General features: G+C 67.1%; 55 protein-coding genes (1 of these 55 only partly in view). 24 read left to right on the top strand and 31 right to left on the bottom strand.

The features are described from left to right. Positions 1-669, bottom strand: partial view of an arginase family protein gene (locus NN4_RS04785; RefSeq protein WP_186818265.1) — the 5' portion only. The gene continues 216 nt to the left of window position 1, outside the view; only the first 669 of its 885 coding nucleotides appear in the window; its start codon is at positions 667-669; the stop codon falls past the left edge of the window. A 200-nt stretch (positions 670-869) separates the two neighbouring features. Here NN4_RS04785 and NN4_RS04780 point away from each other — a divergent pair, with 200 nt between their 5' ends. The 4 genes from NN4_RS04780 to NN4_RS04765 are packed head-to-tail and all read left to right on the top strand — an operon-like array spanning position 870 to position 5,450. Continuing rightward, positions 870-2,195, top strand: coding sequence for an extracellular solute-binding protein (locus NN4_RS04780; RefSeq protein WP_246180702.1), 1,326 nt, complete (start codon positions 870-872; stop codon positions 2,193-2,195). A 6-nt stretch (positions 2,196-2,201) separates the two neighbouring features. Then, positions 2,202-3,161, top strand: coding sequence for a carbohydrate ABC transporter permease (locus NN4_RS04775; protein ID WP_147128714.1), 960 nt, complete (start codon positions 2,202-2,204; stop codon positions 3,159-3,161). Beyond that, positions 3,152-4,021, top strand: a complete 870-nt coding sequence (locus NN4_RS04770; RefSeq protein ID WP_222594980.1) for a carbohydrate ABC transporter permease — start codon at positions 3,152-3,154, stop codon at positions 4,019-4,021. Before NN4_RS04775 ends, NN4_RS04770 begins: the two co-directional genes overlap by 10 nt. A 1-nt stretch (position 4,022) precedes the next feature. Further along, the gene (locus NN4_RS04765; protein ID WP_147128713.1) at positions 4,023-5,450 is read left to right on the top strand and encodes a beta-N-acetylhexosaminidase; all 1,428 of its coding nucleotides are present in this window, start codon (positions 4,023-4,025) and stop codon (positions 5,448-5,450) included. 290 nt (positions 5,451-5,740) lie between these two features. Here the strand turns inward: NN4_RS04765 and NN4_RS04760 are convergent, their stop codons facing one another. The 3 genes from NN4_RS04760 to NN4_RS04750 all read right to left on the bottom strand — a co-directional run bounded on the left by NN4_RS04760 (position 5,741) and on the right by NN4_RS04750 (position 8,185). Next, entirely contained in the window at positions 5,741-6,283 is a 543-nt protein-coding gene (locus NN4_RS04760) for a GrpB family protein (protein ID WP_186818264.1), read from the bottom strand. 164 nt (positions 6,284-6,447) lie between these two features. Further along, positions 6,448-7,107: a DUF4360 domain-containing protein gene (locus NN4_RS04755; RefSeq protein ID WP_147128711.1), complete on the bottom strand. Its 660-nt coding sequence runs from the start codon at positions 7,105-7,107 to the stop codon at positions 6,448-6,450. A 196-nt stretch (positions 7,108-7,303) separates the two neighbouring features. After that, entirely contained in the window at positions 7,304-8,185 is an 882-nt protein-coding gene (locus NN4_RS04750) for a phosphotransferase enzyme family protein (protein WP_147128710.1), read from the bottom strand. A 110-nt stretch (positions 8,186-8,295) separates the two neighbouring features. Between NN4_RS04750 and NN4_RS04745 the strand changes: the two genes are divergently transcribed. From NN4_RS04745 to NN4_RS04735, 3 genes are all read left to right on the top strand, one after another. Continuing rightward, positions 8,296-8,574, top strand: coding sequence for a hypothetical protein (locus NN4_RS04745; RefSeq protein ID WP_107657556.1), 279 nt, complete (start codon positions 8,296-8,298; stop codon positions 8,572-8,574). Continuing rightward, a complete protein-coding gene (locus NN4_RS04740) occupies positions 8,574-8,906 on the top strand; it encodes a ribbon-helix-helix protein, CopG family (protein WP_167768747.1) in 333 nt (110 codons plus the stop codon). The genes NN4_RS04745 and NN4_RS04740 overlap by 1 nt, the downstream gene beginning before the upstream one ends. Before the next feature lie 186 nt (positions 8,907-9,092). Continuing rightward, positions 9,093-10,022 (top strand): NAD-dependent epimerase/dehydratase family protein, encoded by a 930-nt coding sequence (locus NN4_RS04735; RefSeq protein ID WP_147128709.1) that lies wholly within the window; start codon positions 9,093-9,095, stop codon positions 10,020-10,022. A gap of 1 nt (position 10,023) precedes the next feature. Here the strand turns inward: NN4_RS04735 and NN4_RS04730 are convergent, their stop codons facing one another. Next, complete coding sequence (locus NN4_RS04730) at positions 10,024-10,863, bottom strand: EamA family transporter (protein ID WP_222594979.1); 840 nt, start codon at positions 10,861-10,863, stop codon at positions 10,024-10,026. Positions 10,864-11,087: 224 nt separating this feature from the next. Between NN4_RS04730 and NN4_RS04725 the strand changes: the two genes are divergently transcribed. Beyond that, entirely contained in the window at positions 11,088-13,388 is a 2,301-nt protein-coding gene (locus tag NN4_RS04725; protein ID WP_147128708.1) for a GH92 family glycosyl hydrolase, read from the top strand. A gap of 136 nt (positions 13,389-13,524) precedes the next feature. Further along, entirely contained in the window at positions 13,525-14,844 is a 1,320-nt protein-coding gene (locus tag NN4_RS04720) for a M14 family zinc carboxypeptidase (RefSeq protein ID WP_147128707.1), read from the top strand. Positions 14,845-14,909: 65 nt separating this feature from the next. Here NN4_RS04720 and NN4_RS04715 read toward each other — a convergent pair whose 3' ends face one another. The 6 genes from NN4_RS04715 to NN4_RS04690 all read right to left on the bottom strand — a co-directional run bounded on the left by NN4_RS04715 (position 14,910) and on the right by NN4_RS04690 (position 20,659). Continuing rightward, complete coding sequence (locus NN4_RS04715; RefSeq protein ID WP_147128706.1) at positions 14,910-15,752, bottom strand: hypothetical protein; 843 nt, start codon at positions 15,750-15,752, stop codon at positions 14,910-14,912. After that, positions 15,749-16,408 carry a hypothetical protein gene (locus NN4_RS04710; protein ID WP_147128705.1) on the bottom strand — a complete coding sequence of 220 codons (660 nt, stop codon included), beginning with the start codon at positions 16,406-16,408 and terminating at the stop codon, positions 15,749-15,751. The genes NN4_RS04715 and NN4_RS04710 overlap by 4 nt, the downstream gene beginning before the upstream one ends. Positions 16,409-16,610: 202 nt before the next feature. Further along, entirely contained in the window at positions 16,611-17,612 is a 1,002-nt protein-coding gene (locus tag NN4_RS04705; protein WP_147128704.1) for an ABC transporter substrate-binding protein, read from the bottom strand. Between the two features lie 70 nt (positions 17,613-17,682). Next, complete coding sequence (locus NN4_RS04700; protein ID WP_147128703.1) at positions 17,683-18,522, bottom strand: ABC transporter ATP-binding protein; 840 nt, start codon at positions 18,520-18,522, stop codon at positions 17,683-17,685. Beyond that, the gene (locus NN4_RS04695) at positions 18,519-19,649 is read right to left on the bottom strand and encodes a FecCD family ABC transporter permease (RefSeq protein ID WP_147128702.1); all 1,131 of its coding nucleotides are present in this window, start codon (positions 19,647-19,649) and stop codon (positions 18,519-18,521) included. The genes NN4_RS04700 and NN4_RS04695 overlap by 4 nt, the downstream gene beginning before the upstream one ends. After that, complete coding sequence (locus NN4_RS04690; protein ID WP_246180701.1) at positions 19,646-20,659, bottom strand: FecCD family ABC transporter permease; 1,014 nt, start codon at positions 20,657-20,659, stop codon at positions 19,646-19,648. Before NN4_RS04690 ends, NN4_RS04695 begins: the two co-directional genes overlap by 4 nt. A 485-nt stretch (positions 20,660-21,144) precedes the next feature. Here NN4_RS04690 and NN4_RS04680 point away from each other — a divergent pair, with 485 nt between their 5' ends. Beyond that, positions 21,145-21,591, top strand: a complete 447-nt coding sequence (locus tag NN4_RS04680; RefSeq protein WP_147128701.1) for a nuclear transport factor 2 family protein — start codon at positions 21,145-21,147, stop codon at positions 21,589-21,591. Between the two features lie 22 nt (positions 21,592-21,613). On the opposite strand, the gene NN4_RS04675 is transcribed toward NN4_RS04680, so the two are convergent. The 5 genes from NN4_RS04675 to NN4_RS04655 all read right to left on the bottom strand — a co-directional run bounded on the left by NN4_RS04675 (position 21,614) and on the right by NN4_RS04655 (position 25,856). Continuing rightward, positions 21,614-22,489 (bottom strand): lysophospholipid acyltransferase family protein, encoded by an 876-nt coding sequence (locus NN4_RS04675; protein ID WP_147128700.1) that lies wholly within the window; start codon positions 22,487-22,489, stop codon positions 21,614-21,616. 20 nt (positions 22,490-22,509) lie between these two features. Next, the gene (locus NN4_RS04670; protein WP_147128699.1) at positions 22,510-23,397 is read right to left on the bottom strand and encodes a hypothetical protein; all 888 of its coding nucleotides are present in this window, start codon (positions 23,395-23,397) and stop codon (positions 22,510-22,512) included. Then, the gene (locus tag NN4_RS04665; RefSeq protein WP_186818263.1) at positions 23,394-23,993 is read right to left on the bottom strand and encodes a hypothetical protein; all 600 of its coding nucleotides are present in this window, start codon (positions 23,991-23,993) and stop codon (positions 23,394-23,396) included. The genes NN4_RS04670 and NN4_RS04665 overlap by 4 nt, the downstream gene beginning before the upstream one ends. 208 nt (positions 23,994-24,201) lie before the next feature. Continuing rightward, a complete protein-coding gene (locus NN4_RS04660; RefSeq protein ID WP_186818262.1) occupies positions 24,202-24,390 on the bottom strand; it encodes a ferredoxin in 189 nt (62 codons plus the stop codon). Further along, the gene (locus tag NN4_RS04655) at positions 24,390-25,856 is read right to left on the bottom strand and encodes a cytochrome P450 (RefSeq protein ID WP_147128697.1); all 1,467 of its coding nucleotides are present in this window, start codon (positions 25,854-25,856) and stop codon (positions 24,390-24,392) included. Before NN4_RS04655 ends, NN4_RS04660 begins: the two co-directional genes overlap by 1 nt. A 307-nt stretch (positions 25,857-26,163) precedes the next feature. Here NN4_RS04655 and NN4_RS04650 point away from each other — a divergent pair, with 307 nt between their 5' ends. Then, positions 26,164-26,823, top strand: a complete 660-nt coding sequence (locus tag NN4_RS04650) for a TetR/AcrR family transcriptional regulator (RefSeq protein WP_147128696.1) — start codon at positions 26,164-26,166, stop codon at positions 26,821-26,823. A 167-nt stretch (positions 26,824-26,990) separates the two neighbouring features. After that, positions 26,991-28,106 (top strand): PheS-related mystery ligase SrmL, encoded by a 1,116-nt coding sequence (srmL, locus tag NN4_RS04645; protein ID WP_147128695.1) that lies wholly within the window; start codon positions 26,991-26,993, stop codon positions 28,104-28,106. Positions 28,107-28,348: 242 nt separating this feature from the next. Here the strand turns inward: srmL and NN4_RS04640 are convergent, their stop codons facing one another. The 4 genes from NN4_RS04640 to NN4_RS04625 form a co-directional block, all read right to left on the bottom strand. Beyond that, positions 28,349-29,875 carry an FAD-dependent monooxygenase gene (locus NN4_RS04640; RefSeq protein WP_147128694.1) on the bottom strand — a complete coding sequence of 509 codons (1,527 nt, stop codon included), beginning with the start codon at positions 29,873-29,875 and terminating at the stop codon, positions 28,349-28,351. A gap of 69 nt (positions 29,876-29,944) precedes the next feature. Continuing rightward, the gene (locus tag NN4_RS04635) at positions 29,945-30,955 is read right to left on the bottom strand and encodes a DNA topoisomerase IB (protein ID WP_147128693.1); all 1,011 of its coding nucleotides are present in this window, start codon (positions 30,953-30,955) and stop codon (positions 29,945-29,947) included. A gap of 67 nt (positions 30,956-31,022) precedes the next feature. Continuing rightward, positions 31,023-31,217 (bottom strand): con-10 family general stress protein, encoded by a 195-nt coding sequence (locus tag NN4_RS04630; protein WP_107657574.1) that lies wholly within the window; start codon positions 31,215-31,217, stop codon positions 31,023-31,025. A 102-nt stretch (positions 31,218-31,319) separates the two neighbouring features. Further along, a complete protein-coding gene (locus NN4_RS04625; RefSeq protein ID WP_147128692.1) occupies positions 31,320-32,588 on the bottom strand; it encodes a glycosyltransferase 87 family protein in 1,269 nt (422 codons plus the stop codon). Between the two features lie 127 nt (positions 32,589-32,715). Between NN4_RS04625 and NN4_RS04620 the strand changes: the two genes are divergently transcribed. The 4 genes from NN4_RS04620 to NN4_RS04605 all read left to right on the top strand — a co-directional run bounded on the left by NN4_RS04620 (position 32,716) and on the right by NN4_RS04605 (position 34,897). Further along, positions 32,716-33,345, top strand: a complete 630-nt coding sequence (locus NN4_RS04620; RefSeq protein ID WP_147128691.1) for a flavodoxin family protein — start codon at positions 32,716-32,718, stop codon at positions 33,343-33,345. Next, positions 33,345-33,974: a UdgX family uracil-DNA binding protein gene (locus tag NN4_RS04615; protein WP_147128690.1), complete on the top strand. Its 630-nt coding sequence runs from the start codon at positions 33,345-33,347 to the stop codon at positions 33,972-33,974. The genes NN4_RS04620 and NN4_RS04615 overlap by 1 nt, the downstream gene beginning before the upstream one ends. Positions 33,975-33,993: 19 nt before the next feature. Then, positions 33,994-34,386, top strand: a complete 393-nt coding sequence (locus NN4_RS04610; protein WP_147128689.1) for an ankyrin repeat domain-containing protein — start codon at positions 33,994-33,996, stop codon at positions 34,384-34,386. 70 nt (positions 34,387-34,456) lie between these two features. Next, complete coding sequence (locus NN4_RS04605) at positions 34,457-34,897, top strand: nitroreductase family deazaflavin-dependent oxidoreductase (protein ID WP_281289314.1); 441 nt, start codon at positions 34,457-34,459, stop codon at positions 34,895-34,897. 3 nt (positions 34,898-34,900) lie between these two features. Here the strand turns inward: NN4_RS04605 and NN4_RS04600 are convergent, their stop codons facing one another. After that, complete coding sequence (locus NN4_RS04600) at positions 34,901-36,271, bottom strand: FAD-dependent oxidoreductase (RefSeq protein ID WP_147128687.1); 1,371 nt, start codon at positions 36,269-36,271, stop codon at positions 34,901-34,903. 158 nt (positions 36,272-36,429) lie between these two features. Between NN4_RS04600 and NN4_RS04595 the strand changes: the two genes are divergently transcribed. Both NN4_RS04595 and NN4_RS04590 read left to right on the top strand, forming a co-directional pair. Further along, positions 36,430-37,986 (top strand): amino acid permease, encoded by a 1,557-nt coding sequence (locus tag NN4_RS04595; RefSeq protein WP_186818261.1) that lies wholly within the window; start codon positions 36,430-36,432, stop codon positions 37,984-37,986. A gap of 63 nt (positions 37,987-38,049) precedes the next feature. Beyond that, positions 38,050-38,745, top strand: coding sequence for a hypothetical protein (locus NN4_RS04590; RefSeq protein ID WP_147128685.1), 696 nt, complete (start codon positions 38,050-38,052; stop codon positions 38,743-38,745). Positions 38,746-38,776: 31 nt separating this feature from the next. Here NN4_RS04590 and NN4_RS04585 read toward each other — a convergent pair whose 3' ends face one another. Both NN4_RS04585 and NN4_RS04580 read right to left on the bottom strand, forming a co-directional pair. Continuing rightward, positions 38,777-39,265: a carboxymuconolactone decarboxylase family protein gene (locus NN4_RS04585; RefSeq protein WP_147128684.1), complete on the bottom strand. Its 489-nt coding sequence runs from the start codon at positions 39,263-39,265 to the stop codon at positions 38,777-38,779. Continuing rightward, complete coding sequence (locus NN4_RS04580; RefSeq protein WP_147128683.1) at positions 39,262-40,341, bottom strand: NAD(P)H-dependent amine dehydrogenase family protein; 1,080 nt, start codon at positions 40,339-40,341, stop codon at positions 39,262-39,264. The genes NN4_RS04585 and NN4_RS04580 overlap by 4 nt, the downstream gene beginning before the upstream one ends. Positions 40,342-40,981: 640 nt before the next feature. On the opposite strand from NN4_RS04580, the gene NN4_RS04575 reads away from it, so the two are divergent. The 3 genes from NN4_RS04575 to NN4_RS04565 all read left to right on the top strand — a co-directional run bounded on the left by NN4_RS04575 (position 40,982) and on the right by NN4_RS04565 (position 45,567). Beyond that, complete coding sequence (locus tag NN4_RS04575) at positions 40,982-41,311, top strand: hypothetical protein (protein ID WP_135231699.1); 330 nt, start codon at positions 40,982-40,984, stop codon at positions 41,309-41,311. Positions 41,312-41,366: 55 nt separating this feature from the next. Then, complete coding sequence (locus NN4_RS04570) at positions 41,367-43,619, top strand: serine/threonine-protein kinase (protein ID WP_147128682.1); 2,253 nt, start codon at positions 41,367-41,369, stop codon at positions 43,617-43,619. 127 nt (positions 43,620-43,746) lie between these two features. Continuing rightward, positions 43,747-45,567 (top strand): tetratricopeptide repeat protein, encoded by a 1,821-nt coding sequence (locus NN4_RS04565; RefSeq protein WP_147128681.1) that lies wholly within the window; start codon positions 43,747-43,749, stop codon positions 45,565-45,567. Here the strand turns inward: NN4_RS04565 and ybiA are convergent. Next, positions 45,552-46,118 (bottom strand): riboflavin biosynthesis intermediates N-glycosidase, encoded by a 567-nt coding sequence (gene ybiA, locus NN4_RS04560; RefSeq protein ID WP_147128680.1) that lies wholly within the window; start codon positions 46,116-46,118, stop codon positions 45,552-45,554. The two genes, NN4_RS04565 and ybiA, sit on opposite strands and share 16 nt — an antisense overlap. A gap of 86 nt (positions 46,119-46,204) precedes the next feature. On the opposite strand from ybiA, the gene NN4_RS04555 reads away from it, so the two are divergent. From NN4_RS04555 to NN4_RS04545, 3 genes are all read left to right on the top strand, one after another. Next, positions 46,205-46,936 (top strand): tyrosine-protein phosphatase, encoded by a 732-nt coding sequence (locus tag NN4_RS04555; protein ID WP_147128679.1) that lies wholly within the window; start codon positions 46,205-46,207, stop codon positions 46,934-46,936. Positions 46,937-47,212: 276 nt separating this feature from the next. Continuing rightward, entirely contained in the window at positions 47,213-48,016 is an 804-nt protein-coding gene (gene erm, locus NN4_RS04550; protein WP_147128678.1) for a 23S ribosomal RNA methyltransferase Erm, read from the top strand. Positions 48,017-48,075: 59 nt separating this feature from the next. Further along, on the top strand, positions 48,076-49,242 hold the full coding sequence (locus NN4_RS04545) for an alpha-hydroxy-acid oxidizing protein (RefSeq protein WP_147128677.1): 1,167 nt from the start codon (positions 48,076-48,078) through the stop codon (positions 49,240-49,242). Positions 49,243-49,268: 26 nt separating this feature from the next. Here the strand turns inward: NN4_RS04545 and NN4_RS04540 are convergent, their stop codons facing one another. From NN4_RS04540 to NN4_RS04510, 7 genes are all read right to left on the bottom strand, one after another. Further along, positions 49,269-51,320 carry an AMP-binding protein gene (locus NN4_RS04540; protein WP_371865614.1) on the bottom strand — a complete coding sequence of 684 codons (2,052 nt, stop codon included), beginning with the start codon at positions 51,318-51,320 and terminating at the stop codon, positions 49,269-49,271. A gap of 569 nt (positions 51,321-51,889) precedes the next feature. Then, on the bottom strand, positions 51,890-52,795 hold the full coding sequence (gene thpD, locus NN4_RS04535; RefSeq protein WP_107657591.1) for an ectoine hydroxylase: 906 nt from the start codon (positions 52,793-52,795) through the stop codon (positions 51,890-51,892). A 6-nt stretch (positions 52,796-52,801) separates the two neighbouring features. Continuing rightward, positions 52,802-53,200, bottom strand: a complete 399-nt coding sequence (locus NN4_RS04530) for an ectoine synthase (RefSeq protein WP_107657592.1) — start codon at positions 53,198-53,200, stop codon at positions 52,802-52,804. Continuing rightward, positions 53,197-54,474 carry a diaminobutyrate--2-oxoglutarate transaminase gene (ectB, locus tag NN4_RS04525; RefSeq protein WP_147128676.1) on the bottom strand — a complete coding sequence of 426 codons (1,278 nt, stop codon included), beginning with the start codon at positions 54,472-54,474 and terminating at the stop codon, positions 53,197-53,199. The genes NN4_RS04530 and ectB overlap by 4 nt, the downstream gene beginning before the upstream one ends. Beyond that, positions 54,471-55,073, bottom strand: a complete 603-nt coding sequence (ectA, locus tag NN4_RS04520; RefSeq protein ID WP_147128675.1) for a diaminobutyrate acetyltransferase — start codon at positions 55,071-55,073, stop codon at positions 54,471-54,473. Before ectA ends, ectB begins: the two co-directional genes overlap by 4 nt. 84 nt (positions 55,074-55,157) lie before the next feature. Continuing rightward, complete coding sequence (locus NN4_RS04515; protein ID WP_147128674.1) at positions 55,158-56,237, bottom strand: HAMP domain-containing sensor histidine kinase; 1,080 nt, start codon at positions 56,235-56,237, stop codon at positions 55,158-55,160. After that, a complete protein-coding gene (locus tag NN4_RS04510) occupies positions 56,224-56,934 on the bottom strand; it encodes a response regulator transcription factor (protein WP_135231709.1) in 711 nt (236 codons plus the stop codon). Before NN4_RS04510 ends, NN4_RS04515 begins: the two co-directional genes overlap by 14 nt. Between the last annotated feature and the right edge of the window lie 29 nt (positions 56,935-56,963).

Here is a 56,963-nt window from a genome sequence, read left to right as displayed (position 1 = left end):
CACGTCCAAGTCGACGTGCAACCACCACGGGAAGCCGCGGCGACGGAAACGACCGACGGCGATTTCCGTGGGAACGGCGGCTTTTCCGCGCAACTCGCGGTCGGTGAGCAACGCGATGGTGGAGACGAGCGACGGCACGTCGGCGTCCTGCAATTCTGCCGCGTCGCGGGGGCCGAGGGCGACGACGCGAGTGGGGTCGAGGGTGGGCAGCTGGGCTGTCAGCTCGGGCGGTAGGTCGGCGGGCGCCAGCATCAGGCCTAGTTCGCAGTCGGCAGCTTCGCCGGTGGTGCTGCGATCCGGCGGCCACGCGTCCTCGTGTCCGTCGACGAAGACCAGCGCGACGTCACCGAGTGCGTCCTGAGCACCGCGCAGAGCGCCGAGCAGGACGGGGCAGTCACCGCCGAGCACCAGCGGGAACTCCCCCGCCGCAACGCTTTCGATCACTGCGGTGCGGATGGAAATTGTTGTGGCGGTGAGAGATTCCTGGGACAGCAGGGCGCTCGCCGGGTCACGCGTCGGCCGGGGCGTACCGACATCGATGTCGCCCAGATCGCGTACGTCGGACCGGCGAGTTCGTAATGCGCCGAGGAGTCCGGCTTCTCGCAACTCGGCAGGCGCGTTCGCCACTCCACCGGTCGTGCCCGCGGAGTTGAACGGCGCCCCGATCACGGACAGCAGTGTCGGCCCTCCTCCCGCGCGGCAACTCGGCCACTACCGACGATAGACCCCGGCCGGTTTACCCGAGGCAAACTTCCGCGCCGAGTTACCGCTGCGATGCGCGTCACATTCGCCTATTGAATGTGACCCAGCTTGGTGCTAAACATTGTGGCACGCAACGCAATACACGTTGCAATATATGCAACGAATGAATGGACCGAAGATTGATGCTGCACCGTGAATTCCGGTCGGGCGGGGCCGTGCGACGCGCACTGACGCTCGGGGCCGCACTGTTCCTGCTCGCCGGGTGCGCGCCGGTGCAGTCCGGCCCGGCGGGCTCGGGTGGTGACGAGAAGACCGGTACCGTCCGGGTCTGGCTGTTCGACGAGGCGAACCGCGCGCCGAAGGAAACGGTGGTCAACGAGGCGATCGCGGAGTTCAAGGCGACCCGGCCGGATGTCGAAGTCGACGTGCAGTGGGTGCCGGTGGCCGCACGTGCCGAGAAGTTCGCGGGCGCCTTCAACGACCCGGCCAGCGCGCCTGATCTCGCCGAGTTCGGCAATACCGACCTCGCCGGTTACGCCGTCACCGGCGCTTTCGCCGATCTCGGCGCCGATCTCGCGGCGTGGCCGGAGGGCAAGGACATCGACCCGTCCGTCCTGGAGACCGCGAAATCCGGTGGGAAGGTCTACGGGCTGCCCTGGTACACCGGCATTCGCGCGCTGTACTACCGCACCGACATCTTCACCGAACTCGGCCTGCGACCGCCGACGACGCTGGCCGAACTCACCGACACCGCACGCCGCGTTCGTGCGAAACGCCCTGACCTGTACGGCATTTCGGTCGGCGGCAAGTACACCTACGCCATGCTGCCGTTCCTCTGGGCACACGGCGGCGAGATCGCCGAGAACGACGGCACGATGTGGAACGCCACGCTCAACGCCGACCGGGCGAAGGAGGGGGTCACCCGCTACGCGGAGCTGATCAAAGACGACATCTGCCCGCCCGCGCAGTGCGCGGACTTCACCGGAACCCAGAGCGTGCAGGCCTTCGCGGGCGGCAAGGCCGCGATGACGATCGGCGGCGACTTCAGTCGCAAGGCCATGGATCAGGGTGCGTCCAAGGACAAATACTCGGTGATCCCGCTACCAGGCACCGAACCTGGCTCGGTCGCACCGGCCTTCGCGGGCGGGAACCTGCTCGGCGTCTTCCGCGCGAGCATGCGGCGCGGTCTGGCGGTCGACTTCGTCCAATTGCTCGGCAGCGCAAAGTATCAGGAAAAGATGTACCGGGCGATGGGGAACCTGCCGACGCTGACCAGCGTGCAGCGGCAGCTGGCGGCGAACGATCCCTTTCTCGCACCGTTCGTCGAAACGCTCCGCGCGGGAACGAAGTTCGTGCCGAGCACACCGGCGTGGTCGACGATCGACAGCCAGAACCTGCTGCCGACCGCGGTACAGCAGATCGCCACCGGGGCCAAGGAACCCTCGGCGGCGTTGAACGCGGCGGCCGCCGCGATGAACAAGGCATTCAGGTAGGCGCACATGGCAATCCAGGAAATACCGATCATCACTCCCGCGCCGCGGCCGCCGGTGAAACGGCGTCGCGTCAGCCGGGACACGCTCACCGCATGGCTCTACCTTGCGCCTGCGGGGGTGCTACTCGCCGCCGTGCTGATCTACCCGATCTATCAGATCATCCTGATCTCGTTCTACGACTACGGGCAGGCGCAGGCCACCGGTGCCGCGCCGCTGGAGTTCATCGGGCTGGGTAATTACCGAGAACTGCTCTCGGACAGTCAGTTCTGGCTCGTGCTGGCCAACACCTTCGTGTTCGGTGGGGTGTGTGTGGTCGGCGGACTGGTGGTCGGCACGGCGTTGGCCGTCCTGGCGACGCGCATCCGGGCGGTGCCGCGGATGATCCTGTTCCTCGCGGCGCTCGGCGCGTGGGCGACCCCGGCCATGGCCGGTTCCTACGTCTGGCTCTTCCTGTTCGATGCCGACTTCGGCATCGTCAACGAAGCGCTGTCCGGTCTCGGGTTCCGTTCGATGGACGGGCACTCGTGGACCTTCGGCACGCTCAGCGCGTTCGGACTGGTTGCCGCCGAGGTGATCTGGTGTTCGTTCCCGTTCGTCATGGTGACCATGTACGCGGGCATCAAGGCGATCCCGGAGGAGGTGCTGGAGGCCGCGGCGCTGGACGGCGCGTCGACGTGGCGGGCGGCTCGCTCGGTGATCCTGCCGATCCTGAAGCCACTGCTGCTGATCGCGACGATCCAGTCGATCATCTGGGACTTCAAGGTGTTCACCCAGATCTACGTCATGACCAATGGCGGCGGTGTCGCCGGGCGCAACCTGGTGCTCAATGTCTACGCCTACCAAAAGGCTTTCGCCGGGCAGGAATACGGGCTCGGCTCAGCGATCGGAGTCCTGATGACGCTGTTGCTGTTGTCGATCACCGGGCTCTACGTCCGGTCCCAGCGCAGGAGCACCCCATGGCAGTGAAATTGATGCCGCGTACCCCGCGCAAGCCGGCCCGTCTTGTCGCCGAAGTAGTCGCGGTGGTGATTGCCGGGTTCGTCGCCTTCCCGCTGTATTGGATGGCGCTGTCGGCGCTCAAGCCGCCCGGCGAGATTCAGTCCGCCGACCCGAGGCCGTGGACCTTGGCACCCAGCCTGGACAGTTTCACCCGGGTGCTGTCGATGAACGGTTTCGGACGATTCTTCCTCAACAGCTTGCTGATCGCCGTTGTCGTGGTGTTTCTCTCGCTGCTGTTGTCGTTCCTGTCCGCGGTCGCGTTGACCCGCTTCCGGTTTCGCGGGCGGACGGTGCTGCTGGTGATGATCCTGGTGGCGCAGATGGTTCCCGTGGAAGCACTGACGATTCCGCTGTTCTTCCTGATGCGTTCGGTCGGCGGTACGGTTCCGGCCTTGGGGCTCAACGAACTAGGTTCGATCATGCTGGTGGATCTGGTGTTCAGTCTGCCGCTGGCCATCTGGCTGCTGCGCGGATTCGTCGCGGCGGTGCCGGTCGAGCTGGAGGAGGCGGCGAAACTCGATGGGGCGAGCCGACTTCGGTTCGCCTGGCAGATCCTGCTGCCGCTGGTGGCGCCCGGGCTGGTGTCGGTGAGTGTGTTGTCGTTCATCCACGCATGGAACGACTTCTTGTTCGCCAAGACGTTCATCATCTCCAAAACCGAGAATCAGACGCTGCCGCAGGCGATCCTGGTGTTCTTCAAACCGGAGGACACCGATTGGGGCGCGGTGATGGCGGCCTCGACGTTGATGACGATTCCGGCGCTGGTGCTGTTCGTGCTCGTGCAGCGCAAGCTGGTCTCCGGGCTCGGCGGGGCGGTGAAGGGCTGACATGCCAGGATTCGACACGCTGCTCCCCCGGCCGGTTTCGGCGGTCCCGCAAGCCGGCGTCTGCGCATGGCCGTCGGAGCTCGACGTGCGCACCGACACCGGCCTGCCGCCGGAGGGGTACCGGCTGGAGATCGCGACCAGCGGTATCACGCTCACCGTGACGGATGATGCGGGCCGGAACCACGCGCAGCAGACTCTGCGTCAACTCGCCGGGCCGGATGCATTCCGGGCCGCGGTGATCGGAGCCGAGGGGCACACCGTGCCGTGCGGGGTGATCGAGGATCATCCGCGGTTCCGTTGGCGCGGTTGCCTGCTCGATGTCGCCCGCAACTTCCGCACGAAAGCCGAAGTCCTGCGGTTCATCGACCTACTCGCCGCGCACAAACTCAATGTGCTGCACCTCCATCTGACCGACGATCAAGGCTGGCGTCTCGAGGTTCCCGAGTTCCCGAAGCTGACCGAAATCGGCTCCTGGCGAACGGGATCGATGGTCGGTCGGCATGACGGGCCAGAGCGTGACGGCCGACCGCACGGTGGCTTCTACACCAGCGACGACCTTCGCGAGATCGTCGCGTACGCGGCCGGACGGTCGATCACCGTGGTGCCGGAGATCGATGTGCCGGGGCATGCTCGCGCGGCGATCGCCGCCTACCCAGAGCTCGGGCCGGAACCCGAAAATGCCTGGGAGGTATGGACTTCCTGGGGTATCAGCACCTCGCTGCTCGATCCCACTGCGCACACACTCGACTTCTTCCGCCGGGTCTTCGATCATGCGCTGTCCGTGTTCCCGTCGCCCGTCATAGGAATCGGCGGCGACGAGGTTCCCGGCGCGACACCGGCGCACGCCCGCCTCGTCGCCGACCTCGCCACCTATCTGGCTTCCCGCGGCCGCCGGGCGCTGGGCTGGGACGAGGTGCTCGACGCAGGTACGTTGCCGCCCATGGTGATCGGCGCCTGGCGTGACGATGCCGCAGCCACCCGCGCGGTCGCAGCGGGCCACGAGGTGGTGCTGTGCCCGGAGGACCACTTCTACCTCGACCACCGGCAGTCCGATCACCCCGATGAGCCGATCCCCGTGGGCTACCTGCGCACCTTGGAGGACGTGTACGGCTACGAGCCGCCGCTCGACGGACCGCAAATCATCGGTATGCAAGCTCAGCTGTGGAGCGAGCACCTCGATACGGTGCGGCGAGTCGACTACGCCGCTTTCCCGCGCCTCTGCGCGGTCGCCGAAGTCGCGTGGAGCCCACCGGGCCGCAGCTACACCGAGTTCCTCCCCCGGCTACGCGACCACCACCTCCCCCGCCTTGCCGCCCTCGGCGTCGAATACCGGCCCTTGAACGGCCCGCACCCCTGGCAAACCCGCCCTGACGTCCCGTCAACCGCCCACCGGCCCAACCACCTACCGACCCCCAGCCGGGCCGGCTAGCGACGCTGGTGCGTACTTGCTCGCGCCGGTTCCAACGAACCGCTCAGCACTCCGCCGCAGCCGCGTTGGCGACTGCCATTCCTCGGTAGCTCGCTGAGGTGCTGGCCCAATGGGGTGGACCTGGTCGAACAGCTCTCTCGCGGCGGTCGGCGTAGACGCCTCCTCGATGGCCGCTTCGAACCAGGACCGCTCCCGACCGCGCCGCGAGTCGACATCCAGATCAGCCCGCTGCCGACCGGTCGGCCCCCGATGTCTACAGACAAGCTGGCACCCGCGCCGTCGATGCCGGCTTACCGAGGCGTCCAGGCGATCGACGCTGCCCACGCTTCCGCGCGCTGAATGATCTCGGCGATCAATGGCCCCTTGGCATCGGCATACGCGTTCATGTCGGGCCAGTTCTGCTGCGCAAGTTGCCTTTTGAGCTTCTCATAGGCGGCGCGGTCATCAACGCTGTGCCGCAACCAGTCACGGAACAGGAGTTGGCGGCGTTCCCAGTCACTGCCGACGGTGACGATATGGACGTGCACGTCACGCTGCACGGTTCGGACCATGCGGTGGGCGGGCTCGCGGACGCGAAGCCGGTACCCCGCGGCCAGTAGCGGGGGAAGATACGCCGTCTCATCCTCGACGTCGGGCACGCTGACGTCGATGTCGACGATCGGCTTGGCGGCGAGTCCGGGCACCGAGGTCGAGCCGATGTGGTCGATGCGGCGGGCGGTGGTGCCGAGTGCGCGGGCGATGCGCGCCCGCTCCTCGGCGAAGCGTTGTGGCCAAGCAGGGTCGTAGTCGACGATGCGGATGTCCCGTTTCTCAATGCCACCGATCAGCTCCATCCCCCCATCTTCGCGCGTTCGCCGCCACGGGAAAAGGTGGGACGTATTTCGGGCATGGACCAGACCCCTACCCGCGAATGAGGCACGGATAGAGGTCTGGTCCATTTCGAAGAGGTCTTGCGCGACTGAATGGATGCTAAGCGGGCATCGCTATTGTCGAGGTATCAGCATTTCTTCCACGCGAAGTGATACGTGGTGTTGATTGCTCCGTCGACAGAATCCATGGTGATGAAACTGGTGGTCTTCTTCGGGTCCGAGGTCCCGGCGTCCACCCGCAATTGGGTGTTGATATTGAAATTGCGGTATTCGCCACACGGCTTGTAGACGATCGCGCCGACCTCGGTCGTGTCGGTCACCTGCCAGTCGTCGTTCATGCCACCCTTGAACGTGTGGTCGATGAATGAGGTCGGCGAGTTGCCCTGGAAGTAGTATCTTGCCCTTTCCAGCGCCGTCGCCCCCTTCTCCAAGTGCGCGAAGCCGCGGTAGTCCGCCTGCGCGATCCCGTAGGTGAAGCCTTGTGGGACATGGACATCCAGGTTGATCTGGCAGTTCTTACGGAAGTCGGTCGGGTTCGACCCCACACCCACCTGCGCGGTGTACGCACTGTAGGTGACAGTGAAGGCGGTGTTGTCGGGCGATACCGCGACCGCCGCGGTTCCCTGTGGGCAGCCGGTGCCATTGACGGTCACCACGTCGATGACAATCTTGTCGGGGGGCGTCGGCATGTCCCGACCGGGCGCAGGCGCTCCAGAAGCCGGCGAACCCGCCAGCGGAATAGCAAGCGCGAATATTGCTGCGCCGAGGATTGTTGCTTTTTTGTACATTTGGTGCCTCACAGTGCTCCGGGATCGGATGGAACTCACTGTAAGTCGTTTAAACCCGCCCGCAGCTCCCCAGCCGAAGTGGGGAAAATATGTAAATTGCCCCCGCCGCTACATAATTGGCGGCCGGTCCTCCGGATACGGCAATAGCCGTTGAATGTTGGAGTTTTCAGTGATTCCGTATCGCGGTCCGTTCGATTCACGGTCGGAGGAGATGAAACGTATCCATACGCTTTCGATGGTACTCGAGATCGTCCTCGTCGTGCTCGACGCCGCGCGCGACCGCGATGCCGAAATAGACTGCCTCCCTGCGCAATCGGTGCCGCATCAGTTGCGCGAGCGCCAAATCGTCCAGCTGCCCGGCTGTCCCGCCTTCGGCGTGGTAATGGTCGACGAACTCGCGCGCGTCGGCGAGATCACGACCCAGAACATCGGCGAACTCCAATGCGGCGGAAGCCAGTTCGACCTCCGGCGGGGCGACCAGTGCCTCATCCCAGTCGAGCACAGCGGTGACATGGCCGTCCCGAGCCAGCAGATTGCCCTCGTAGTAGTCGCCGTGCAAGGGTTGCGGGCGGGCGGTGCTGCTGAACTCGGCGAGCCACCGGTCCAGGTCGGGATCCGGCAGTTCCGGAGACGGTGCACCGTCGAGCCCGATCTCGAGAAACGACTGCTTGGGTCGCGGCGGCGGTCGATGGTCCGCCAGCGCACGGTGCACGCGGGCCAAGAGCCGGGCCGCCTCGGTGAACTGCACCGGATCCTCACTGCTGGCCCACTGCCCCGCGATCAGTGGCCACACGGTGATCGGGCGGCCCGCCACCACCTGCACCGTCGATCCGTCCGCGCGCGGCAACGGCGCCACCGCCTCGGGCACCGTGCGGGCAGTGGCGACCGCAATGCTGTTGCACCATTCGACCTCGGCCGGGTCGCGATCCAAGGCGCCGATCCGCACCACCACATCGCCGACGCGATAGGCCGCGGACTCCTCACCGCCGTGCAATCGCTCCCCGTCACCCTTGTACCCCCATTCGGCGGCAACGGCGGCGCGGATGTCCTCGGTCAGCGGAAGGTCGACGTAGATCACGCATTACTTCTACCAGCGCGGCAGATCGGGACGCAGCTGGATTTCGCGGCAGGACGCGCCAGGCCGGTACCTATAGCCACCAGGCGTAATACACGCGTATTATGCGGAGTGTGGGTTTCGAGTGGCCTGATTGGGCGTTGGACATGCTCATCGGGATCTCTCCGAACGAGGTGATGCAGGTGCTGACCAAGCAGCGACGATGGCCACGCCGCGGTCGCGGCAGTACGGGCATCGAGATGCTCACGATCTGGGGTCGCACGGCCGCGGGCCGACCGCTGATCGTGGGCCTGCGCCAAGCCGAACCTTGGCAATGGCAGATCGTCGCCGCCCGACCGATGAGCCCGGAGCAGGTGGCCGAGTTCGAAAAGTGGGAACAGGAGAACCAGTGATGGGCGACAACGACTTTCCGGCCACCCCGCAGGGCGTGGACGAGTTGATGGACAGCCTCGTCTTCGACGACGCACCGGTACGCGATGCCGACGTGCCGCCGCCGATGACGCCCGGCGAGGACATCATGGTGGTGCGCTCCCTGCGCCTCCCCCTCGACATGGACCAATCCATCAAAGCCGAAGCCCAGGCCCGCGGCATCAGCATGAGCGAACTCATCCGCGACTGGCTCGCCGTCGAACTCGCCGCCCTCGCCGACGACCAACCCATCTCCCGCGCCGACGCGTTGCGCGCGCTCGCCGGCGTCCGTCCGATCCACCCGCGCGCTAGTTGACTCCTCCGGTTCGAACGGAGAGCCGCACACCCTTTCTGTGAGCTGCACACCCGCTATACCGGGTGTGCGGTTCACACGAAGGGTGTGCGGCTCGCTTCCCTGAGGGCGCGGCGCGAGATTCACTACAGTGGGCATTGCGCGCCTGGTCCACGACCTCACGGTGCAACAACTTTCGGAGGTCTTTCGATGAACGTGCTGGTACTGGGCGGCTATGGAGCGGTCGGCGCACACGTCGTGCGCCTGCTGCGAGCGGATGGCCTAACGGCGCTGGCCGCAGGCCGAGACCCCGCCCGAGCGGACGTAGTACTCGACCTGTCCGCGCCGGACAGCTTCGGTGCCGCACTGAACGACGTTGCCGCAGTGGTCAATTGCGCAGGCTCCGAGGACATCCGGCTGGCCGAGACATGCGCCGGACGCGGCATCCCGTTCCTGGATATCTCTGCCACCAGCGAATACGTGCAGAGCCTGGAGAAGATCGCAGGCCCGGTCGTCCTCGGCGTCGGTTTGGCCCCCGGCTTGACCACCCTGCTCGCCGTGGAAACCCTCGCCAACCACCGCGGCCCGGTCGACATCATGACCGGCCTCGGATCCGGCGAAAAGCACGGCCCCGCCGCAACCGCCTGGACCTACGGCCTACTCGGCAAGCACTTCCCCGACCCCGACGGCACCAGTATCCGAAACTTCACCAAGCCAACACGTTTCGAGACACCGAAAGAGTCCGGCTACAAACCCGCCGCGGCCCTGCGCGCCGACTTCGCCGACCAGCACCGCCTCACTCGAGAATTCGGGGTCCCGGTCCGCACCTACCTACGTCTCGACTCCCGCTCGGCCACCACAGGTCTCGCCCTGCTCACCCGGGCACCAGCATTGAGTTCGCTTACGCCGAAACGCATGCCGGGCAGCGACCGCTGGGTGGTGCTCGCCCGCGCGACGGACGGCTCGGTCCGCTGGGCGGCGGGCCGCGGCCAATCCCTGGCCACCGCCGTGGTCACCGCCGCCGTCGTGCGCGCGGTCCTCAACACTACCCTCACCGCGCCCACCTGGATCCACGAAATTCTCACCCTCGCCGACTTGCGGGATACTCTGCACGACAACGCAATCCATCTCGAGAGCTGACTCAAGCGAGCGCGATCCCCGTAATGGAGGCAGCCGCCAGAACCAGCCCGGCCATCTGCGTTCGAGTCACGCGCTCCCGTAACACCGTGAGCCCGAGCACAACTGGAATGACGGGATACAGCGCCGCCAGCACCACGGCGATCGCGAGCAGCTGCTGCCAAGTGGCCCAGGTATAGAGCACCACCCCCACCGTACCGAGCGCCCCGGTACCGACCGCCCCGAGCAGCAGCCGCGGACGCATCCGCAGCGACGCGTGCACCCCCACCGCGAGCGGCACGATCGCAACCACCGAGGCGAACCGGCTGACCACCAGCGGCCACAACCCAGCCGCTGGGTCGATCCGGGCCAACGCGATGAATTGCAAAGCAAACCCGGCCCCCGCGATCAGCCCATCGCCGCTGCCGCCACTGAGGCGATCATCGTCGTCGCACGACCGGGAAACCAACCACATCGCCGGCCCGGCGGCGGCGATCCCAGCCCAGCTCAGCAACGACGGCCGCTCCCCCAACAGCAGCACACCCACCATCACCGGCAGCATCAACGCACCGACGTCACTCAACGGCACCACGACACTCAACCGTCCCCCACTGACCCCGCGATAAAGGAACGTGACCCCGAGCCCGGTCCCGATGCCGGACAACGCCCCCCACGCCAATGCCGACGCCGTAACGTGCGGCGCCGCCACCAACGGGACCGCAGCAAGAATCAGCACACTTCCGCCGATCTGCGCATACAACGCCACCGCCGTGGCATCAGCGCGACGAGAAAGCAACGCGCTCAGAAAGTGCGTCGTCCCGAAGCACACCGCCGAAGCCAACGCCAACAGCTCCCCCACACCCATGATCGATACCTCCCGCCGTCGCGATCCAGCCCGCGCTCCGGCTCGATCTTGTACTGCTGCTGCGTAACCGGCCGCGCGGTCTCGAAACCCCCACGCAACGCCCACTATCACCGGCAAACAACAAAACCGCAGATCAGCGGCGTGTCGATCGTTCCGGCGAACAATCCGATGCCAGGATGAACCCGCACAGAGGCAACGTTGTCGCCAGCTCGCCGAGGAGAGGTATGTCGCGTCGCCGTCTTGCCGGCATCGTTGTTCCCTTGTTGCTCCCCTTCATTCCCGTTGCCGCACACGCCGAGACGGCGGTCGATTCCAGCAGGTACGTGAACCCATTCGTCGGAACGCAGGACGGCGGACCCGATTTCGGCCACGGCGGCGGCGCGGGCATGACCTTCCCCGGCGCGGTCGCACCGTTCGGAATGATGCAGTGGAGCCCGGACACGGTGCGCACCGCGGGCGGTGGCTACAAATACGAGGACAACCGCCTCTACGGCTTCTCGATGACGCACATTTCCGGCCCCGGTTGCACCGGCGCGCAGGACTTTCCGGTCCTCCCGATCTCCGGCATCATCGGCCGGTCACCGGCCGTCGACGGCGCCGGTTACCTGCAAACCTTCGATCATGCGAACGAACAGGCCAGCCCCGGCTACTACCGGGTCACCGCCGACAGCGGCGTGGAAACCGAACTGACCGCGTCGACCAGGGCCGGTGTCGCACGCTTCACCTTTCCGAAGGACAAGCCGGGCACGCTGCTGCTCGATGTCACCGGCTCGGTGAGCGGAGTCGACGACGCCGAGATCGCCATCGACGGAAACACGGTCTCCGGCTGGGCACTCACCGGCGGTTTCTGCGGCTCGCGCGGCCGCTACCGGGTCTACTTCCACGCCACCTTCGACCGCCCGTTCACCGCCTCGGGCAGCTGGCAGGACAACGTCATCAAGCCGGGCACGACCACCACCCGTGGTGCGGCACCGACCCGGCGCACGAAATCCGGCGAGATCGCGAGCAACGGCCTCGGCACCGGCGTCTTCCTGCAATTCGACTCCGCCCAGCCGGTACAGATGCGCACCGGCCTGTCCTATGTCAGCCTCGACGGTGCGCGCGCCAATCTCACCGCCGAGATCGGCCCGAAGGACTTCGACACCGTCCGGGTGGACGCGCGCGAGGCGTGGCGGCGCAGGCTCGATCAGATCCAGGTGACCGGCGGCGACCAGGATCGGTTGCGCACCTTCTATTCCGCGCTCTACCACGTGTTCCTGCAGCCGTACATCTTCGACGACGTCGACGGCAGCTACACCGGCTTCGACGGCCAGACACACCGAGTGCGCCCCGGACACCACTACTACGCCACCTTCTCCGGCTGGGACATCTACCGCAGCGAGACCCAGCTACTCGCCTGGTTGGCACCCGATGTCGCTTCCGACATAGCCCAGTCGATGTATGACAACGCGCGCGTCCTCGGCAACGTCTGGGACCGTTGGTCGCATCAGAACACCGTCACCGGTGTGATGAACGGCGACCCGTACCACTCGATCATCGCCAGCACGTACGCCTTCGGAGCGCGTGACTTCGACGCTCGGGAAGCACTCGATTCGATGGTCGAGGGTGCGCTGCGCATCGGCGAGAAGTCCGGCTATACCGAACGACCGGCCAACGAGCATTACCAGCGGCTCGGCTGGGTGCCCGGTCAGGTCTCCGACACCCTCGAATACAACATCGCCGACTTCGGCATCGCACAGTTGGCGCACCGGCTCGGTGAACGCAGCGTCCACGACAAGTTCCTGCGCAGCTCCCATGGCTGGCAACATCTGTACAACCCCCTGACGAAATGGCTGCAACCCCGGTCCGCCGAAGGCCTCTTCAATCCTTTCTTCGACCCGGCAGGCACCGACGGATATGTGGAAGGCAATGGCGCGCAATACCATTGGATGACCTTCCACGATGTCCGCGCCCTCTTCGACATGATGGGCGGCAACGCCGAGGCGGCCGGACGGCTGGACACCTTCTTCAGCCAGCTGAACGCGGGCCCGCACGCCCCCTTCGCCTACCTCGGCAACGAGCCGACGCTGCAAACGCCGTGGCTGTACGCCTGGGCCGGCCTCCCCGACCGGACCCAGGAGGTCGTCCGGCGCGCCCGCACCGAACTCTTCAGCCCGACGCCGAACGGCCTGGCGGGCAACGACGATCTCGGCACCATGTCGGCCTGGTACGTCTGGGCCTCGCTCGGCCTCTACCCCGTAATCCCCGGCCGCGCCGAGCTTTTCGTGCACGGGCCGGCCTTCACGAACGCCGAGATCCGCCGCTCCTCCGGCGAGCGGATCACCATCAGCGCGCCCGAAGCCACCGATGCCGCACCGTACATCCGGGCGTTGCGGGTCAACGGCGCGGACACGACGAAGGCTTGGCTACCCGAATCCTTCGCACTGTCCGGCGGCCGCCTCGACTTCACCATGGGCGCCGAACCGGACGCACGGTTCGGTACCGCCGCAGCCGACGCGCCGCCCTCGTTCGGCGTGCCCCGCTAGGCACCCATTCATTCGGTCATCGGATGTTAAAAACGGATAGCAATTGTGCGGAACCCGTTCCGCTGACGGCAAACTGACCCATTCGACGCCGACCGCGGCCACTATTGATAAGGGCGGAGGATGAGGTTATTCGGCGGTGGACGAGGTCAGCGAAATCGTCGGCGTGGTCGAGCGGATCGACACGTTTCCGACAGTGGACGAATTGAACGAATACGTCGACAAACTCGCCGGCGCGCTGCCGGATCGGGTGACGGTCACCGAGATCGGCAGATCGCGTGCGGGCGATCCGATCCGGACGGTGCGGGTCGGCGCGGGCGCTCCGCAGGTGGTGATCATCGGCAATCCGCATCCGAACGAGCCGATCGGCATGGCGACGATCCGCCACCTGCTCGGCAGGCTGACCGGGGATGCCGCGCAAACCCTCGGCGCTACCTGGCATTTCCTGCTGTGTCTGGATCCCGACGGCACCCGGCTGAACGAAGGATGGTTCGCCGGTGCGCGCACCAGATCCGGCGTCGCGCGCGGCTTCTACCGTCCGCCCGCGGCCGAGCAGCCGGAGTGGTGCTTTCCGACCAGCTGGCTCGGCACCGCGGTCGGTGCGCCGCTCCCGGAGACGCTGGCGCTGATGGGTTTGATCGATCAGACCCGGCCCGCGCTGATCGTTTCGCTGCACAATGCCGATTTCGGCGGCGGGTTCTTCTACGCCACCGGCGGCGATCGCGACTACTGGTCCGCGCTCACCGACCAGCTGACCGCGGCGGGTGTGCCCATTTACCAGGGACCACCCGACGTGCCCGGCGCGCGCACCTGGGCGCCGGGCGTGTTCGAGCTGCCGTCGTTCCAGCGGATCGCCGAGACCTTGGCCGCCGAGGGCGTCGAGCCGCTGGCGATGATGTACGGCGGCGGCATTCGTGACTATGCGACGGCCCACGGGACCGCGCTGCTGGTGTGCGAGTTGCCGATGTGGGTCGACTCGCGGGTTACCGACGACGCGCCCAGCGGACGCTCCCTGGCGAGCGTGCTGCATTCCACCGCAACCGCTTACGAGGAGATCGCCGAGATCGTGAGCGGCGTGCTCGAGCGAGTCCCCGGTCGGTCGCCGTTCGCGCGGGCACTGACGGATACGGTGCGCGCCCTGCGCGGCAACGCCATTGCCAAACGCTCCGCCACCGAGTCGCGCATCGCCACCCGCGGCGAGGTCTTCATCGAGGAGTACGTGTGGGTCGGCGTCGCCCGCCTGCGTGCGGGCGGGATGCTGCTGCGCCTGCTCGACAGCGAACCGCGCGAGGGCTGCGCCGCGGAACGCGCTCGGTTCACCGCGATCTTCGAAAAGTGGTGCACCGATATCGAAACCAACGCCCCTGGGCACTCGATCCCGGTGCACCGCCTGGTCACGATCCAATCGATGGCGATCGTCACCGCCGTCACGCGACTACGCGACGGTCGACCCGTCTGACACTCGGTGGAGGCGGACAGGCGAATACGCGCCCCGGCCGGTGACCGGGGCGCGTAACCCGCTGATCAGTAACCGAACTGCCGCAGAATCGGCCCGCACACGTGCCACTCATCACCGCCGTCGTGCGCCTCGTGATAGAGGTGCGCGACGTACCACATCACGATGTCCTGACCGTCGGTGTTCTCACCATTGACGTGCCGCCAGATCTCGTCGTCGTTCGCGTTGCCCAGCGCACCACCGAGATCTTCGGGTCCGTGATAGGCGGTGATCGCGACGTCGAGCCGGGAGAACCAGTCGCTGGCACCGTCGAACGGTCCCTTGTCGATGAGGAAACCGCGGCCGGTGCCCTTCTTGATGACCGCCCAACGATTGTCGCCGATGTGGATCGAGGACAGTTCGTTCTTCCGTGGGATCCAGCCGGGGCCGTAACCCCAATCCTGGCTCGTCAGTGCGTGTTGCAGCGCGAGGTTGTTCGCGGCACCGTCGATGTCCCAGTCGAATCGCCAATAGGTGTGGTGGCGATGGTTGGCCGGATGTTGCAGACCGGCGCTGTAGAGCTGCGGCAGGATGATGCCGTCACTGCGGAAGATCCACCGGTTGAGCAGGCGGTAGCGCCCGATGACGTGATAGCTCTCCACCACCAGGAAGCGGTGGTCCGGAGCGCTGCCCTCGTAGATCGCCACGGGCCGTTGCATATTGCCGCTGCTGAGCGGGTCCTTGTACGGTCCGCCCGCGCCGCCGTCGTATTGCACGCGGATCATCGGCAGGCTGGCCCGGTGCAGCACCTTGATGCCCTTGTAGAAGACGTCGCGGAAAGCGATGGCTTCGCTCTTGCCGTCGAGGACCTCCCAATAGAACCTCCAGACCGGAGCCTCGGGCGGCCAACTGACTGTCCCTGAGCTACTCATGAAATCACCCCAGGAATCAGGCCGACCTCGGCCACGTCTTCCGCACTGAGATCCACGATCGCGAAGGCGGTGGGCAACCGCCGATCCGCGGGCCCGAACCGCAGGTCCACTAGCCGATGCCGATAACGCGAACTGTGAAAATTCACGTCCTCGACGATCAGCCCGGCGCCGGTGTCGACGTCGATTCCGCGCTCGGCGAGCCGGCCGTCCCGGCGCACCAATTCGATGGCGCGAGCTTCCTCGACCTCGGACATGGCGGGCTGGGTCAGCGTCTCGTGCAGCTCGACGAGCGACCGGGTGGTCACGTCGACGATCGCCTCGATGACGACATCGTCGGAGTAGTTGTAGATGACGACCACCGGATATTCGGTGTCCCGGTCCAGGAATCGGGTTCCGACGCTGATGATCTCGTAGCGCTTGCCGTCGAGCAGGTCGTTGACGCCCGCCTGGCTCAGCGCCACCTCGGGTGCGACGGCCGCCGCTTCGTCGGTCGATCGCAGATCCCGCGCCTCGGAGTACACCGGGGTGGTCTGCACCGGCGGGAGCAGTTCGCTCCAGTCGCGCGCGTCGGAAAACTTCGGGTCGATGACGGGGCCGAGGTCGATGATCTCGGTGCGCAGAAATCCCGGAGGCGGAAGGGTGAATCTTTCGGCCATGAGCGAACTCCATGCTCTTGGTAACTAGCGCGCGGTTTTCCGCGCCCCCTCATCCTTCGACGCCGCACTGAACAGGTCGCGAGTACTTCCGTACTCCACTTACACCAGCCGACCCTGCGCCCCACCCAGGTAGCTGATCGGTACCTGGATACGCCGAACGGGACATGACCGAGCGTGTCATGTCCCGTTCGGGCGGGTGCGGCTACTGGACGCCGGTGGCCTTGGCGACGTCGGCGAGCATCTGGTCGGCGGCCTGCACGCCGATGCCCGACATCCAGGTCTCGTCCAGCACGTCGATGGCCTTGCCGTTCTTGACGGCGCGCAGGTCACGCCAGACGGGGCTGGTGGTGACGGCGCCCTTCTCGGTCTTGCCCGGGTCGTCGATGGTGGCGACGAAGATCAGGTCGGCGTCGGCCTGATCTATCTGCTCGGGGCTGACGTCCTTCATGATCTTCTTCGGGTCGGTGGAGATCTGCGACTCCGGTCGCGGCAGGCCGATGTCGGCCAGCACCACGCCGCTGAAGGAGTTGCTCTGGTACAGCCGGGTCGGGCCGGCCAGGAAGCGGACCACCGAGACGGTGGGCAGCACGCCGTTGTTCTTGGCCTTGATGGCGTCGCCGAGCGCGCGGGCCCGATCCTCGTAACCCTTCAACGCGTCGGCGGCCTGCTGCTCGAGGCCGAGCGCCTTGCCGTGCACCGCGAGGTTGGCTTTCCAAGGGCCACCGGTGGTTTCGGTGAACACCGTCGGCGCGATGCCGCTGAGCTTGTCGTAGATCTTGTCGTGGCGGACCTTCGAGGACAGGATCAGGTCGGGCTTCAGCGACGCGATCCGCTCGAGGTTCGGCTCGAGCAGCGGGCCGACGTCGGTCACCCCATCGACCTTGCCCGCCAAGTATTCCGGGAACCCGCCCCTGGTCTTGGTATGCGGGACAACGGCACCCACCGGCTTGATGCCGAGCAGGGTGACCGAGTCCAGCTCGGCGGTGTCGAGCACCACCACGCGCTTGGGCGCCTTCGGAATGGTCACCTGGCCCATCAGGGTGTCCAGGGTGCGCGGGAAGCTGGCCGAATCGGCCGGGGAGGCAGCGGAATCCGTATCGGCGGAGTTGTTGCCACAGGCCGCGAGGCAGGACAGGCCTACCGCCACAACAAGTGTCGCGATACCGATGCGGCCGAGTCGGCGGCCGCGGGGTCGGGTGGACATGAGCAGTCCCTCATCTCTTGGGAGTGGGTGGTGCATCAGCTCGAGCGAGGCGACGCTGGGGGTAGTCCGCTCAGACGGGAGCGGCGGCGGACAGTCGGGCGGCCCTGCTGCGCGGAACCACCAGGGGGGTCCCGGTTTCCGGGTCGGGTATCACCAGGGCATCGACCCCGAAGACGGTGCGGACGAGTTCGGCGTCCAGCACCTCGGCGGGTGGCCCGGCCGCGGCGAGGCGGCCCTCGTGCAGTACCACGAGGTGGTCGGCGTAGCGGGCGGCCTGGCCGAGATCGTGCAGCACCATGACGACGGTGCGCCCAGCCTCGGCGTGCAGGTCGGCAACGAGGTCGAGCACGTCGAGTTGGTGGCGCAGGTCGAGGAAGGTGGTCGGCTCGTCGAGCAGCAGCAGGTCGGTGTCCTGGGCCAGGGCCAGCGCGATCCAGGCTCGCTGCCGTTGGCCGCCGGAGAGCCGGTCGACCTGTTGTTCACGCAGATCGGCGGTGCCGGTGCGCCGCAACGCGTCCTCGACGGCCGACTGGTCGGTGGCCGACCAGGGCCGCAGCAACCGCTGGTGCGGATAGCGACCGAGCCGCACCAGCGCCTCGACCGTGATGGACTCCGGCGTGATCGGCTGCTGCGGCAGCAGGCCCATCCGTAAGGCCAACGCGCGGGCGGACATTCGATGGATGTCGGCGCCGTCGAGGGTGACCGTGCCGCCCGACGGCCGAAGCAGCCGGGTGAGTCCGCGCAGCAGCGTGGACTTGCCGCAGGCGTTCGGGCCGACGATGGCGGTGACCGAGTCGCCCGGCAGCACCAGGTCGAGCCCGTCGATCACGACGCGGTCGCCGTACCGCAGATCGACTGCCTGCGCGGCCAATTCGTTGCGGCCGACCCCGTCGTCCGGTGTGTCACTCATGCGGTCCTCCTGGAGACGGGCGAGCTCTCACGGAGCATCAGAATGAGCAACCACGGAGCGCCGACAGTCGCGGTGACCACGCCGACGGGCAACCCCTCGATCGGCAGCGCGTGCTGCACGATCAAGTCGCAGACGAGCAGCAGCGTCGCCCCGGCCAGACCGGTGACGGCGAGCGTGCCGGCGGTGGGCGGACCGGCGAGTCGCCGCACGAGGTGCGGAACCGCCAGCGCCACAAAGGAAATCGGGCCGGTGAGGGCGGCGGCCAGCGCGGCGAGCGCGATGGTGGTGCCCAGCAAGGCCAACCGGGAATGCGACACCCGGACACCGAGCGTGCCCGCCGACTCGTCGCCGAGGTCGAGCACCGACAGCGTGCGGTATTGCAGATACAGCAGAGCCAGCACCAGCACGCAGGCCACCGCGGCAGCCTGGATCTCCGGCCAGGTGCGTCCGTAGAGCGAACCGGTGGTCCACTGCACCGCCGACCCGGCGAGCTCCAGCGGAAAGCGCACCACCATCAGATTCACCGCCGCGGCCAACCCTGCCTGCACTGCCAATCCGACGAGCACCAGCCGCGTAACCGGTAACCCGGACCGCCAGCCCAGGATGCCGAGCAGCAGCGCGGTGAGCATCCCGCCGCCGAGCGCGCCGAGCGGGATGAACGACTGGCTCGCGCCGAGAGCGAGCACGAGCACCGACCCGAAGGACGCGCCACCGGTGACACCCATGACGTCCGGCGAGGCGAGCGGGTTACGGAACAGCCGCTGGAGCACGGCACCCGCGGTGGCCAGTCCCGCGCCCGCGAGCAGCGCGGCGGCCAGCCGTGGCGCACGGAACTCCTGGACGACATAGACGTCGCCCTGGTCGCCGAAGCCGAACAAGGCGCGCAACGCCGTCACCGCCGACATCTCGACCTCGCCGACGCTGAGCGCCACGGTCGACAGCACGGCGATCGCCGCCGCGCACACCGCGCCGATCAGGATCGCGCGCCTGCGCTGCCGCACCAGGACATTCGCGCCGGAACGCAATGGTGTTCGACCATTCCGCAGCGACGCGGCATCGATCGGATCAGCGGAGCGCTTGGGACGCAACAGTGTTCGGCCGTTGCGCGGCGGCGGCGCATCGATCATCGGCCCACCCGTCGAGCGAGCACGGCGAGCAGCGGCGCACCGAGGAACGCGGTGACGATGCCGACCTCCAGCTCCGAAGGCCGGGCGACAAGCCTGCCGAGGATGTCGGCGGCGAGTAGCAGCAGCGGGCCCGCGATGAGGCAGCCGGGCACGAGCACCCGGTGGTCGCCGCCGAGCACCAGCCGGACCAGGTGCGGCGCGGCCAGTCCGATGAACGCGATCGGCCCGGCCACGGCCACCGCGGAGCCGGCGAGCAACACCACCGCGACCATCCCCGCCAGCCGGATGCGCCCCACCGGCATACCGAGCGCCTCCGCGGCTTCGTCGCCGAGGGCGAGAGTATTGAGCGCGGGTGCGATCACCAGGCCGATCACCGCGCCGATAATCAGCGTCGGCAACATCGGGACCAGCACGTCGAGGTCGCGTTCGGCGATCGATCCGGCCAGCCAGAAGCGCGCCTCGTCCAGGGTGCGTTCGCTGAACAGCAGCACGGCGGAGGTCCACGAGACGAGCACCAGTTGCAGGACGGTGCCGCCGAGGACCAGCCGAACGGGATCGAGGTCGCCGGCCCGGCGCCCGAGCGTCAGCGTGAACAGCGCGGCGGCGGCCGCGCCCGCGAACGCGAAACCCAGGTACTCGATGGGACGGGTCAAACGCAGCGCGTAGATGGCGATCACCACGGCGAGCCCGGCGCCGGCGTTGATGCCGAGGGTGGTCGGCGCGGCGAGCGGGTTGCGGGTGATGCCTTGCACGAGCGCACCGGCGAGGCCGAGCGCGGCGCCCACCGCCAGTCCCACCAGGGTGCGCGGCAATCGCATACCGGTGACCACCATGGCGTCGCGGCCGTCCGCATCGCCGAGCAGGGCCTGCACGACGGTGCCGATCGACACCGAGCGGGCGCCGAGTGCCAGGCTCAACACGACGCACAGCAGCAACGCGGCAAACCCGAGCATCAGCATCGGGATGCGGCGCGATAACGCGGCCGTGCGGGTGGTGTCGACGGAGGTCACGGGACGTGAGCTTAAGTTAGCGATACCTAAGTTTGTCAATGCGCGCCTGCGCGTGTGATGTCCGTCTCGTCCGTTTTTCGCGCCGGGCCGCCGCGCCGGCAACCCCACCTGAGCAGCGATCGAAGCACAGATTCAACAGTCACGGTTTCGTAACGGGCGCCGCTGGGTACTAACAGAAGTATGACATCGACGGATCACCGACCCGCCCGGATCGCCGGCGTGGAGCCGGGGACCGCGGTACTGGCATTCGCTCTGTGCCTTGCCTTTTCGATCGGCATCGCTACTCTCACGCAGTCTGCTGTGACCACGGTCCTCGCATGCGCCAGCATCGCGGCCGGGCTCGTACTCGTACTGAACATCCTGCCGCACAAGGCTTGACCCTTCTCGCCTCCGCCACCGCAACGGCTTCGAAGGTCCGGCTCTTGATTCCCGGACTCGCGCCTGGTGGCATAGCGCCAAGAAAGTCGGCGCGATTCGGAGGCATCATGCTGTCCTTACCAGAGATTTCGGACCGTCTGGAGATCCAGGACCTGATGGTCCGGTATTCCCACGCGGTCGACACCGGACAGTGGGACCTGCTCGACGACATCTTCACCGAGGACGCCCACATCGATTACACCGCGATGGGCGGACCGGCCGGCGACGTGGCGGCGACGAAGAAGTTCCTCGCCGCCATGTTGCCGAATTTCCCCGCCTTTCAACACCTGATCAGCAACTCCTCGATCACCCTCGACGGCGACAGCGCCACCGGGCGGACCATGTGTCACAACCCGATGATGCTGTCCGGCGGCGACGGCCCGCCCAGCCTCATGCTGTGCGGGCTCTGGTACCTCGACACGTTCGCCCGGGTCGACGGGCAGTGGCGCATCGCGCGCCGGGTCGAGGAGAAGAGCTACATGTTCCTCGCACAGGCGGTGCCGGGCGCGAGCTGAATGCGCTGCGGCCCAGCCGATATCAACCGACAATCGGTAGCCCGCGTTCCGCGGAGAGCTCGCACAGTGCGTCCTGCATGACGCCGGTGACGAGCTCGTAGGCCGCGTCGACATCCAGTTCCGGTCCCAGTTCGGCGTGCAGATCGATCGGCTCGAGGAACTCGACGGTGACCTTGCTCGGCAACGGGATGTGCCCCGCGAGGTCACCGATATTGAGTCCCCACGGGAGGGCGATCGAGATGGGAAATACCTTCAGCCGCAACATCCGATCCAGCCGCAGCAGCTTGGCCAGCCGATCCCCGCGCGACAGCATCAGGGCGGTCTGCTGAGCACCGATATTGACCATCGGCACGATGGGAACCTTCTCGTCCCAGGCCAAGCGGAGAAAGCCGGTCCGGCCGGCGAAGTCGATCTCGTCTTCTTTCCAGGTCGGCCGATGCACCTCCCAGTCACCGCCGGGATAGACGAGCACCGCCGCGCCGTCGCGCAACACCTGCCGTGCGCTGTTCGGGTCCGCGCCTACCGTGCCGAAGCGGCGCAACAACGTACCGATGACCGGATAGGCCATCACCATGTCGTGCGCCAACTGGAAGAACGGGCGATGCGGACCGAACCGCCGCACGAACGCCAAGGTGGCGACCAATACCTCGGGCGACACGTTGCCCCCGGAATGATTGCCGACCAACAGGACCGGGCCGTCCTCCGGAATCCGGTTCAGGCCCCGGACCTCCGCGCGGAAGTACAGCCGCGCGAACCACCAGCCCGGACCCACCGTGTCGATGATGAACTCGGGATCCCGGTCGGCGGGGTCGGGCGCGGGCACGCGCGCGTTCACCTGCTCGGCGACCCAGTCGGTCACCTGGTCGATCCGGTCGGTCGGCAATCGAAACCAATTCATGGGCAACGCTTTCCGTTAGATCACGACTCGATCACCAGGAGCCTGCGGAAGAAACCGCGATAGCCGCGCAGGGCCTGCCGCAGCTCCTCGGTGTCGCCGTCTTGCAGGCCGGCGCAGTGCTCCTCGAGGACGCGCTTGCGTTCGGCGTAGGCGGTGGTCAACTGGTAGATGATGTCCGCGACGATCTTGTCGGCCTGGGTGACTGCGTCGCGCGGGCTGTCGACGAAGGCACCCTGTACCTCGCGCCATTGGGTGCGGAGGCGGTCGAGGTCGGTGTCGGCGAAGAGCGGGGTGCCTACGTCGTCGAGTGAAATCCGTTGCTGCTCAGTGCCGTTTCCTGCGGTGGTTGTCTCGTCTGGCGTGGTCACCTGGTCGGTGTCGGCGGTGCTTGTCGCCGGGACCTGATCTGTTGCCGCAGCAGGGCTTTCAGCGTCGTGATCGGCGGTGGGCCGGTGCACAGTTCCCGGTTTGTAATCGGCCGTGCCCGTCTGGGTGGCCTTGGCGTCGTAGTCCGCCGCGCCTGCCGATGCGGTCTCAGCGTCGTGATCCGCTGTGCGCGGGTGCGCGGTCTCAGCGTCGTAGTCCGCCGTCGATGTGGTCTCGGCGTCGTGATCGGCCGTGCGGGATCGGTCCGCGTCGTATTCCGTGGTGCGCACGTGCTCCGGTTCGACGTCCACGTCGGTCGTGCGCGCACGTTCGGCGTCATCGGCTGTCGTGCTCGCACCTCCGGTACCGGTCGCATCCGTCGCGCCTTCGGTGGAGCGGCTCCCCGACTCGCCTGCGGCCCAATCGTTTTCGCGACCCTCCTGCCAGGACGAAGACCGTGCCTCCTGCTCACTCATCGGGATATCCGCGCTGGGCGTCGCGGAACGGTCGGAATGCGCGGTGCGTTCGTATTCGGTGCTCATGACAGCGCTTTCTTGTCGTGCTCGGACTTCTTGTCCTTGTCGTGCTCGGGCTTCTTGTCGTCGGTGGCGCCATTCAGCAAGTCCTGGAACAGGTCCCGGTAGTGCACGATGGCGGTGCGGCGGTCCTCGGTGGACACCTCGGAACCGGTGGCCCTGGTGGCGATCTCGTGCGCGGCGCGGTAATGACCGAGCGCTTCCGCGTGCTCCACGGACAGGTCGGCGACCTGCTGATCGAAATTCTCAGTGGGATAACCACGTTGGGCCATCACCGTGGTCAGCAACCGATCTGCGGACTGCAACGCCTCGACCGGGTCGTCGATGAACCGCTCCTGCACCTCGACCCACTGCGCGGTGTAGAGCTGCTTCTGCTCCGGGCTCAGCGCGCGCAGTTCGAGCTCGGCGTGCCTGCGTTCGCGTTCGGCCAGTTCGCGTTCGGCCGCGCGCCGGTCGTCGTGTTCCTCGACCGTCCGGTCGTACTCCGGGCCGAAGCGGCTGCGTAACCGCTGCCTGCGCACCATCGGCCACACCACCAGGGCGATGACCACCGCCACCAGTACCACCAGAACGATTACCGTGATCAATACTCCAGACGACACTTGGACCTCCTCGCCGAGCCTGTCGTATTCGGACAGGTAATGCCTCGCCGCCGAGGTTCCAAACTCTTGATCACGCTTCGATGTCACCCACTGGGATCGCAGCAGGCCCAGCGGTTTCCGCGCGGAAGACCCCACAGCTTCTCTCGGGATCCGCACCGGCTTCGGCCGCCCGCAATCAGTGCAGGTCCCGAAAAAAATGCGACAGTCGTCAGGTGCGGCGCAAGGCTTCGACTGGGCAGCTGTCGATCACCAGCTCCACCAGGTCGTGCGCAATTTCGTCGATGGTGTCGGCAAGGGGGGCGACGATACCGTCGTCGCCGACGCGGAACAGGGTGGGTGCCAGCGCCTCACACATGCCGTGCCCCTCGCAGCGGGTGCGGTCGGCGACGACGCGCATCACCGCAGCCGTTCCAGCCGGAGGGGCAGGCCGTCGGCGGGCATCGGCCCGGTGCCCGCGACGAGCGGCACCTGGTAGTCCGGGCGCACCGACCAGCGGTATTGCAGCAACATCTGGTGCAGCACGGCTTTGACGGTCATGCCACCGAAGTACAGGCCGATGCATTTGTGCGCGCCGCCGCCGAACGGCGCCCAGGCCAGCCGGTGCGATTTGTCCTCGCGGCGGTCGGCGGCGAACCGCTCCGGGTCGAACACATCGGGGTCGGCCCAGTAGTCGTCGGTGCGCATCATCGGGTAGGCGCCGACCATGACGAGCGTGCCCTGCGGCACGTAGTAGCCGAGAATGTCGGTGTCGGCGATGGTTTCGCGAATCTGCTGTGCCACCGGCGAATACATGCGCAGCGTTTCCTTGAACGCCAGGTCCAGACCGGGTAGTCGGTCCAGATCGCCGTAGTCGAGGGCGGGCTTGCCGAGCGCCCTGGACTCCACACGCAACCGCTCCTGCCACTGCGGGTGGCGGGCGAGTTCGTAAGCGAGCATGGACGCGGCGATCGTGCTGGTGTCGTGCGCGGCCATCATCACGAAGATCATGTGCTCGATCACCTCCTCGTCCGAGAACGCGTGGCCCTCCTCGGTCTCGGCGTGACACAGCACGCTGAACAGGTCGTTCCCCTCGCCCGCCCGCTTGGCGGGTAGCTCGCGCCGGAAGTACTCGCCGAGGATGCGCCGTCCGCGCACCCCGCGCGACCACACCCCGCCGGGCACATTGGTGCGGATGAGCGCGGTCGCGCCGTGTACAGCGTCCTCGAAAGCCCGTTCCAGCACCACGCTTTCGGGGCCGAGCTCGGCACCGGCGAAGACCTCGGTAGCTTGCGCGAGCAGGATCTGCTTGATCGCGTCGAAGACCGGGAAGTGCGGGCCCGGCCGCCACTCGGCGACGCCGCGGGTGATGCGCGGGGTGGTCAGGTCCAGGTAACCGACCAGCCGGGGCCGGGTGAACGCCTGCTGCATGATCCGGCGGTGGAACAGATGCTCGTCGAAGTCCCGCAGCAGCAGGCCACCACGAAAAAACGGGCCGATCAAGAACTCCCAGCCACGTTGCGCCGAGAAGACCTTGTTCCGATCCATCAGCACCGCCTCGATGGCGGCCGGACTGCTCACACCGACCACCTCGCGACCGAGCACGCCCATCCAGTTCACCGGGCCGTACTGCTGAAATCGCTTGCGCGTCAATCCGATCGGATCACTCAGCGCGTGCAAGGTGTACCCGATTCCCGGTGCGCCGAAATCGCCTGGCATCGGGCGCAATCCGCTCCCCGGTGGCGGTTCGGCCAGCGGCCGCTCGACCGACGGGTACCGACCGGCGACGCGAGCGCCCCACGTCTGCGCGTGTTTCGCAACGCGCGCCCGCAAGCGGCGGACATCCCCCTGCACCTCGGTGACCTTGGGAGAAATCAGAAGACTCATGGCGGCCGTCCCTTCGCGACGCTGCGACTCCTCGACCATATCGGAAACATACGTTTCCGTACACAGTTGTTTCCCGACTTATCTTGTGCAAGGCTGCTTCGGGTGAGCGAGCGAACCCTGCACGCAGCGTCCAGGAACGCCGGTGCCGAGTGCCGGCGAGGCCCGGTCGTGGGCGGGCACAGCGAGCGAACCCTCGGCACCCGGGGCGCGACCAGGCCGCAAGTCAGCGAGGTGCAGTCGTGAGCGAGCGAGCCATCGGCACAGCACCCCGGGGTGCTACGGAGCCGAGCGTCCGCGAGGCATGGTCGTGACCCGCGTATTCACCGGCACGTACCGCGGCACATCTACTGCAGAGCGCCGGGAAGATCGGCGCAGGCGGCTACTCGACACCGCTCTCGACATCGTCGGCACCCAGGGCCTGTCCGCGCTGACCGTGCGCGGTCTCTGCGAACAGGCCCGGGTCGGACCCCGCTTTTTCTATGAGGCGTTCCCCGACCTGGACGCCCTCGCCTCCGCGATGCTCCTGGAGATCCAGGACGCCGCTCTCGACATCGCCCGCGCCGCCGTCGCCACCACCGAGGGCTCACCCGCGGACAAGATCCGCGCCGGCGTCGCCGCCCTCATCATCGAACTCACCGACGACCCGCGCCGCGCCCAGGTCGTCTTCGCCCAGGCTTACGGCAACGAGGTCTTGATGCGCAGCCGCTTCGACGGCATGCGCCGCGTCGCCGACGTCATCATCGAACAGACCCGCCTGGTGCTCGACCTCCCCGCCGGCCACGACACCGCCGTCGCCGCGACCTCGCAGCTGATCACCGGCGGCGCCGCGGAACTCGTTTTGGTCTGGCTCGATGGCGGCCTCGACGTCGACCGTGCGGGATTGACCGACCTGCTCGCCGATTTCACCATCGCGATGGTCGGGCGGCTGCCCGACGTCGCCCACCGCTTGTCGACAGCTTCCGAGTGACCGTGCAGTCCCTTAAGCTGAATCCATGAACGCGTGCAGGCGATTTCTGCGCCCCGGGCCGTCAGTCGGCCACGGGGTCTGCCGCGTGCGGTCGCGCACGTAGTTCCTGTGGCCGTCGCCGGTTCGGGGGTTTTACCGAATCCGACTGGCTACCAAAGGAATTACTCATGCCTGCCTATCTCTCTCCACTCGATTTGTCGCGCGCGCTGACCGTGCGCGACCTCAGCGATGTCACGCAAGGACCGCACGCCATGCAGGCGCTGCTGGACGCGATGGTGCACACGCTGGCCGATGCGTGGGCGTCGAGGGTGCGCGTCGTGCGCAACTCACCGCTCGTCGCCGTCGTCGACAACTACGACAAGCTCGGCTACGACCCGGCCGACGTCACCCGCGACGCGCGCTACACCCGATACGTCAGCCCGACCACCATGTTGCGGAGTCACACCACTGCCGACATCCCCGCGACATTACGGTGCTACGCCGAGGTGTCCGGTGACGTCGACGACCTCATCGTGGTCCCCGGCCTGGTCTATCGCAGGGACGTCGTCGATCGAATCCATGTGGGCGAACCCCATCAGGTCGATCTGTGGCGGCTCCGATCGAGCCCGGACACCGGCGATCACCACGTGCGCGAGATGGTCGCGCACCTGGTGGAGGCGGTGCTACCGGGTGCCGAGTGGCGCACCACGCCGGCCCGGCACCCCTACACAGCTCTCGGCAGACAGGTCGACGTGCGCCTCGGCACGGAGTGGCTGGAACTGGCCGAATGCGGGCTCATCGCCGACCATGTGCTGGCCGGTGCCGGGCTCGATCCCGCCCGCTGGTCCGGCACCGCGCTCGGCCTCGGATTGGACCGAGCCCTCATGCTGCGCAAGGGAATACCCGATATCCGCTACCTCCGCTCCGAGAACCCACGCATCGCCGACCAGCTGCAAGACCTGTCCCCGTGGCGGCCGGTCTCCACGCTGCCGCCGATCCGCCGCGACCTGTCGGTGGTGATCGCCGACGACACCGACGACGAAACCCTCGGCGACACCGTGCGAAAGGTGCTGCACGATCGGGTCGACGACATCGAGTCGGTGCTCGTCACCGCCCGGACGCCATGGGCCGAGCTCTCCGAAAAGGCCAGGGACAGACTCGGCATCGTGCCCGGGCAGACGAATGCCGTTGTGCGACTGGTTCTCCGGCCCTTGGCGCGCACGCTCACCGACGAGGAGGCCAACGCGCTCCGCAACGAGGTGTACCTCGCCATCCATATCGGCCCGCAGCTGGAGCTGGCATGAACGCGAAGCACCTGCCGAATTCAGGCCGCATTTCGGTCTGTCGGCCGACCCGAAGTGCTGCTAGCGTGGAGAAACTCAACGAAGCGAAGTAATCGATGGGGCCGGAACCCCTTCTGGGGCATGGGGTTCCGGCCTCGGCAGCTGTGCCCCGCTCGGGCGCACATGCCGCTCGGCCCTCCCCTGCCCGCACCTCTGCAACCACCGCTGCCCCATATCTCCCCCTGCCTCTGCGACACCCGGCATTACCCCGCAGCGCCGAACCACCGACCCAACGCCGCTTCCAGCCCGGCCAAGCTGCCCCCATCAGCCGCCCACGCCACGAACCCATCCGGACGAACCAGCATCCCCGTCAAATCCCCCGGCTCGACCGCCTTCGCCGTGACCACCCGCACCCGCGGTACCCAAGGCCCCACCGCCGCACGCAGTTCCGCGGAATCAGCCAGGTCGAACAGAACCGCGGCACCGTCGGCGAAGTGCCTGCCGAGCCGAGTTCCATCCGACAACTCGAAGTCCGGTACCGCCGCACCGACGCGCTCGTGCCCGCCGCCGAGGTCGTAGCGGTGCAGCACGCCGGAGATCTTCTTGAAGATGACGGTTGCCGCATCGCGGGTCGCCAGCAGTTCGGTCATTACCTCGCGCAGTTTCCTACTGCGCAGATCGGTGCGCATCAACGCCACCTGGGCCCGGGTCCAGTCGAGCACCCATGCCCCGATCGGATGCCGTTCGGTGGTGTAGGTGTCGAGCAGCTCCGGCCGTGCCCAGCCGCGCACCACCGCGGCCAGCTTCCAGCCCAGGTTCACCGCGTCACCGATACCGAGGTCGAGTCCCTGCCCGCCGAACGGCGAATGCACGTGTGCCGCATCGCCTGCCAGCAGCACCCGACCCTTGCGGTATTCGGTGACCTGACGGGTGTTGTCGGTGAACCGGGTGGCCGAGTGCACGGCGGTGATCTCCACCGGAACACCGGACACATTGCGCAGACTCGCCTGCAATTCCGCCGCGGTGATCGGCGCATCACGGTCGGCGGGCGGCCCGTCGAGCTCCACGGTGAGAATCCGGCCCGGTACCGGACCGTGCACATAGATCCCGGTGTCGGTCGTTGTCCAGCCCGGATTCAGCCCTTCGGCTCCGGTCATCTCGACGATGGCTTGATGCCCGGTCAGCTCCGGGTCGAGGCCGGGAAAGTCGAAGCCGGCCAGCTTGCGCACAATGCTGCGCCCGCCGTCACAACCGACCAGCCAACCGGCGCGAACAGTGTTGTCGCCGAGCCGAACCGTGACCCCACTGCCGTCGTCTTCGAAATCGGTGAGCTCGACACCACGTCGCACGATGACACCCAACTCGGCAGCGCGTCGCCCGAGAAGTGCCTCGATGCTCTGCTGCGACACCAGGTAGACCTCCGCAGCCGGGCCGAGATCCGCGAACGAGGAATGATCGAAGTCGACAAGGCCGACCCCGATCATGATGCCCGCGAAATGCCCGAGAAACGGCGGCGCTATCGGCTCATCGGCCGACTCATCGCCTGCCGTCAGAAATCTCGCCATCTGGTCGCGCATCCGCGCACTCTCGGCGACGAGTTCCGGCAGCAACCCACGCCGGTAGAGCGCCTGCGCGGTAGGCACATTGATCCCACCCGCCTTCATCGTCGGATCGATCTCGTCGAGCCGCTCGACCACCAGCACATCCACCCCGGCGAGCCGAAGTTCGCAGGCCATCATCAATCCCACGGGCCCGGCGCCCGCGATCACCACGTCGTATGTCTCGTGCATGGATCCGACTGTGCCGCGCGTCGATTGCGCCGCACTTGCATGGCGCTTGCGTCGTGCCGAACGACGGAATCACTTCACCTTGCGCAACAGCCGAATCACCGCCCGATCGACCAATTCCCGCCGCTCGTCGTCGGAATCGGCGCGCCGCGCGCGACGCAACGCCGCGGCAATGGTCGATCCGTTCGCCCAGGCGGTCACCACCCGCGGGTCGACGTAGGAGTTGCGCGCGACGGTCGGCGTGTTCCCCAGGGCCGCCGCAACATCCTCCATCACCTTCTTCTCCACCGCTTTACGACCACGTTTCGACTCGGGCCGCTCGGCCGACGCGAAGTCCGCGGCCGCCAATACCGTTGCCTGCCAGGTGCGTAAGTCCTTGGCACTGCATTCGCAGCACGCGAGTTCCTTGAACCGCAGATTGACGTCGTCGGCGTGCAGTTCGCGATATCCGGTCCCGTTCCGATAGACGAGCAGCCGCGACGTCTCGGCCGGGCAACGCCGCATGGCCCGAATGGCGTTGGCCACCAACGGTTCCCTGATCCGCACCCGCCGCCGGATGCCACCCTTGGCCGGGTAGTCGAACAGCATCTCGTCATCGGAGAGCCGCACCTGCTCGCGCAGCAGCGTGGCCACCCCGCGGGTCCCGTTCTCCTCCGCGTACTCCTCGCCACCCACCCGGAAAACGCCGCGGTCCAGCAGATCGATCGCCACCGCCTCGGCGCGATGCTTGCTCAGCCCCCGCTCCCCCAGATCCGCCCTGACCTGCCGCCGCACCTCGGGCAGCCGGGCGGCGAGTTCGAGGACCCGGTCGAACTTCTCTTCGTCGCGCTCCCGGCGCCACTGCTCGTGGTACAGATACTGCCGCCGACCGGCCGCGTCGATGCCCACCGCCTGGACGTGACCGTTGGCGTGCGGGCAGATCCACACCTTGCGCCACGCGGGCGGGATCACCAGGGCTTTGATGCGGTCGAGGGTCTCCGTGTCGGTCACCGCGTCACCGTCGCTCGTGGCATAGGAGAAGCCGCGGCCGCGTCTGACTCGGGTCAGGCCGGGGCCGTACACAGTGCTGCGGCGTAGGCGCATCGGAGATTCCTCGGCTGGGGACGGCCGATGGGCGAGGCAAGCGCCTCGCCCATCGGCTGTTATCGTGCTATCGGTTCAGGTGGCTGCGTTCGCCGCCGAGACGTTTGGCCGCGACCGGTTGAGCCGCCGCACCCTTCTTGCCCGCCTCGCTGGCGCGCTTGGGGTCGTTGTCGAAGCTGCCGCTACTCGCCTTGCCACCCTGGCTGGCGATCTTGCGCTGCTGCTCCGGATCCATGGCGGCGAAACCACGTTGGGCTGCCATGCAATCCCTCCTTGCCTCGAGTACTTTGTCGGCGACGGCTGGGTTGCCGTCACTGACGGCCCTACCCGGGGATCTCGGCAGCAAACACTAGAGGGTCGGAATTCAGTGTTGGGGCACCAGCGCGGGAGAAGGCTCGGGCGCCCGCGCGGCCCGGCGACCCGAGACGAAGTACAGCGCGACGAGCAGCACGCTGAACCACACATAGGTGTTGCCGATGATGTGTTGCCATGGCGTCCATTGCGTTTCACGATGTTCGCCGTCGGGCAGCCAGTTCTGCGGCCCGTACACGAAGACCGCGGTGATGACGGCGATAGTCACCGACCAGCCGATCGCCTGACGACGCGGCAGCCGGGTGGCGTAACCGATGCAGGCCAGCAATGCCGGGGCGATCCACACCCAGTGGTGCGACCAGGAGATCGGCGAGAGCAGCAGGGTGAACACCGCGTTGATGGCCAGCGCGAGCGGCGGGAAGTCGACCGCGCGCCGCATCGCCGCGACGACGAGCACCAGCAGCGCGGCGCCGAGGATCAGCCACAGCGCGGTGAACGCGGGCTCGGGCACCTGCAACCGGGCCAGCACTGCTTGAATCGACTGATTGGTATGAAATGCCGACCCGCTCAACCCGGACACATTGCCCATGCCGCCGAACCAGTACTTCACCGAGTCGCGCGGCAGCACGGCGAAGCCGATCAGGGTCGCGGCCGCGCCGGTCGCCGCGGCCGTCGCCGCCGACTTGTAGTCCTTGCGCACCAGGAAATACAGCACGAACGCGGCCGGGGTCAGCTTGATGGCGGCGGCGATGCCGATCAGCATGCCGCGCCGCCAGCGCGGTTTGATGGCGAGGCAGTCGGCCGCGACCAACGCCATCAGCAGCAGATTCACCTGACCGAAGCCCAGCGTCGAGTGCACCGGCTCCAGCAGCAGCGCCAGCGGCGTCGCGCACCCGGTCACCATCAGCACCAGCTTGCGCTGATCCGCGCCGGGCCATACCCGCCGCGCGACCAGGTACAGGGTCAGCCCGAGCGCGGCCACCGAGGAGACGAAAAAGGTGAACGCGGCCGCGGTCCACGGCAGCAGCGCGAACGGGCTCAGCGCCAGCGCGGCGAACGGCGGATAGATGAACGGCAGTCCGGCGCCGATGGTGGTCTGCGGCAGCTGTCCGTACATGTCGTTGCCGTGCCGTAGCGCGTCCACCCCGAGGCGATAGACCTGCAGGTCGATGAACCCGCCGGTGATCTTGTCGAACGGCCAGGTCGGCAGCAGCAGACAGAACGCGGAGAACGCGATACAGAGCACCGGTGCCAGCCACATCGCGACGCCGAGTCGACGATTCTTGGCTTCCGGCTCAACGTGGGTGGCGACACTACTCATCCGCGGCGACTATACCGACCTATCGCCTCCGGTACACCAGGTGGGAGGGCCTTCGGCGGCCGATGGAGTGAGCGCGACCGAAACGGGTACGTCGACAGCAGTCCCCCAACCGAAGGAGGTCGACCCGATGACCGCGTTGACGGCCGTAGCGCTGGTGTGCAGTTTGAAGAAATCACCCGAATCGTCGAGCACGGAACTGCTGGCCGGGCAGGTGATGGACGAGCTGGAGCGACACGGAGTGAGCGGCCGCGTAGTGCGGGTGGTCGACTACGACGTGCGGCCGGGCGTGACGGCCGACGAGGGCGACGGCGACGCGTGGCCGACGTTGCGCGAGATGATCGCCGCCGCCGACATCGTGCTGATGGCGACGCCGACCTGGGTCGGGCACATGTCCTCGGTGGCGCAGCGCGTGCTGGAGCGGTTGGACGCGGAGCTGTCGGAGACCGACGACGCAGGCAGGCCGAGCATGGTCGGCAAGATCGGCATCGCCGCCGTGGTCGGCAACGAGGACGGCGCGCACAAGATCATCGCGGATCTGTTCCAGGCGCTGAACGACATCGGGTTCACCATTCCCGCGCAGGGCGGCACCTATTGGAACGGGCAGGCGATGGGCACGGTCGATTACAAGGACCTGTACCAGGTCCCGGAGTCCGTCGAAAGCACGACCGCCGCGGTCGCCCGCAATGCCGCGCATCTGGCCGGGCTACTGCGCGCCGAGGCATATCCGCCCTATTCGCGCGAGTCTCAGGAGGCGTGATGAAGGCCCGGGGTGCCGCCGAGTTCGTTCCCGACACCGCGGACCTGTCGACCCTGCAAGAAGCGTCGTGCCGATGCCGAGGGTGTGACCTCTACCAGAACGCGACGCAGACCGTCTTCGGCGAGGGTCCCCCGGACGCGTCCGTGGTGGTGGTCGGCGAGCAGCCCGGCGATCAAGAGGATCGGCAGGGGCACCCGTTCGTCGGCCCCGCCGGGCACCTGCTCGACAAAGCGCTCGACGAGGCAGGCATCGACCGGGACACCGTTTATCTCACCAACGCCGTCAAACACTTCAAGTTCGTCGAGCGCGGCAAGCGGCGAATCCACAAAACGCCCGGCCGTACCGAGATCGTCGCCTGCTCGGCCTGGATCAACGCCGAACTGGCGCTCATCCGCCCGCGACTGGTGGTGTGTCTCGGTGCGGTCGCCGCGCAGGCGGTGATCGATCCGGCGTTCAAGGTGAGTCAGCAACGCGGCGAGGTTGTTTCGCGGCCCGACTACCGGGCGATCGCGACCGTGCACCCTTCGGCGGTGCTACGTGCGCCGGACCGGGCCGAGGCCTATGCGGCGTTCGTCGACGATCTGAAGAAGGTGCGAGCCGAGATGGGGAAGCGCGCGACCTCGAAGTGAGTCCTGGTAGGAATGGCGGATGGACGCTGACATGGACCCCGAACTCATCGAGCTGGCCACCAAGGTGTTCGACTTCGCGCGGCAGGGTGACGCCGCCGCGCTGGCCACGTACGTGGACGCGGGGGTGCCTGCGGATCTGACCAACGAGGCGGGCGACACCCTGCTCATGCTCGCCACCTACCACGGCCATCGCGACGCTGTCGCCGCACTGCTCGACCGCGACGCCGACCCGACCAAGGCCAACGACAAGGGGCAGACCCCGTTGGCAGGCGCGGTCTTCAAGGGGGAGAACGAGATCGCGCGCTTGCTCCTCGAATCCGGGGCCGACCCGGACCAGGGCTCCCCGTCCGCCCGGGACGCCGCGTTGATGTTCGGCAAGCCCGAACTGCTGGAGCTGTTCGCCGACTACTGACCGTCGGCGGAATTTCGCCGCCCACTTCATGGTTGCTGCCCCTGAAAACGCAACAACTGGAGGCAATGACGTGTCCGATCCCAACAGCCCCGACTTCGAACCGAAGAGCTTCAACCAGCAGGTGATCGATGAGTTCCGCGCCAACGCGGGCAAGGTCGGCGGCATGTTCGAGGGCGCGGCGATGGTGCTGATCACCACCACCGGCGCCAAGTCCGGGCGGCGCATCACCAACCCGCTGGTCTACCTGCCCGACGGCGACCGGGTCGTGCTCATCGCCTCCAACGGCGGCAACGACAAGCACCCGGCCTGGTACCACAACTTGCGCGCGAATCCCGACCTCACGGTCGAGATCGGCACCGAACGGTACGAGGCGAAGGCCGAGGTCGTCTCGGGCGCCGAGCGCGACGAGCTCTACGCCAGGATGGTCGAGATCATGCCGGGCTTCGCCGAGTACCAGGCCAAGACGTCGCGGGTGATCCCGGTCTTCGCGGTCTACCGCAGCGCGGCCTGAGCGCTACCCGCGCTCGCGCACCGCGCTGACCGCCTTGCGGGCGGCCACCAGGACGGGATCCCACACCGGCGAGAACGGCGGCGCGTAGCCGAGATCGAGGGCGGTCATCTGTTCGACCGTCATCCGCGCGGTGAGTGCGACGGCAGCGATGTCGACGCGCTTGCCCGCGCCCTCGCGGCCGACGATCTGCACGCCGAGCAGCCGGCCGGTGCGCCGCTCGGCCAGCATCTTCACCGTCATCGACGCGGCATCCGGGTAATAACCCGCGCGACTGGTCGATTCGACGGTGACCGTGACGAATTGCAGGCCCGAGGCCCGAGCGTCCTTCTCCCGCAAGCCGGTTCGCGCGACCTCCAGGTCGCAGACCTTGCTGACCGCGGTGCCGACGACGCCGGGAAAGGTCGCGTAACCCCCACCGACATCGGCGCCGATGATCTGGCCGTGTTTGTTGGCGTGCGTGCCGAGCGCGATATGGCGTTCGCGACCCGACACCAGATCGAGCACCTCGACGCAATCGCCACCGGCCCAGATGTTTTCGTGACCGCGCACCCGCATGGCCAAGTCGGTGAGCAACCCGCCGTATTCACCCAGTGGCAGCCCCGCCGCGCGAGCCAGCGCGGTGTCCGGCTGCACGCCGATGCCGAGCACCACCACATCCGCTGGGTATTCGACGCCGTCGGCGACCACCGCGCCGACCCGGCCCTGCTCGTCCGTCCGGATCTCGGTCACCTCGGCATTACTGACCACCTCGATACCCATGCCGCACATGGCATCTCGGACCAGCGCACCCATGTCCGGATCCATCGTAGACATCGGCTCGGGACCGCGCTGGACCATCGTGACGTCGTAACCGCGCTTGATCAGCGCCTCCGCCATCTCCACACCGATATAACCGGCACCGACGACCACCGCACGCTTGCCCTCGGTGCCTTCGAGCGTGTCGATCAGCGCCTGCCCGTCGTCGAGGGTCTGCACGCCGTGCACGCCTGCCGCGTCGATGCCGGGCAGCGGCGGCCGGATCGGGCGGGCGCCGGTGGCGATGACGAGTTTGTCGTAGTCCGTCCATGATTCGGTGCCTGCGTCGAGATCGCGGGCACGCACCCGGCCGCCCGCGACGTCGATCTCGGTGACCTCGGTGCGCATCCGCACATCGATGTCGCGGGCGCGATGTTCCTCGGGGGTGCGGGCGATCAGCGCGTCCCGCTCGCGCACGTCACCGCCGACCCAGTACGGGATGCCGCACGCGGAGTACGAGGCGAACCGGCCGCGCTCGAATACCACGATCTCCAGTTCGCTCGCGCCCTTCAGCCTGCGTGCCTGCGAGGCCGCCGACATCCCGGCCGCGTCACCACCGATGACCACCAGTCGCTCCATACGGCTCACGCTACGGCCGACCGCCGGTCGCCGAGCGGAGGGGGTCGCCGCGATTTGTGCGCGGTATTCCGGTTGCCATGCGGTTGACTCGGGTTTACTCCACACTGATCTTCTGGCAAACGCTGTGTGAGGGCAGCGTTTACATCCGGGAGCTGTACATGAGTGATCAACCGTCTCCGTCCGATGATGAACGTCGGCTCGCCGAACTCGGCTACAAACAGGAATTGGCCCGATCCTGGTCCGGATTCTCGAACTTCGCCATCAGTTTCACCATCGTCTCCATCCTGACCGGCGGATTGGCCAGTTACGGAATCGGTTTGGCCAACGGCGGCCCGATCACCATGGCCTGGGGCTGGCCGCTGGTCTCGATCATGGTGCTGTTCGTCGGCATGGCGATGGCGGAATTGGCCTCCGCCTACCCCACCTCCGGCGGCCTGTACTGGTGGGCGTCGCAGCTCGGCGGGCCGGTCTGGGGCTGGTTCACCGGCTGGTTCAACCTCATCGGTCAGATCGCGGTGACCGCGGCCATCGATTACGGGGCGGCGATCTTCACGACCGCGGTGCTCAATGTGATCGGCATCGAGATCGGCACCGACCGCACCGCGATCTTCCTGGTCTTCACGGTGATCCTGCTGCTGCACGCGGTGTTGAACGCGATCGGCCCGCATCTGTCCGCGGTGATCAACAATATCTCCGCGTGGTGGCATGTCGGCGGTGTGGCGATCTTCGTGCTGGTGCTCGCCTTCGGCGCCGAAAACCATCAGAGCGTCGACTTCGTGTTCACCGAGACCATCGACAACAGCGGTGTCGGGTTCGGCGGGGTGGCGTTCAGCTTCCTGCTCGGCCTGTTGCACGCGCAGTACACGTTCACCGGTTATGACGCGTCGGCGCACATGTCCGAGGAAACCCACGACGCGTCGCGGATGGCGGCCAAGGGCATCATCAACACGATCGTGGTGTCCGCGATCGCCGGCTATCTGCTCATCATGGCGGTGACCTTCGCGATCCCGAACCTCGACGACGCGCTGGATCCGACCAAGAACAGCGGCTACCCGGTGATCTACATCCTGGAGAACTCGCTCAGCTCGTTCTGGTCCGGGCTGCTGCTCATTATCGCCGCGATCGCGCAGTTGTTCTGCGGCTACGCGTCGGTCACCTCGGCCTCGCGAATGCTGTTCGCGTTCGCCCGCGACGGCGCGGTGCCGGGATCGGCGCTCTGGTCGAAACTTTCGGCCAGGAAGGTGCCGGTCAACGCGGTGCTGTTCATCTCGGTCTTCGCGTTCGTGCTGCTGATTCCCTCGATGCTGGTGCCCGCCGAGAACGCGCCGACCGCCTACGCGGCCGCCACCTCGGTAGCCACCATCGGCCTCTACATCGCCTACGGCATACCGATTCTGCTGCGGCAGGTGCACGGTTCCCGATTCCGCACCGGCCCTTGGCAACTCGGCCGCTGGTACCGACCGATCGGTGTCGTCGCACTGGCCTGGATCGCCCTGATCAGTTTCCTGTTCATCCTGCCGATGGACGACCGGGGCTATCCGTGGCACAGCGACTTCACCTGGAACACGGTCAATTACGCCCCGATCGCGTTGCTCGGCGTCGTCGGCGCCATCGGCATCTGGTGGGTGCTCTCGGCACGCACCTGGTTCACCGGACCCCGGCGCACGGTCGAGGACGCGCCGGAGGCCGGCGACGAAACGGCGGTCAACGCCTGAATGAACGGCTCGGAGCGACTACTGATTCGCGGCTTGTCGGTACCGGTCGCTAGGTTCGACAGTATGGAAAGGATCGACCCGGAGGACAATGCGACCGTAGGTCGGATTGTGTTTCCGGGAAACCCGTGGCCCGCCGGACACGCGATCGACGAGTTCGCGTGGTCCGGGCGGATCGACGAGAACGGCAATTTATGGTTCGATCTGCACCTGCGGTCGGCCGAGTACGCTGCCGAAGCAGCACCGGAAAGTGCTGCGGACGGCGCGGATTGGTCGTCGCCGCAAGTGTGGCGCAACTACCGGAGTTGCACGCTGTCGTCCACATACTGGGGTGAGGACGACGGCACCGGATTTCTCGCCGCCACGCCGGGTAATCCATTCCATTTGAAATCGTTGACGCCGCAACGTCTGACGGCCGATCCGCTACCTCTCGTCGATATCGATCAGCTCGAATTTCTCGCGTTCAATATCTACCTGCTCGGCCACGACTCCGTCGCCGACCAGGAGGTGTCTTTCACCCGCCGCCCGGACGGCAGCCATCACATCGACTGGCGCGGGCGCATCGCGCTCACCTATGCCGGTGACGTCGAGTTCCGTCATCGATTCGAGGCCGAGATCGCCGCGACCCTCGAATACATCCGCTACCCCGCAACGCTGTCGCGCGAGGAGGCACACGATCACCTGCAGGCCGTGATCGACGCGCCCGAATTGTTCGAGGCGGGACTCGTCGACGGACAACCAGCCTGGGTGCCGAAACTGTAGGTTGTCTCGCCGCACCCAGTGTGCCGTTCGGCTACGCGGCCGAATGCCCCGGCAGCACACAGGCGGTGTCGAGTCCGAGCACACGATTCAGGCGGCCGAAGGCGAGCCAGGAACCGATGCTCATGCTGAGTTCCACCACTTCGACCTGGGTGTACTCCGCGAGCATGCGGGTCCAGAACTCGTCATCGATACCGTGGTGGTCCAAGGCGTAACGCTCCGCGTATTCGGCGGCGAGCCGGGTGCGATCGTCGAAAGCCTCGGTGGTGCGCCACTCGGTGACCGCGTCGGCGAATTCCGGCTCCACCTTGGCGCCGTCGCGTTCGGTGCGCCAGTCCTGGCAGAAGATACAGCCGTTGATTTGCGCGATCCGCAGCCGGGCGGCCTCGAATTCGCGCAAACCGAGCGTGCTGTGCGAATACACCGCCATCGAGAACTGGGCGGCGGCGACCCCGATACCGGGCACCATTTCGCCCCAGACGTAACCGATCGGGTCCTTGCCCTCGGGGACATCGATGATCATGGATTCTTCCTTCCGAGTTTGCCGACTGCCGGACGCAGGGGAATATCGAGCGCGTCGTAGAGTCCGGGTTCGGCCGCGGCGAGCCAATCGATGGCGCTCACCAAACGCCCTACGGCAGTGGCGTTTCCGCCCGCGGAGCGGTTGCCGTTCTCGTCGGTCGCCTCGATGGTGACCTCGATGCGCGGGCGACCCTCGATGATCACCCGGTGTGCGCCGTCGCCGTCGGCGGGTGCGGGCCAGTCCGGCGCGCAGGACGGGTGGATCCGGGTGACATGTTCGATGACGATCCGCGGCTCGCCCGCCACGATGCCCTGCACCTCGAAGCGCACCGCACCCTGCGTGCCCGCCGCGAACTCACCCATCGACACGGTGGTGATCGTGGCTTCGAGCGGCCGCCGATCCAGGGTCTCGCGGATCTCGTCGAGTTCGACGCCGAGCGCCCGCGCCATCAGCCGAATCTGGCCGCCCCACACCATGGTCGGCACCGTCGGCGCGAGCATGAGCGGCTGGTAGTCCATCGGCTGCCCCATGCCGACGAGGTAGCGCACCGAGTCCGGCTGGTCGTAGGTCGAGTAGTCGAAGATCTCCTGGCAGCGCAACACGTCGATGGTGCCGCCGAGGCCGCTGAGCAACAGGGGCAGTACATCGTTGCCCCACCCGGGGTCCACACCCGAGACGAACAGCGAGCCGCCGCCCTCGGCGATCGCGGCGAGCACCGGATCGCGGATCTCCGCGGGTGCGTTGCGTGGGTCGTAGAGGGCGTACAGGGCGGGCGTCACGACTATCGCGCCCGCGCGGACCGCCCGCACGATGTCGGCGAGTGCGTCGTCGGGGCGGATGTCGCCGGACGCGGCGTACACGACCGCGCACGGTTTCGTCGCCAGCACCGCGTCGATGTCATCGGTGGCCGCGACGCCCAACTGATACTCGAGACCGCCCAACTCCCCCGCGTCGCGCCCGACCTTGTCCGGATTGTGGACGAGCACATTCGTGAGTGTCAGCGCCGGATGGGCCTCGACGGCTCGAATGGCCGCCCGGCCGACATTGCCGGTGCCCCACACCGCCGTGGAGATCATGCCGGGAGCGTAGCAAGCGCTTGGTCGGTCCCACGCCGTAATCGCGAACCTATCCGGGCTCGTTGCACTAGGCCAGGTACTCGACAGGGCCACATCGGCGTCGTCCCAGCGGCCATATTCGCCGATCGGCGTTTGCCACGGGTCCCCGTAGCGCCCGATCGTCGCAGCAGGTAGCATCATGTGCGGTCGGTCCGCGTGAACACTCCGCCATACCCACCGAATCCCCCTGAAAGTATCTGTAACCGTCGGTTACAGATAAATCGAGCTGGCTGACGACGTAGCCGGACTTCCGTCACGGCAAACCTCCCGCCACCGGCAGATCGAGCACCCCGGCGCGAATCCAGGAACTTTCCACGTTGCCCACGCCAGTTGTGGACCTGCCTACCGATGTCGTTTTCAAGTAGACATTCATGCTCGGCGCTTGCATAAAGTCTACGAATCCCACTGCCGGGCAACATATCATGGTGCCCGACGGCACCATATGAATGTTCCCGTCTGGAACTTGGGCCACAAAGTTCCCCAATCGTTTGCCGAGCCCTACCGCCCTTACCGAACAGCAGTTAAGTTTGAGGAAGCTCGGGGCTTACAGATGAGGCTATCCACGGCGCCAGGGGTAGCTTTCACGACAAGGAGGGTGGTGATGACGACACAACCAGCCGCACTCGGTTACGTGCGGCACGATATCTCAGGTGCGCAGCAAACCTGGGACGAGACTCAAATCCGCAGTCTCGCTAAAAGACTCGGCTACGAACTCATCGAGAACGTGGTCTTCGGCGCGGACACCGCCGACCGACTCGGCCAGCTCCGCGACATCGTCCGGCGCCACGATGCCGAAGCACTGATAACGCCGACCCTCGAGCACCTGGACGGCGCCGCCGAACCACTGGTCGAGGTCTGCGACGTTATCACCGTCCGACCCGAAAACACCTACGCACGCTGGGCTTTTCCCCAGATCCAGGCCGACGGCTGACCGCCGACCCGGCAAACTTCCGGCTTCCGCGCGCCGGCGGGGATACGATGCGCAGATGGCGCACCCCGCCCCGCCGGTTCCGGGGGCGACGGTCGCATCGGACCGTTCGCCCGTGAACTCGCGCGGCAATGGTGTCGCGGAGGTGGTGGCGCAGTTCACCGAGGCGTGGCGAGCCGGCGACGAGCCACCGGACCTGCGGGCCTACCTCCCCGACTCCCCCGGCATCCGGCGGGTGTCGTTGATCGAGTTGATCAAGGTCGATCTGGCCCATCGGTGGGGACGCGGCACGGCGCCGAAACGCCTGGCCGACTATGTCGAGGATCTACCGGAACTGCGGACCTGGCCGCTGCCGCCGGATCTCATCTACGAGGAGTTCCACGTCCGGCGGCGGGCAGGCACCGCGGTGCAGGTCGCGGAGTACACCGCAGCGTATCCCGCACAGGCCGAACAACTTTCGGAAATGCTGGCGACCGACGACTACCACAGCACGATGATGTCGGCCGCCGAGCCGGTGAACCTCGACGACATCGACGCCGGTCAGCAGATCGACGACTTCGACCTGATGACCGGACTCGGCCGCGGTGCCTTCGCGCGAGTGTTCCTGGCGCGCCAGCGGTCGATGCAGCGGCTGGTCGCCGTGAAGATCTCCCGCGACAAGGGCACCGAGCCGCAGACGCTGGCGCAACTGGATCACGACTACATCGTCCGAGTCTTCGATCAGCGCGTGCTGGAGCACCGCAAGCTGCGGCTGCTGTACATGCAGTACGTGCCGGGCGGGACCCTGTTCACCGTACTGGAGCGGGTTCGGGCGACGCCGCCGGAACAGCGGGACGGGCGGCTGCTGCTCGACGTCATCGACTCGGTGCTGGCGGGCAAGGGCGAGATCAGGCCGAGCGAATCGCCGCTGCGGGCACGGCTCGCCCAGCTGTCCTGGCCGGAAACCATCGCCTGGCTTGGGCGGCGGCTGGCCGAAGCGCTCGATTACGCGGGCAATGCCGGCGTGCTGCACCGCGATATCAAGCCGGCGAACGTACTGCTCACCGCGGACGGCATTCCCAAGCTCGCCGACTTCAATATCAGCTTCAGCGGCAATGTTTCGGGCGACAGCCCGGTCGCCTATTTCGGTGGCTCGCTCGCCTATATGTCGCCCGAACAACTCGCAGCTGTACACCCGGACCACCCCGGCACAGCCGAGGATCTCGACACTCGAAGCGATCTGTACGCGCTCGCCGTGGTGCTGTGGGAATTACTCACCGGCCGTAAGCCTTTCGACGACGACTCGGTGACCGGCGGCGACCGCACGGCACTGGACGGCATGCTGGAGCGTCGCTCCGGCAGTCCGAAAGCACTGCCCTATCAGGACCTTCCGCCGGACTGCCCGGCAGCGCTGGAGCGCGCGTTGGTACGCGCGCTCGATCCGGAGCCGGACAATCGGTGGCCGTGCGGGGCGGACATGGCCCAGCAGCTGGAGGTCTGCCTCGACGCCCGAGCCCGCGATCTCGTCGACCCGCCGCCCGCCAGTTGGCGATTGCGGGCGCGCAAGCTGATGCATCCGATCATGGCGCTCGCCATCGCGGTGCCGAACGCGCTCGCGATCTGGTACAGCTACAACCACAACCGGACGCTCATCATCAGCAAGCTGGACGAGCAGGCCCAGCATCGCTTCGATCAGATCGCGGTGACCACCTACGGCCTGTGCTTCCTGATCGGCTTCGTGGTCACCAACGTGCTGCTCGCGAACCTGTGGTCGATTTCGCGCGGACTGCGCAAGGGCAAGTCCTACGACGCGCAGACCCTCGCCCGCGCACGCGGCGACACCCTGCAACTGGGCAAACGTAATGTGCTGACCTGCTTCGCGCTTTGGGTCATCGCGGGCGTCGCGGTGCCGGTGTCCGTACAGGTCTCCGGCAACCACATCACGCCCGAGTCGTACCTGCACTTCTTCATCACGCAGATCGTGTGCGGTGCCATCGCCATGGCGTATCCGTACTTCATGGTGAACTTCTACGCGGTGCGCTCGCTGTACCCGATGTTCCTGCGTCACGGCGGACTCGGTGCGCAGGACGCACGCGCGCTACGCCGACTCGACCGCCGCAGCACCTACTTCCTCGCCATCGCCGCCGCCGTTCCGCTGCTCGGCGTCGCGGGCGCGACATTCATTCCGGCCGAGGACATCCCGGCGGTCATCGTGGCGCTGCGGGTGCTGTGCGTGGGCAGCGCCCTCGCCTTCATCGGCGTGTACTGGCTGTTCCGCATGCTGGAGCAGGACCTCGCCGCGCTCGAACGCATCGTCGCCCGCTCCGCCTGAGCACCGCCCGCTGTCGCGTCAAGGGGCCGCATGATTGCTGCGCCATTCCCGGCTTCGGCGAGTACGGTATATCCCGCCGCACAGCGCAGGGACGGCACGACGCATTCGGCGGAAAGGCGGGCATCACGTGAACGAGCCGTATTCGTCATGGGCCGCTCGGAATTCGCCCGATGATCGGCCGCTCGCCGCCCGATACCAGAGCGCGGAACCGATCGTGTTGCGTGGCAGCAAGGTCTATCCGATGTACACCGAGCAGGTCGGGCCGGACCCGACGGCGGTCACCGTGACGCTGCTGTCCGCCGCGCCCCCGGCCGGGCTGCGTGGCCTCGGCATGGGACTGTCGGTCGTCGACGGCTACGTCGGCCTGAACGGCCGCCGCCTCAACGGGGTCGATGTCTGGTCCGATGCCCTGGTCGGCGGCATCAGCTTCGACATCATCGGCACCGCCCCCGGCACCCTGGTGACGCTGACACCCGTCTGGGTGGACGGATTCGGCGAGCAGAAGTCCTGGGTCGGCAATTACGGCATCGTCGTGGAGAACACCCCGGACGGCCGCGTCGTGCTGTGGTGCAGCATCGGCGAGGGACCCGCCAACTTCGCCAACCTCGTCGTCGAGGTGCAGACCGCCCCGATGGTCGCGGAACCCGCGGTGGACGCCCAACCCACCCATCCGATGCGCTCCCCGCACCTACCGCCGAATCCGATCGGCGCACACCCCTCAGCTGCACAGCCGAACATGCCACCGACGCAGCACGATTCCGGTGACGATCTCGCAGCGAACACCCACCCGCCAGCCACACAACCGGCCCAACACAACCCGAGCAGCGACTTCGCCGCGAACACCCACCCGCCTGCCAAGCACAACCCGAGCAGCGACTTCGCCGCGAACACCCACCTGCCAGCCACACAATCGGCCCCAGACAACCCCGACAGCGGCTTCGCGGCAAACAGCAACCCACCGACCACACAACCGGGCCCACACAACCCGGGCAGCAGCTTCACCGCGAACACCCACCCGGCGGCCACGCAGCCGGCCCAACACAACCCGGGCAGCAGCTTCGCCGCCAACACCCAGCCACCAGCCACACAATCGGCCCAACACAACCCGGGCAGCAGCTTCGCCGCCGCGGACGCGGACCCAGTGACCATCCAGCCTGCGGCCACGCCCCCTGCGACCACAGCGCCGGCGGCCACGCAGCCAGCGACGGCGCATCCGCCGACCATGCCCGCGGCGCAGCACAACCCCGGCGGTGATTTCGCAACGAACAACCACCCGCCGACCAGCCAACCAGGCACGCCCAACCCAGGCGGCGGATTCGCAGGCAACGCCCACCCGTCGGCCACGCACAACCCGAGCGGCGGATTCCCAGCCAACAACCACCCGCCGACCACGCACCCGGCGACCCACAACCGAGGTGGCGGATTCGCGGCGAACCCCTCAGCGCCGAGTCCCGCGTATTCCGGTGTCGCACAGCCGCCGCCGAACCCACACGCCGATACTCAGCCCACTCCGACTCCGCCTCTCGGCTCGGACGCCCAGTACGGCCCCGGCGTCCAATCGGCCCCCACCCGCCCCATGCGGTCCAAACCACCGGCCGACGACTCCCCAGCACCGGACACAGGCGCGAGCTACCGGACCGCCCTCTACGACCTCGGCGTCGCCATGTACAGCCGCGGCGAGGAAGACCAAGCCTGCGGGCTTTGGGAGCAGGCCGCCGACGCCGGGCACGCGGGCGCCGCCTACGACCTCGGCGTGGTCCATTTCCGGCGCGGCGACCTGGACGACGCGCAACGCTGGTGGCACGCTGCCGCAGAAGGCCGTGAGCCGCGCGCCATGGCCGGCCTCGCCGAACTCCTGGACCGGCAGGGCGACTACGCCGAGGCCCGCGTCTGGCGGGCCCGCGCGGACGAGGAGCGCGTCGCCAACGCCGATCAGTCGGTCGGCTGACCGCCCCGCAGTGCCGCGCGCGCGTCCATCAGCGCGAAGCCGAGCAGGTTCAACCCTGGCCACTGCGCGGGATCCTCGGCGCGGGGATCGTCGGCGGCCAGCCCGATCCCCCAGATCCGGTCCACCGGACTGGCTTCCACCAGCACCCGGTCCCCCGTCCCGAGCAGGTACTCCGCCAATTCCGGGTGCTGCCCGAACTTCGCCACGTTCCCGCGCACCACGATCTCGTACCGGCGCGCGCTCCACACGCGGCTGTCGAAGCCGCGGACCTCGCGCCCGAGCGCTTTCGCCGCTTTCGGCGTCGGCGCCGCCAACACCTGTTCGGCGTTGTCCACGTCGCCGAATAGTCGCGCCTTTCCCCACATCATGTAGTGCTCGGCCGACGGGAACTCCGCACCGTCCAGCACGAAAGACGCAGGCCACCACTGACTCAAACAGCTGGGCCCGATCCGGCCCCTGTGCTCCGGCTGATGCCCCCAGAACATCAGATAGTCCACCTTCTCGCCCGCAGCTGTCGCCTCGACCAGGTCGCCCACCGAACGCAGGTGCATGATCATAGTGTGCCCTATGGTCCGCCCTTCCTGCCTGCCGAATATCCGCGAAGGTCGTTGTGGGCGGCGAACATAGAGTTCCTGTGGTGAACAGACACATCGCCTTCGAACGACTACACAACTTCCGCGATCTGGGCGGCTACCCGACCGCGGACGGGCAGATCGTGCGCTGGGGACGGCTATTTCGCGCCGACTCGCTGAGCAAGCTGCGCGACCAGGACTGGGATCGCTTCCTCGAGCTGGGCATCACGACCGTCATCGACCTGCGCTACCCCTGGGAGATCGACGCGAGAGGCCGAGTCCCGCAGCACGAGTCGCTCGTCTACCACAATCTCAGCATCGAGCATCGCCCGTACGATCAGGCGGCGCTCGGGCCGGACATCGAGGTCGGACCGTACCTCGCCGAGCGGTTCCTGGAGGTCGCCGCGGACGGTGTCGAGGAACTGCGCCGCGCCATCGAGGTGCTTGCGAAGGCAGACGGCCCGGCGGTCTTCCACTGCGCGTCCGGCAAGGACCGCACCGGGTTGCTCGCGGCTCTTGTCCTGAATCTGCTCAGCGTGTCCGATGAGCAGATCATCGAGGACTTCGCCCGGACCGAGCTGGCTACCGACCGTCTCATCGCCGACTGGCGGGCGGCCTATCCCGACAAGGAGCTCACCTGGCCGGGATACGGGCGGGCGCCCGCCGAGGTGATGCGATTGTTCCTGGCCGCATTGGCCGCCCAATACGGTTCGGTGCGCGGGTATACGGCGGAGCAGCTCGGCATCGACGACGATGTGGTCGACGCCTTGCGGCGCAGCCTGCTCGAAACGGCGTAATCCGCGGCGAAAAACCGGTCGCGGGTCGGCGCAGGGGTGCGATATCTTCCGGGCATGAACGGTTCGGCGATGAACGGCGGGTACGCGATCAGCGCGTACTACATCCGGCTGCGCACGGAGGCCTGGGCTCTGCCAGTGCACCGTGGCGCTCCGTTGTCCCGACTGTTCTGATCGGGATGCGCGCCGGCGGTCGATGACCGCCGGATTTTCTGTGCCCTGGCATGGGTCCGGGCGAATCACTTTTTCTGATTCGACCACTCCGTTCGGAGGATACCCATGTCCCGTCATCGTTCGCTGCCGCGCGCCCGCGATACCCGGGTCGGCACCCGTAAACGTCTGTCCCAGAACTTCCTCGTCGACGCCGGGGCCGCCCGGTTGATCGTGCGCTCGTCCGGCGTCACCGACACCGATCTCGTACTCGAGATCGGCCCCGGCGACGGCATGCTGACCAGGCAGCTGCTCAACGCGGCAGGCCGGATTCGCGCCTATGAGAAGGATGCCTACTACGCCGAGCGGCTGCGCAGGCGCTACGCCGACGACGATCGAATAAGGCTGTTCCACACCGATTTCCGTGCGGTGCACGCACCGGACGAGCCGTTCGCGGTGGTCGCCAATGTGCCCTTCGCGGTCACCACCGACGTGGTGCGCTGGTGCCTGGCGGCCCGGCGGCTCACCTCGGCCACCTTGCTCACCCAAAGCGAGTTCGCCCGTAAGCATTCCGGCGACTACGGCAGGTGGACCAAGCTCACCGTCACCCATTGGCCCACCGTCGCAATGGAATTGGGCGCACGCATCGGACGGCACAGCTTCCACCCGGTACCGAGCGTCGATACCGCGGTCCTGTACCTGCGCCGCAGACCTCGCCCACTCCTGCCGAGCTCGGCGCGCGCCGAGTACCGGCGGACGGTGGAACTCGGTTTCTCGGGCGTGGGCGGCTCGCTGGCGACGTCGCTGCGCAGGCAGTTCCCGGCGCGAGCGGTCCGGGCGGCCTGCACCGCCGCTGACATCCCGGAGAACACACCGGTCGGGCTGGTCGACCCCGACCGCTGGCTGATTCTCTTCCGGACATTGACCGGGTAAGCGCTCCGCTACACAAATGTATCGGATACATTCGTGTATCAAACGAGGAAGGGAGTGCCGTGACCGGCAACTTCGGTGACTACCAATACGAGATCTACTTCCAGGGCCTCGGCGGTGTCCTGCCCGACCTGCCGATGACCTACGCGGACCTCGAAGCGCGGGCACAGGCCGCGCTGCCGCCGGGAATCTGGTCCTACGTGGCCGGCGGTGCGGGCGACGAGCTCACCCAGCGCATCAACGCGACGGCGTTCGAGAAACTGGGCCTGATCCCCCGCATGCTCCGCGCGACGAGGGACCGCGACCTCTCGGTGGACCTGTTCGGGATGAAGCTGCCGTCCCCGATCTTCATGGCACCGGTCGGCGTGATCGGCCTCTGCGCGCAGGACGGCCACGGCGACCTGGCGACCGCCAGGGCTGCCGCCCGCACCGGCGTCCCGATGATGGCCTCCACCCTGACGGTCGATCCGCTCGAAGACGTGGCCGCCGAATTCGGCGACACCCCCGGCATGTTCCAGCTCTACACCCCCAACGACCGCGACCTGGCGCAGAGTTTGGTGCGCCGCGCCGAAGCCGCAGGCTTCAAAGCCATTGTGGTGACCCTGGATACGTGGGTGCCCGGCTGGCGCCCACGCGACCTCAGCACCTCGAACTTCCCCCAGCTGCGCAGTCACTGCCTGGCGAACTACTTCAGCGATCCGGTGTTTCGCGGCATGCTCGCGAAAACTCCGGAGGAGGACCCGAAAACCGCGACGCTGACCTGGGTTTCGCAGTTCGGCAACCCGATCACCTGGGACGACCTGGCCTGGCTTCGTTCGCTGACCGATCTTCCCTTGGTACTCAAGGGAATCTGCCACCCCGACGATGCCCGCCGCGCCAAGGACGCGGGCGTGGACGGCCTCTACTGTTCCAATCACGGTGGCAGGCAGGCCAACGGCGGCATCCCGGCGATCGAGCATCTGCCCGAGGTGGTGGCCGCCGCCGACGGCCTGCCGGTGTTGTTCGACTCCGGAATCCGTTCCGGCGCCGACATTGTCAAGGCGCTGGCCCTCGGCGCGACCGCGGTCGGCATCGGCCGCCCGTACTGCTACGGGCTGGCACTGGGTGGCGTCCAGGGCATCGTGCACGTGCTGCGCGCCATGCTCGCCGAGGCGGACCTGCTGATGGCGGTCGACGGGTATCCGGCGATCGCCGAGCTCACCCCCAACGCGATTCGCCGGTTGAACTGACGACGTCAGCCGAGCTGGGCGCATGCTCAGCTCGGCTGAATCAGCGTGCGCTTCAGGATCTTTCCGGTCGCGTTGCGTGGCAGTGCCTCCAAGAAGGTCACGTCGCGCGGCACGGAGAACCGGCTGAGCCGATGACGTATGTAGTTGCGGACCATGTCCCGGTCCAGCCCGAAGCCCTCCCGCGTCACCACGAACGCGGCGAGCCGCTGACCGTACTCCTTGTCCGGCACGCCGACCACCGCCACCTCGCTCACCTGCGGCAGATGCGACAGCGCCTCCTCGACCGGTCGCGGAAAGACGTTCTCACCACCGGAGATGATCATCTCGTCGTCCCGGCCCGCCACGAACAGCAGCCCGTCGGCGTCGAGGTAACCCAGGTCGCCGGTGTCGAGCAGGCCGCCCCACTCGGTGGGCGGTGTGGCATCGGTGTAGCCGTCGAACAGCATGTGGTTGAGCACGAAGATGCGGCCGGTCACGCCGCGCGGCACCGGACGCAGATCCTTGTCCAGCACAGCGAGTTTCGTGCCGAGCGGCGGGCGGCCCGCAGTGGTCGGCGCCGCGCGCAGATCCGCCGGATCGGCGATGGTCGCCCAGGACACCTCGGTCGAGCCGTAGACGTTGTAGAGCACGTCGCCGAAGGTGTCCATGAACTTCAGCACGGTCGGACCGGCAAGGGGCGCACCACAACTCGCGACGACCCGCAGGCTCGACGTGTCGTACCGATCCCGAATGTGCGTGGGCAGGTCCAGGATTCGGTTCACCATCACCGGCACGACGATGAGCGCGGTGACGCGGTGCTCCTGGATCAACCGCAGGCAGTCCTCGGCGTCGAACCGCTCCGGCAGCACCACGGTCGCGCGGATCGGGGTGCTGATCTGCAAGGCCGCCAACCCCCAGGTGTGGAACAGCGGCGCGGGGATGAGCATGGTCTCGTCCATCCGCATCGGAATCCGCGACAGCAGCGCCGCGACGGTGCCGAAACCCTTGGGCTGCGGGCGTTGTGCGCTCTTGGGTGTGCCGCTGGTGCCGGAGGTGAGCACGATCAGTCGGCCCGGATGCGGCGGTCGCGCGAAGGTCGGCGCGTCGAGGGCGATCAGATCGTCTACCGTGTAGCGCTCGAACGCGCTGCGCTGACCGGTGGCGAACCGCGGCACGCCGGCCGCCACATACCTGGTCAGCGCGTCGTACTCGTCGTCGAGGAAGATCGCGGACAGCCCGTGCCGGTCGGCGACGTCCTCGATCTGCCTGGCCGACAGTCCGGTGTTCAGCAGCACCGTGTCCACGCCCAATTTGCCGGTGGCGACCATGCACTCGACCATTGCCACGCGATTGCGAGAGAGTAGCCCCACTTTGTCGCGCGCGCCGATGCCGAGCATGGACAGCGCCGAGGCGAGTTTGTGCGTGCGCGCGTGCATTTGACCGAACGTGTAAGCGGACACCTCGTCCACGACGGCGAGGCGATGCGGCGAGTGCCCGGCGGCGGCCGCGTAACCGCCCGCCAGGGTGAATCCCCATTTGGCCAGCCCGCCCACCTGCTTGAGCGCGCGATCGGGCCGATAGGTGCGCACGACGCCGGTCGACACCATCTGCTTCAGCGTGCCGACCTGCTGTTTCGCCGCCGACTCCTCACCGTTGACCAGCACCGAGGTCGGCGTGCCGACGATGGCGTCGGTGATCCGGTCGAGGCCGGCCATGGTCCAGGCGATCACGTCGGCGTTGTCCTGCGCGGCGATCCACGGATGGATCCGGCCCGCACCGAAGTAGGTGATGGTGACCCTGGTCTGTTCCTGCTCGCCGCGTAGTCGGATCGCGGCGAAACTGCCCAGGCCGGGGCACTGTAGCTCGAAGGTTTCCAGCTCTTTGCCGATCACCAGCCGTAAGGCGGGCACGCCGAGTTCGGTGCCGTCGTGCCAGGCCCGGATCAGCAGAACGGGGTGCGAGTCCGAGGTTTCCGCGCGATCACAATCTCCGATTCCCAGGAACATCCGGGGGTAGGTCTGCGGGTCCATGAAAAAGTCCCACATGGCTTTGCGTGCGGCCGAGAACTCCGCATCGATAGTGATGACGTCCGTTACCAACTGCGTTGCATTTCTTCATGGGCCGACCGAGCGGTATGCGTCGGCATGGTCACGTAGTTGTACCCAGCGGTAACAATTAGGTCAAGTGCTTCGCCGGTTGCCCCCAATTTGCCACGAACCTGGTCGAGTGCCCATATTTGTGCGAGATGCCAACAGGCGACTGCACTCTGCACAAAGAGCGTGAAAATGCTTCCGGACCAGCCACGATCGGGCGTCGAACCGAGAAGGCCACGCGCGCAAAGGCGCACGGCGATATGGGCGAACCGCTGCACCGCTCAGGCGACTTCGGGGCACTGAGTGATCTTGTGGCGAACGCCAACGCGGTCGTGTTGTCCAGGACTTTGCACACGCCAGAAGAACAATTGGCGGGCTCGCCGGGGATAGGGGTTCCGAATCCGGCTGCGCAGACGGCAGCAGCGGATGGCCGACAGGATCGTACCGCCGATAGGTGCGGGGCGCGCGGCGAGTGCTGGCCCCGGCCGAAGGTGCACTTCGGCGAAGCCCACCACCGACGCGAAGGCGCCCTTCGGTCCGGCAAGGAGGACCGAAGGGCGCCTTCGAGCGATGAATCAGGCAGGCAGCGGCGTGAAGTCGCGACTGCCGATGTAGCCCGGTCGGGGCGCCGGTGCCGCGAACGGCTCCACCAGCGTGTTCTCAACGCTGTTGAACACCAGGAAGATGTTCGACCGCGGGAACGGCGTGATGTTGTTCGACGAGCCGTGCATCAGGTTCGAGTCGAACAACAGCGCGGATCCGGCCCGGCCGGTGAACTGACTGATGCCGTAGGTGTTCGCCAGCGTGGTGATGTCGGACTGGGCGGGCACCCCGATCTCCTGCTCCTGCAACGACTCCCGATAGTGCTCGGCGGGCGTGCTGCCCAGACAAGGCACGAATGTCCGGTGCGAACCGGGCATCACCATCAGGCTGCCGTTGATCGGATAGTTGTCGGTCAGCGCGATGGACAGGCTCACCGCCCGCGGCACGGGCATGCCGTCTTCCGCATGCCAGGTCTCGAAGTCCGAGTGCCAGTAGAAACCCGCACCACGGAAACCGGGCATGTAGTTGACCCGGCTCTGATGGATGTAGACCTCGGAACCGAGGATCTGCCTGGCCAATCCGGCGACCCGCGACTCACGTGCCAGGTCGGCGATCGCCGCACTGAGGCGGTGCACCTCGAAGACCGATCGAACCCGGTTCGACGACTTCTCCACGATCACCCGCTCGTCGCCGCGCAACGCCGGATCGCCTGCGAGACGGCCGATCTCGGCGCTGAAGTCGGCCACCTCGGTGGGCGTGAGCAGTTCGTCGATGCTGGCGAAACCGTCGGCGTCGAAGTTCGCCAGCTCCGGGCTCTCGACCCGGCCCCACACCGTCGGATCCTTACGATCCAGATGGGTCGCGGGCGTGCTCAGCCGAGTCGGGTACCGATCGACTCGGTCGATCACGGGCCGAGTTTCAGTGTGCTGCAATACCATTACTGCCTATCCCCCGATCGTCGCGGCCACCAGCGGGTAAGCGCCGGTACTGTCGTGGACCTCCTGCCCGGTGACCGGAGGATTGAACACGCACATCATGCGCATCTTCGTCGTCGCCTCGAGCCGGTGCCGTTCGTGCTCGTCGAGCAAATACATCGAGCCGGGCTCGAGCACGTAGGTGACGTTGTTGTCGAGGTCGGTGAGCGTGCCGGTGCCCTCGATCAGCCACACCGCTTCCACGTGGTAGCGGTAGTGGAACTCGTGCGTGGTACCCGCATCGATGGTGGTCTCGTGGAAGGAGAACCCGACGCCGTCGCCGCCGAGGATGATGCGCTTGCTGCGCCAGCCCTCCCCGGCCACATCGCGATCGGTACCGGTGATCTCCGCAGTGCTGCGCACGATCATGCGATCGCCCCCATGCCACTGCAGACGGTGTCGACGGCGCCGGTCAGGATGCCCAGGCCGTGGTCGAGCTCCTGGTCGGTAATCGTCAACGGCGGCAACAACTTCACCACCTCGTCGGTGGAGCCGGAGGTCTCCACCAGCAGGCCGCGCTCGAAGGCGACCTGGCAGACCTTGCTCGCCTGCGAGGCGTCGTCGAACACCACGCCGTGCACCAGGCCGCGACCGCGCGTCGACAGGCCGGGCACATTGTCGGCCAGCTCGGTCAGCGTCCGGGCGACCCGCTCGCCCTTCGCCAGCGTCGAGGCTTGCAGCGTGCCGTCGGACCAGTAGTGCCGCAACGCGACTCCCGCCGTGACGAACGCCGGGTTGTTGCCGCGGAAGGTGCCGTTGTGCTCGCCCGGCGACCACTGGTCGAGCTCGGACTTGAACAGCACCAGCGCCATCGGCAGGCCGTAGCCACCGATCGACTTGGACAGCGTGACGATGTCCGGGGTGATCCCGGCCAGCTCGAAGGAGAAGAACGGGCCGGTGCGGCCGCAGCCCATCTGCACGTCGTCGACGATCAGCAGGATCTCGCGGGCCGCGCACAGCCCGGCCAGGTGCCGAAGCCATTCGGCGCGTGCGACATTGACGCCACCCTCACCCTGCACGGTCTCCACGATCACCGCGGCGGGACGGTCGAAGCCGGACGAGGTGTCGTCCAAAACCTTTTCCATCCACTGGAAGTCGGCGGTGGTGCCGTCGAAGTAGCCGTCGTAGGGCATGTGCGCCGCGTGCACCAGCGGCACACCGGCACCCGCGCGCTTGGCGGCGTTGCCGGTGACCGACAGCGCGCCCAAGGTCATGCCGTGGAAGGCGTTGGTGAAGCTGACGATCGTCTCGCGACCGGTGATCTTGCGCGCGAGCTTGAGCGCGGCCTCGACGGCGTTGGCGCCCGTCGGCCCGGGGAACTGCACCTTGTAGTCCAGGCCACGGGGCGCGAAGACGGTGTCGCGCAGGGTGACCAGCAGGTCCCGCTTGGCCGAGGTGGACATGTCGAGGCCGTGCGTGATGCCGTCGCCCGCGATGTAGTCCAGTAGCGGCTGCTTGAGCACGTCGTTGTTGTGGCCGTAGTTCAGCGCGCCCGCGCCTGCGAAGAAGTCGAGATAGTCGTTGCCGTCTTCGTCGCGTAACCAGCTGCCCTTGGCCTTGGTGAACACGGTCGGCCAGTTGCGGCAGTAGCCGCGGACATTGGATTCCAGACTTTCGAAAATGCTCGTGTCAGCGTTGATCATCGGTGGTCCTCCTGCGTTGTGCGAGCGGTCGGTGCGATGAGATAGAGATCCTCGGGCGCGTGGCTGTCCGGGAAGACACCCGCGTCGAACAAGGGGCGCTTGGTGATTCGGGCGTCGCGACGCCGTGCCACCGAGGTGAACAGGGCGATCGATGCGGCGTTGTCCGGTGAGATGGTGGTTTCCAGCTTCGAAACTCCCTGGGCGGCAACATTGTTGAGCAAGGCGTGCAGGAGTTGCGCGCCGGTCCCCTTGCCCTGCTGGGCGCGGTCGACGGCCACCTGCCAGACGAACACCGTGTCCGGCGCCTGTGGCCGCAGGTAGCCGATCACGAAACCGACGACGCGGCCGTTCACCTCGGCGACCACCGAGGTGGTCGCGAAGTCGCGACACCACAGCACGTAGGCGTAGCTCGAATTGGTGTCGAGCACTTCCGAATCCTTCGCGATCCGCCACAGCTGGGCGCCGTCGGCCACGCGCGGCGCGCGCAGCACCACGGCGGGCCCGGTCTGCTTGCGCGCCGGTACGGAGCCGAGCGCGGCCGCAGCCTGTTCGACACGGATGCGTTCGAGCTCCGCGGTGTTCAACGTTGGCAGTGTCATACAACTCCCTGGTCGGGTCCGCAGTACTTATCCAGGCTTACGAACCAACTTTGAGGTGGCCTGGTCGACTTCATTACGGTTGTGTTACGACTCGATTGCGTCGATCCCCGGCACGGTGACGACGAACCGGGCGCCGCCGCCCGGCCGATCGGTGCATTCGACCTGGCCACCGTGCTTGGTGACGGTCTCGGCCACCAGCGCGAGCCCGATGCCGGTGCCGGTCGCCGAGCGGCGTCCGCTGCGCGCGGTCGCGAAACGTTCGAAGATGCGCACCCGGTCCGGCGGCGGCACGCCGGGACCCGCGTCGTCCACCACGATCACCGCGTCCCGGCCCGTGCGATCGGCGCGGACCGCGACGACGCCACCGCCGTGCAGATCGGCATTGCGCAGGAGATTGCCGACCGCCCGCTCCAGTTCGAGCTTGCGGCCGCGCACCACGACGTCCTCGTCGATCGTCAGCAGGTCCGGCGAATACCGCCGCTCGGCCAGCGTGTGCGTCAGCAGATCGCGCACCGACAGCGGCTCCATATCGCCGCGGTGCATACCCGCCTCGACCCGCGCCAAGGCCAGCAGATCGTCCAGCAGCCGCCGCAGATGATCGACCTCGTCGCTCACCAGACCCAGCGCGCGTTGCGACCGTTCCGGCAGATCCGCGCGATGCCGGTTGAGCACGTCGACACTGGCTGTCAGCGTGGTCAGCGGCGTGCGCAGTTCGTGGCTGACATCGCCGAACAGCCGATGCTCGCGCTCGATCCGCCGCTGCAGCGAGTCGACCATGCTGTTGAACGACTCCACCGTGATGGCCAGATCCTGGTCGCGGGTGGTGGACAGGCGCAGATCCAGGTCACCGGAGGCGATCCTGGCCGCCGTGCCGGCCAGCTCGTGCAGCGGTGTCAGCACTCGCCTGCTCGCCCACCAGCCGACGGCCGCGCCGATCAGCGTCACCACCACGGCACAACCGATCAGCACATTGCGCAGCAGATCCAGATTCGACTCCAGATCGGTGACGCCGGCCTGCGCGTGCTGCAGATAGCTGCGGCTGATGGTGAACACCGACACGACCAGCACCAGCGACATGAGCGCGGTGATCGCCGCGAACATGGCCGTCACCCGGCCGCGCAGACTCCAGCGTTTCGGATCGAACCAGCGCTCAGCGCTGGACATCGAGGCGGTAGCCGAGCCCGCGCACGGTTACCACGATGCGCGGATCGGACGGGTCCCGTTCGATCTTGGTGCGCAGCCTGCGCATGTGCACGTCGACGATCCGCTCGTCGCCGAAAAATCCTTGGTCCCAGACTCGTTCGAGCAACACGGTGCGGCTCAGCACCCGGCCCGGCGCCTCGGCCAGCTCACACAGCAGCCGGAACTCGGTGAGCGTCAACCGGATCTCCTCGTCGCCGCGGCGGACCACGCCGCCGTCCTGCGCGAGCACCAGCGGGGCGTCGGGGTCGGCGTCGAGCACCATCTCCTGTGGCGCTTCGCGCTCGACGGTAGGCCGGGCCCGGCGACGGACCGCGCGCATGCGCGCGGTGATCTCTTTGATCTCAAAGGGTTTCGTGACGAAGTCGTCGGCGCCTGCCTCCAGCGCGGCCACCACATCGTGGGTATCGTCGCGGGCGCTGACCACGATGATCGGCACGTCGTGCTCGCGTCTGATCTCGCGGATGCAGTCGAAACCGTCCATGCCGCCGAGCATCAGGTCGACGATCATGACATCGGGCACACCGTTGCTGCGCAGATGAGTGAGCGCGTCCTCGGCCTCTTCGGCCTCTTCGACGTCGTAGCCTTCGTCCTCCATGGCGAGCCGAAGCGCCCCACGGACCCGGTCGTCATCCTCAACGATCATTAGGTTCGCGCTCACGACTGCGCCTCGCTGACGCTCGGCTCCGC

The organism is Nocardia ninae NBRC 108245 (assembly GCF_007990755.1).
Classification (GTDB): Bacteria; Actinomycetota; Actinomycetes; order Mycobacteriales; family Mycobacteriaceae; genus Nocardia; species Nocardia ninae.
Note: the sequence above shows the minus strand (reverse complement) of the source record. Positions and strands in the feature narration are given on the sequence as shown.

Excerpts from the sequence above, each read along its gene's own strand:
- NN4_RS04780 (WP_246180702.1), top strand. The coding sequence starts at position 870 with ATGGACCGAAGATTGATGCTGCACCGTGAATTCCGGTCGGGCGGGGCC.
- NN4_RS04775 (WP_147128714.1), top strand. The coding sequence starts at position 2,202 with ATGGCAATCCAGGAAATACCGATCATCACTCCCGCGCCGCGGCCGCCG.
- NN4_RS04770 (WP_222594980.1), top strand. The coding sequence starts at position 3,152 with ATGGCAGTGAAATTGATGCCGCGTACCCCGCGCAAGCCGGCCCGTCTT.
- NN4_RS04765 (WP_147128713.1), top strand. The coding sequence starts at position 4,023 with ATGCCAGGATTCGACACGCTGCTCCCCCGGCCGGTTTCGGCGGTCCCG.
- NN4_RS04760 (WP_186818264.1), bottom strand. The coding sequence starts at position 6,283 with ATGGAGCTGATCGGTGGCATTGAGAAACGGGACATCCGCATCGTCGAC.
- NN4_RS04755 (WP_147128711.1), bottom strand. The coding sequence starts at position 7,107 with ATGTACAAAAAAGCAACAATCCTCGGCGCAGCAATATTCGCGCTTGCT.
- NN4_RS04740 (WP_167768747.1), top strand. The coding sequence starts at position 8,574 with ATGGGCGACAACGACTTTCCGGCCACCCCGCAGGGCGTGGACGAGTTG.
- NN4_RS04735 (WP_147128709.1), top strand. The coding sequence starts at position 9,093 with ATGAACGTGCTGGTACTGGGCGGCTATGGAGCGGTCGGCGCACACGTC.
- NN4_RS04730 (WP_222594979.1), bottom strand. The coding sequence starts at position 10,863 with ATGGGTGTGGGGGAGCTGTTGGCGTTGGCTTCGGCGGTGTGCTTCGGG.
- NN4_RS04725 (WP_147128708.1), top strand. The coding sequence starts at position 11,088 with ATGTCGCGTCGCCGTCTTGCCGGCATCGTTGTTCCCTTGTTGCTCCCC.
- NN4_RS04715 (WP_147128706.1), bottom strand. The coding sequence starts at position 15,752 with ATGAGTAGCTCAGGGACAGTCAGTTGGCCGCCCGAGGCTCCGGTCTGG.
- NN4_RS04710 (WP_147128705.1), bottom strand. The coding sequence starts at position 16,408 with ATGGCCGAAAGATTCACCCTTCCGCCTCCGGGATTTCTGCGCACCGAG.
- NN4_RS04705 (WP_147128704.1), bottom strand. The coding sequence starts at position 17,612 with ATGTCCACCCGACCCCGCGGCCGCCGACTCGGCCGCATCGGTATCGCG.
- NN4_RS04700 (WP_147128703.1), bottom strand. The coding sequence starts at position 18,522 with ATGAGTGACACACCGGACGACGGGGTCGGCCGCAACGAATTGGCCGCG.
- NN4_RS04695 (WP_147128702.1), bottom strand. The coding sequence starts at position 19,649 with ATGATCGATGCGCCGCCGCCGCGCAACGGCCGAACACTGTTGCGTCCC.
- NN4_RS04680 (WP_147128701.1), top strand. The coding sequence starts at position 21,145 with ATGCTGTCCTTACCAGAGATTTCGGACCGTCTGGAGATCCAGGACCTG.
- NN4_RS04675 (WP_147128700.1), bottom strand. The coding sequence starts at position 22,489 with ATGAATTGGTTTCGATTGCCGACCGACCGGATCGACCAGGTGACCGAC.
- NN4_RS04670 (WP_147128699.1), bottom strand. The coding sequence starts at position 23,397 with ATGAGCACCGAATACGAACGCACCGCGCATTCCGACCGTTCCGCGACG.
- NN4_RS04660 (WP_186818262.1), bottom strand. The coding sequence starts at position 24,390 with ATGCGCGTCGTCGCCGACCGCACCCGCTGCGAGGGGCACGGCATGTGT.
- NN4_RS04655 (WP_147128697.1), bottom strand. The coding sequence starts at position 25,856 with ATGAGTCTTCTGATTTCTCCCAAGGTCACCGAGGTGCAGGGGGATGTC.
- srmL (WP_147128695.1), top strand. The coding sequence starts at position 26,991 with ATGCCTGCCTATCTCTCTCCACTCGATTTGTCGCGCGCGCTGACCGTG.
- NN4_RS04640 (WP_147128694.1), bottom strand. The coding sequence starts at position 29,875 with ATGCACGAGACATACGACGTGGTGATCGCGGGCGCCGGGCCCGTGGGA.
- NN4_RS04635 (WP_147128693.1), bottom strand. The coding sequence starts at position 30,955 with ATGCGCCTACGCCGCAGCACTGTGTACGGCCCCGGCCTGACCCGAGTC.
- NN4_RS04630 (WP_107657574.1), bottom strand. The coding sequence starts at position 31,217 with ATGGCAGCCCAACGTGGTTTCGCCGCCATGGATCCGGAGCAGCAGCGC.
- NN4_RS04625 (WP_147128692.1), bottom strand. The coding sequence starts at position 32,588 with ATGAGTAGTGTCGCCACCCACGTTGAGCCGGAAGCCAAGAATCGTCGA.
- NN4_RS04620 (WP_147128691.1), top strand. The coding sequence starts at position 32,716 with ATGACCGCGTTGACGGCCGTAGCGCTGGTGTGCAGTTTGAAGAAATCA.
- NN4_RS04615 (WP_147128690.1), top strand. The coding sequence starts at position 33,345 with ATGAAGGCCCGGGGTGCCGCCGAGTTCGTTCCCGACACCGCGGACCTG.
- NN4_RS04610 (WP_147128689.1), top strand. The coding sequence starts at position 33,994 with ATGGACGCTGACATGGACCCCGAACTCATCGAGCTGGCCACCAAGGTG.
- NN4_RS04600 (WP_147128687.1), bottom strand. The coding sequence starts at position 36,271 with ATGGAGCGACTGGTGGTCATCGGTGGTGACGCGGCCGGGATGTCGGCG.
- NN4_RS04595 (WP_186818261.1), top strand. The coding sequence starts at position 36,430 with ATGAGTGATCAACCGTCTCCGTCCGATGATGAACGTCGGCTCGCCGAA.
- NN4_RS04590 (WP_147128685.1), top strand. The coding sequence starts at position 38,050 with ATGGAAAGGATCGACCCGGAGGACAATGCGACCGTAGGTCGGATTGTG.
- NN4_RS04585 (WP_147128684.1), bottom strand. The coding sequence starts at position 39,265 with ATGATCATCGATGTCCCCGAGGGCAAGGACCCGATCGGTTACGTCTGG.
- NN4_RS04580 (WP_147128683.1), bottom strand. The coding sequence starts at position 40,341 with ATGATCTCCACGGCGGTGTGGGGCACCGGCAATGTCGGCCGGGCGGCC.
- NN4_RS04575 (WP_135231699.1), top strand. The coding sequence starts at position 40,982 with ATGACGACACAACCAGCCGCACTCGGTTACGTGCGGCACGATATCTCA.
- NN4_RS04570 (WP_147128682.1), top strand. The coding sequence starts at position 41,367 with ATGGCGCACCCCGCCCCGCCGGTTCCGGGGGCGACGGTCGCATCGGAC.
- ybiA (WP_147128680.1), bottom strand. The coding sequence starts at position 46,118 with ATGCACCTGCGTTCGGTGGGCGACCTGGTCGAGGCGACAGCTGCGGGC.
- erm (WP_147128678.1), top strand. The coding sequence starts at position 47,213 with ATGTCCCGTCATCGTTCGCTGCCGCGCGCCCGCGATACCCGGGTCGGC.
- thpD (WP_107657591.1), bottom strand. The coding sequence starts at position 52,795 with ATGGTATTGCAGCACACTGAAACTCGGCCCGTGATCGACCGAGTCGAT.
- NN4_RS04530 (WP_107657592.1), bottom strand. The coding sequence starts at position 53,200 with ATGATCGTGCGCAGCACTGCGGAGATCACCGGTACCGATCGCGATGTG.
- ectB (WP_147128676.1), bottom strand. The coding sequence starts at position 54,474 with ATGATCAACGCTGACACGAGCATTTTCGAAAGTCTGGAATCCAATGTC.
- ectA (WP_147128675.1), bottom strand. The coding sequence starts at position 55,073 with ATGACACTGCCAACGTTGAACACCGCGGAGCTCGAACGCATCCGTGTC.
- NN4_RS04515 (WP_147128674.1), bottom strand. The coding sequence starts at position 56,237 with ATGTCCAGCGCTGAGCGCTGGTTCGATCCGAAACGCTGGAGTCTGCGC.